General features: G+C 67.0%; 51 protein-coding genes and 1 pseudogene (2 of these 52 cut by a window edge). 29 read left to right on the top strand and 23 right to left on the bottom strand.

Going from position 1 to position 57671, the window contains the following annotated elements; translation table 11 throughout:
* The 12 genes from ACZLZQ_RS13405 to ACZLZQ_RS13350 form a co-directional block, all read right to left on the bottom strand.
* Window positions 1–1041, bottom strand: the 5' portion of a protein-coding gene (locus ACZLZQ_RS13405) for an AGE family epimerase/isomerase (protein WP_472949765.1). The gene continues 225 nt to the left of window position 1, outside the view; the window shows 1041 of its 1266 coding nt (coding positions 1–1041); its start codon is at window positions 1039–1041; its stop codon lies off the left edge, out of view.
* A 109-nt stretch (window positions 1042–1150) separates the two neighbouring features.
* Window positions 1151–2242, bottom strand: coding sequence for an ABC transporter ATP-binding protein (locus ACZLZQ_RS13400; protein WP_472949764.1), 1092 nt, complete (start codon window positions 2240–2242; stop codon window positions 1151–1153).
* 11 nt (window positions 2243–2253) lie between these two features.
* Entirely contained in the window at window positions 2254–3093 is an 840-nt protein-coding gene (locus ACZLZQ_RS13395) for a carbohydrate ABC transporter permease (RefSeq protein WP_472949763.1), read from the bottom strand.
* A gap of 2 nt (window positions 3094–3095) precedes the next feature.
* Window positions 3096–4028 (bottom strand): carbohydrate ABC transporter permease, encoded by a 933-nt coding sequence (locus ACZLZQ_RS13390; protein ID WP_472933999.1) that lies wholly within the window; start codon window positions 4026–4028, stop codon window positions 3096–3098.
* Window positions 4029–4119: 91 nt separating this feature from the next.
* The gene (locus ACZLZQ_RS13385) at window positions 4120–5379 is read right to left on the bottom strand and encodes an ABC transporter substrate-binding protein (protein ID WP_472949762.1); all 1260 of its coding nucleotides are present in this window, start codon (window positions 5377–5379) and stop codon (window positions 4120–4122) included.
* Between the two features lie 78 nt (window positions 5380–5457).
* Window positions 5458–6627: a PLP-dependent transferase gene (locus tag ACZLZQ_RS13380; RefSeq protein WP_472949761.1), complete on the bottom strand. Its 1170-nt coding sequence runs from the start codon at window positions 6625–6627 to the stop codon at window positions 5458–5460.
* Window positions 6624–7328: a FadR/GntR family transcriptional regulator gene (locus ACZLZQ_RS13375; protein WP_472934002.1), complete on the bottom strand. Its 705-nt coding sequence runs from the start codon at window positions 7326–7328 to the stop codon at window positions 6624–6626. Before ACZLZQ_RS13375 ends, ACZLZQ_RS13380 begins: the two co-directional genes overlap by 4 nt.
* A 245-nt stretch (window positions 7329–7573) precedes the next feature.
* Entirely contained in the window at window positions 7574–9169 is a 1596-nt protein-coding gene (locus ACZLZQ_RS13370; protein ID WP_472949760.1) for an ABC transporter ATP-binding protein, read from the bottom strand.
* 1 nt (window position 9170) lies between these two features.
* Window positions 9171–9983 (bottom strand): ABC transporter permease, encoded by an 813-nt coding sequence (locus tag ACZLZQ_RS13365; RefSeq protein WP_472949758.1) that lies wholly within the window; start codon window positions 9981–9983, stop codon window positions 9171–9173.
* 4 nt (window positions 9984–9987) lie between these two features.
* Window positions 9988–10980 (bottom strand): ABC transporter permease, encoded by a 993-nt coding sequence (locus tag ACZLZQ_RS13360; protein ID WP_472949930.1) that lies wholly within the window; start codon window positions 10978–10980, stop codon window positions 9988–9990.
* A 49-nt stretch (window positions 10981–11029) separates the two neighbouring features.
* Window positions 11030–12334: an NAD(P)/FAD-dependent oxidoreductase gene (locus tag ACZLZQ_RS13355; protein ID WP_472949757.1), complete on the bottom strand. Its 1305-nt coding sequence runs from the start codon at window positions 12332–12334 to the stop codon at window positions 11030–11032.
* Between the two features lie 125 nt (window positions 12335–12459).
* On the bottom strand, window positions 12460–14046 hold the full coding sequence (locus ACZLZQ_RS13350; RefSeq protein ID WP_472949756.1) for an ABC transporter substrate-binding protein: 1587 nt from the start codon (window positions 14044–14046) through the stop codon (window positions 12460–12462).
* A 272-nt stretch (window positions 14047–14318) separates the two neighbouring features.
* Between ACZLZQ_RS13350 and ACZLZQ_RS13345 the strand changes: the two genes are divergently transcribed.
* Complete coding sequence (locus ACZLZQ_RS13345; protein WP_472949755.1) at window positions 14319–15506, top strand: M20 metallopeptidase family protein; 1188 nt, start codon at window positions 14319–14321, stop codon at window positions 15504–15506.
* Between the two features lie 46 nt (window positions 15507–15552).
* Here the strand turns inward: ACZLZQ_RS13345 and ACZLZQ_RS13340 are convergent, their stop codons facing one another.
* Window positions 15553–16464, bottom strand: coding sequence for a homocysteine S-methyltransferase family protein (locus ACZLZQ_RS13340; protein ID WP_472949754.1), 912 nt, complete (start codon window positions 16462–16464; stop codon window positions 15553–15555).
* On the opposite strand from ACZLZQ_RS13340, the gene ACZLZQ_RS13335 reads away from it, so the two are divergent.
* Window positions 16464–16613: a hypothetical protein gene (locus ACZLZQ_RS13335; protein WP_472949753.1), complete on the top strand. Its 150-nt coding sequence runs from the start codon at window positions 16464–16466 to the stop codon at window positions 16611–16613. The two genes, ACZLZQ_RS13340 and ACZLZQ_RS13335, sit on opposite strands and share 1 nt — an antisense overlap.
* Window positions 16614–16648: 35 nt before the next feature.
* Here the strand turns inward: ACZLZQ_RS13335 and ACZLZQ_RS13330 are convergent, their stop codons facing one another.
* From ACZLZQ_RS13330 to ACZLZQ_RS13320, 3 genes are all read right to left on the bottom strand, one after another.
* Window positions 16649–17320: a class II aldolase/adducin family protein gene (locus ACZLZQ_RS13330; RefSeq protein ID WP_472949752.1), complete on the bottom strand. Its 672-nt coding sequence runs from the start codon at window positions 17318–17320 to the stop codon at window positions 16649–16651.
* A 66-nt stretch (window positions 17321–17386) separates the two neighbouring features.
* The gene (gene dhaL, locus ACZLZQ_RS13325; RefSeq protein WP_472949751.1) at window positions 17387–18028 is read right to left on the bottom strand and encodes a dihydroxyacetone kinase subunit DhaL; all 642 of its coding nucleotides are present in this window, start codon (window positions 18026–18028) and stop codon (window positions 17387–17389) included.
* Between the two features lie 61 nt (window positions 18029–18089).
* Window positions 18090–20222, bottom strand: a complete 2133-nt coding sequence (locus tag ACZLZQ_RS13320; protein ID WP_472949750.1) for a bifunctional sugar-binding transcriptional regulator/dihydroxyacetone kinase subunit DhaK — start codon at window positions 20220–20222, stop codon at window positions 18090–18092.
* 164 nt (window positions 20223–20386) lie between these two features.
* Between ACZLZQ_RS13320 and ACZLZQ_RS13315 the strand changes: the two genes are divergently transcribed.
* The 12 genes from ACZLZQ_RS13315 to ACZLZQ_RS13260 all read left to right on the top strand — a co-directional run bounded on the left by ACZLZQ_RS13315 (window position 20387) and on the right by ACZLZQ_RS13260 (window position 32785).
* The gene (locus tag ACZLZQ_RS13315; RefSeq protein ID WP_472949749.1) at window positions 20387–21871 is read left to right on the top strand and encodes an ABC transporter substrate-binding protein; all 1485 of its coding nucleotides are present in this window, start codon (window positions 20387–20389) and stop codon (window positions 21869–21871) included.
* A 428-nt stretch (window positions 21872–22299) separates the two neighbouring features.
* Window positions 22300–23208, top strand: a complete 909-nt coding sequence (locus ACZLZQ_RS13310) for a carbohydrate ABC transporter permease (RefSeq protein WP_472934013.1) — start codon at window positions 22300–22302, stop codon at window positions 23206–23208.
* A gap of 4 nt (window positions 23209–23212) precedes the next feature.
* The gene (locus ACZLZQ_RS13305) at window positions 23213–24040 is read left to right on the top strand and encodes a carbohydrate ABC transporter permease (protein WP_472934014.1); all 828 of its coding nucleotides are present in this window, start codon (window positions 23213–23215) and stop codon (window positions 24038–24040) included.
* Window positions 24041–24044: 4 nt separating this feature from the next.
* Window positions 24045–24329 carry a hypothetical protein gene (locus ACZLZQ_RS13300; protein WP_472949748.1) on the top strand — a complete coding sequence of 95 codons (285 nt, stop codon included), beginning with the start codon at window positions 24045–24047 and terminating at the stop codon, window positions 24327–24329.
* A 5-nt stretch (window positions 24330–24334) separates the two neighbouring features.
* A complete protein-coding gene (locus tag ACZLZQ_RS13295; RefSeq protein ID WP_472949747.1) occupies window positions 24335–25411 on the top strand; it encodes an ABC transporter ATP-binding protein in 1077 nt (358 codons plus the stop codon).
* Between the two features lies 1 nt (window position 25412).
* Window positions 25413–26501: an ABC transporter ATP-binding protein gene (locus ACZLZQ_RS13290; RefSeq protein ID WP_472949746.1), complete on the top strand. Its 1089-nt coding sequence runs from the start codon at window positions 25413–25415 to the stop codon at window positions 26499–26501.
* 10 nt (window positions 26502–26511) lie between these two features.
* On the top strand, window positions 26512–27456 hold the full coding sequence (locus ACZLZQ_RS13285) for a carbohydrate kinase family protein (protein WP_472934018.1): 945 nt from the start codon (window positions 26512–26514) through the stop codon (window positions 27454–27456).
* Between the two features lie 111 nt (window positions 27457–27567).
* Entirely contained in the window at window positions 27568–28443 is an 876-nt protein-coding gene (locus ACZLZQ_RS13280; protein ID WP_472949745.1) for a polysaccharide deacetylase family protein, read from the top strand.
* 65 nt (window positions 28444–28508) lie between these two features.
* Window positions 28509–28835, top strand: coding sequence for a hypothetical protein (locus ACZLZQ_RS13275; protein WP_472949744.1), 327 nt, complete (start codon window positions 28509–28511; stop codon window positions 28833–28835).
* Window positions 28832–29965: a CobW family GTP-binding protein gene (locus ACZLZQ_RS13270; RefSeq protein ID WP_472949743.1), complete on the top strand. Its 1134-nt coding sequence runs from the start codon at window positions 28832–28834 to the stop codon at window positions 29963–29965. The genes ACZLZQ_RS13275 and ACZLZQ_RS13270 overlap by 4 nt, the downstream gene beginning before the upstream one ends.
* 132 nt (window positions 29966–30097) lie before the next feature.
* A complete protein-coding gene (locus ACZLZQ_RS13265; RefSeq protein WP_472949742.1) occupies window positions 30098–30982 on the top strand; it encodes a sugar phosphate isomerase/epimerase family protein in 885 nt (294 codons plus the stop codon).
* A gap of 153 nt (window positions 30983–31135) precedes the next feature.
* Window positions 31136–32785: a dihydroxyacetone kinase subunit DhaK gene (locus ACZLZQ_RS13260; RefSeq protein WP_472949741.1), complete on the top strand. Its 1650-nt coding sequence runs from the start codon at window positions 31136–31138 to the stop codon at window positions 32783–32785.
* Window positions 32786–32862: 77 nt separating this feature from the next.
* Here ACZLZQ_RS13260 and ACZLZQ_RS13255 read toward each other — a convergent pair whose 3' ends face one another.
* Window positions 32863–35106, bottom strand: a complete 2244-nt coding sequence (locus ACZLZQ_RS13255) for a glycoside hydrolase family 3 N-terminal domain-containing protein (protein WP_472949740.1) — start codon at window positions 35104–35106, stop codon at window positions 32863–32865.
* A 356-nt stretch (window positions 35107–35462) separates the two neighbouring features.
* On the opposite strand from ACZLZQ_RS13255, the gene ACZLZQ_RS13250 reads away from it, so the two are divergent.
* On the top strand, window positions 35463–36938 hold the full coding sequence (locus ACZLZQ_RS13250; RefSeq protein ID WP_472949739.1) for a hypothetical protein: 1476 nt from the start codon (window positions 35463–35465) through the stop codon (window positions 36936–36938).
* 193 nt (window positions 36939–37131) lie between these two features.
* Window positions 37132–38397, top strand: a complete 1266-nt coding sequence (locus ACZLZQ_RS13245; protein ID WP_472949738.1) for a hypothetical protein — start codon at window positions 37132–37134, stop codon at window positions 38395–38397.
* Between the two features lie 111 nt (window positions 38398–38508).
* On the opposite strand, the gene ACZLZQ_RS13240 is transcribed toward ACZLZQ_RS13245, so the two are convergent.
* Window positions 38509–38934 (bottom strand): organic hydroperoxide resistance protein, encoded by a 426-nt coding sequence (locus ACZLZQ_RS13240; RefSeq protein ID WP_472934027.1) that lies wholly within the window; start codon window positions 38932–38934, stop codon window positions 38509–38511.
* Window positions 38935–39132: 198 nt separating this feature from the next.
* On the opposite strand from ACZLZQ_RS13240, the gene ACZLZQ_RS13235 reads away from it, so the two are divergent.
* Both ACZLZQ_RS13235 and ACZLZQ_RS13230 read left to right on the top strand, forming a co-directional pair.
* Window positions 39133–39588, top strand: coding sequence for a MarR family winged helix-turn-helix transcriptional regulator (locus ACZLZQ_RS13235; RefSeq protein WP_472949737.1), 456 nt, complete (start codon window positions 39133–39135; stop codon window positions 39586–39588).
* Window positions 39589–39768: 180 nt separating this feature from the next.
* On the top strand, window positions 39769–39930 hold the full coding sequence (locus ACZLZQ_RS13230) for a Thivi_2564 family membrane protein (protein ID WP_472934029.1): 162 nt from the start codon (window positions 39769–39771) through the stop codon (window positions 39928–39930).
* A gap of 112 nt (window positions 39931–40042) precedes the next feature.
* Here ACZLZQ_RS13230 and ACZLZQ_RS13225 read toward each other — a convergent pair whose 3' ends face one another.
* Window positions 40043–40612: a DUF4142 domain-containing protein gene (locus tag ACZLZQ_RS13225; RefSeq protein ID WP_472949736.1), complete on the bottom strand. Its 570-nt coding sequence runs from the start codon at window positions 40610–40612 to the stop codon at window positions 40043–40045.
* A gap of 366 nt (window positions 40613–40978) precedes the next feature.
* Between ACZLZQ_RS13225 and ACZLZQ_RS13220 the strand changes: the two genes are divergently transcribed.
* A complete protein-coding gene (locus ACZLZQ_RS13220; protein WP_472934031.1) occupies window positions 40979–42334 on the top strand; it encodes an LLM class flavin-dependent oxidoreductase in 1356 nt (451 codons plus the stop codon).
* A 51-nt stretch (window positions 42335–42385) separates the two neighbouring features.
* On the opposite strand, the gene ACZLZQ_RS13215 is transcribed toward ACZLZQ_RS13220, so the two are convergent.
* From ACZLZQ_RS13215 to ACZLZQ_RS13200, 4 genes and pseudogenes are all read right to left on the bottom strand, one after another.
* Window positions 42386–43366 (bottom strand): asparaginase, encoded by a 981-nt coding sequence (locus ACZLZQ_RS13215; protein WP_472949735.1) that lies wholly within the window; start codon window positions 43364–43366, stop codon window positions 42386–42388.
* A 202-nt stretch (window positions 43367–43568) separates the two neighbouring features.
* Window positions 43569–44051 (bottom strand): annotated as a pseudogene (locus tag ACZLZQ_RS13210) (flavin reductase family protein); the annotation flags it as partial.
* Window positions 44052–44266: 215 nt separating this feature from the next.
* Entirely contained in the window at window positions 44267–45529 is a 1263-nt protein-coding gene (locus tag ACZLZQ_RS13205; protein ID WP_472949734.1) for a multidrug effflux MFS transporter, read from the bottom strand.
* Window positions 45530–45697: 168 nt separating this feature from the next.
* The gene (locus ACZLZQ_RS13200; RefSeq protein WP_472934034.1) at window positions 45698–47026 is read right to left on the bottom strand and encodes an MFS transporter; all 1329 of its coding nucleotides are present in this window, start codon (window positions 47024–47026) and stop codon (window positions 45698–45700) included.
* A 222-nt stretch (window positions 47027–47248) separates the two neighbouring features.
* On the opposite strand from ACZLZQ_RS13200, the gene cyoA reads away from it, so the two are divergent.
* From cyoA to pstA, 10 genes are all read left to right on the top strand, one after another.
* Complete coding sequence (gene cyoA / locus ACZLZQ_RS13195) at window positions 47249–48424, top strand: ubiquinol oxidase subunit II (protein ID WP_472949733.1); 1176 nt, start codon at window positions 47249–47251, stop codon at window positions 48422–48424.
* A 51-nt stretch (window positions 48425–48475) separates the two neighbouring features.
* Window positions 48476–50479 (top strand): cytochrome o ubiquinol oxidase subunit I, encoded by a 2004-nt coding sequence (cyoB, locus tag ACZLZQ_RS13190; protein ID WP_472949732.1) that lies wholly within the window; start codon window positions 48476–48478, stop codon window positions 50477–50479.
* A gap of 37 nt (window positions 50480–50516) precedes the next feature.
* Window positions 50517–51134: a cytochrome o ubiquinol oxidase subunit III gene (cyoC, locus tag ACZLZQ_RS13185; protein WP_472949929.1), complete on the top strand. Its 618-nt coding sequence runs from the start codon at window positions 50517–50519 to the stop codon at window positions 51132–51134.
* Window positions 51131–51520 carry a cytochrome o ubiquinol oxidase subunit IV gene (cyoD, locus tag ACZLZQ_RS13180; protein ID WP_472934037.1) on the top strand — a complete coding sequence of 130 codons (390 nt, stop codon included), beginning with the start codon at window positions 51131–51133 and terminating at the stop codon, window positions 51518–51520. The genes cyoC and cyoD overlap by 4 nt, the downstream gene beginning before the upstream one ends.
* Window positions 51521–51573: 53 nt before the next feature.
* A complete protein-coding gene (locus tag ACZLZQ_RS13175; protein WP_472949731.1) occupies window positions 51574–52314 on the top strand; it encodes an SURF1 family protein in 741 nt (246 codons plus the stop codon).
* Entirely contained in the window at window positions 52311–53672 is a 1362-nt protein-coding gene (locus tag ACZLZQ_RS13170) for an ATP-binding protein (RefSeq protein WP_472949730.1), read from the top strand. The genes ACZLZQ_RS13175 and ACZLZQ_RS13170 overlap by 4 nt, the downstream gene beginning before the upstream one ends.
* On the top strand, window positions 53662–54204 hold the full coding sequence (locus tag ACZLZQ_RS13165) for a response regulator transcription factor (protein ID WP_472949729.1): 543 nt from the start codon (window positions 53662–53664) through the stop codon (window positions 54202–54204). The genes ACZLZQ_RS13170 and ACZLZQ_RS13165 overlap by 11 nt, the downstream gene beginning before the upstream one ends.
* 414 nt (window positions 54205–54618) lie before the next feature.
* Window positions 54619–55596, top strand: a complete 978-nt coding sequence (locus ACZLZQ_RS13160; RefSeq protein WP_472949928.1) for a substrate-binding domain-containing protein — start codon at window positions 54619–54621, stop codon at window positions 55594–55596.
* A gap of 103 nt (window positions 55597–55699) precedes the next feature.
* Window positions 55700–57184: a phosphate ABC transporter permease subunit PstC gene (gene pstC / locus ACZLZQ_RS13155; RefSeq protein WP_472949728.1), complete on the top strand. Its 1485-nt coding sequence runs from the start codon at window positions 55700–55702 to the stop codon at window positions 57182–57184.
* Window positions 57181–57671, top strand: partial view of a phosphate ABC transporter permease PstA gene (gene pstA, locus ACZLZQ_RS13150; protein ID WP_472934042.1) — the 5' portion only. The gene runs 829 nt beyond the window's last position; 491 of the gene's 1320 nt are visible here — the first part of the coding sequence; the start codon lies at window positions 57181–57183; its stop codon lies off the right edge, out of view. The genes pstC and pstA overlap by 4 nt, the downstream gene beginning before the upstream one ends.

Below are 57671 nucleotides of genomic sequence, written 5' to 3'. Positions count from 1 at the left end.
CGCCGGCGCTACCTTCATCAGGGCGGCGGCGGCGCCGATGGCCTCGGTCACTGGCCACCAGTAGCGATCGGACACGAGCGGCTTGCCGTCGGCCGAGACCGTGTAGACGAACCCGCCATCCCCGCGCCACGCATCGGCGAAGGCCCGCTCGAACAAAGCGCGGGCGCGCACGGGGGCATCGGCGTCCAGCCGACCTGCGAGGTCCCAGTGCTGGAGGACGAGGCGCGACAGCTCGAAGGAGTGGCCGGGCGTCGTGCCGGCCGGGCGGAACATCGGATTGCCGCGGTAGTCGGGATCGGGCGTCCAGGCCTCGGTATAGTGCTCGGGCAGCCGGTAGGCGTTGGCCGGCGCGATTCGGCCGACGAAGGTGTCGAGGATGCGGCCAGCGCGGTCGAGGAAGCGGCGCTCGCCCGTCGCCTCGAAAGCGGCGAGGAAGGCTTCGGTACCATGCATGTTGGCGTTCATGCCGCGATAGGTCGAGAACGGGGTCCAGTCGCGGGTGAACTCGTCGCGAAGAAGGCCGTGCGCCTCGTCCCAGTAGTGCCGGTCAATGATGCCGGACACGTCCTCAAGAAGCCGGTCGGCATCGGGATGGCCGGCCAGCTTGGCGCTGGCCGCCGCCAAGAGGACGAAGACGTGGCCGTAGGCGAGCTTGGTGCCGTCCTCGATCTCGCGCCCGCGGATCGCCGCGGCATAGCCGCCGTGGAGGGTGTCGCGGTGTCCGTGCCAGAGACGGTCGAGGCCGGCATCGATGATCGCCTCGCCCCCCGTCCAGCCCGCGGCCTTTCCGAGCGCATAGGAATGCACCAGCCGGGTCGTCGTGTGGAGTTCCTGCGGGCCGCCGGGGATCGGGCTGCCGTCGATGCCGAGCACGTCGAACCCGCCATCGGTCCGAAGCGAGCGCTCGAAGAACTCGAGCTGGCGGCGGGCATCGGCGATCAGCCAGGCGCGGTGCGTCTCGTCCTGCCGCCAGGCGGTGCCGGCGTCGTCTGGCCCCAGCCGATCGCCACCTGGCGACGTTTCGCTCCCGTTGTTCCCCATCCCCTGATCCCCCTCAATGTGTACCGCGATTTTGTCCTGTTCGAATGCCGGCATTCTCTCCGCGCGGCAGATACCCTGCCCCGACAGCCGGCATGGTGCCTGGCGACGGTCAGTTGAGCCGGTGTCCGGACTTGGAGTCGAACAGATGGAGCTTGTCGGCCGGCAAGGTCATCTTCACCGTGTCGCCGGTCCGGAGGCCAATGCGGCCAAGATGGAAAGCCTTCAGCGAGGTATCCCCGAAATGGGCGTGGACGATGGCCCCCATGCCGGTCGGCTCCACCAGTTCCACCGGGCAGACCATGCCGCCCGGTGCCCCACCGCCGGCGACCTCGCCGACGAGGACATGTTCGGGCCGGATGCCGATGGTGAGCTCCAGGCCCTCGGCCACCGCCAGCGGCCGCAGCAAGGCGATGCGGATGCCGGGGGCCACATCGAGGGCGGCGCCGCCCGCAGCATCGCTGCGGTAGCGGCCGTGGAAGAAGTTCATCGCCGGCGAGCCGATGAAGCCGGCGACGAAGCGGTTGGCCGGCCGTTCGTAGAGGTCGAGCGGCGTGCCGATCTGCTGGATATAGCCGCCATCCATCGCGACGATCCGGTCGGCCAGCGTCATCGCCTCGATCTGGTCGTGGGTGACGTAGATCGAGGTCGCGCCGAGGCGCTGGTGCAGCTTCTTGATCTCGGCGCGCATCTGTTCGCGCAAGCGCGCGTCGAGGTTGGACAGCGGCTCGTCGAACAGGAAGGCCTGCGGCTCGCGCACGATCGCCCGGCCCATCGCCACGCGCTGGCGCTGGCCGCCCGACAACGCTTTCGGCCGCCGCTCGATCAGCGGCGTCAGGCCGAGGATGTCGGCGGCGTTGGAGACCGCGCTTGCGATCTTCTCCTTGGCGGCTTTGCGCAGCCGCATGCTGTAGCTCATATTGCCGGCGACGGTCATGTGCGGATAGAGCGCGTAGGATTGGAACACCATGGCGAGGTTCCGGTCCTTCGGCTCGAGGTCGTTGACGCGTTTTCCGCCGATCAGGATGTCGCCGGAAGAGACCTCGTCGAGCCCGGCGATCATCCGCAGCAGCGTGGACTTGCCGCAGCCGGACGGGCCGACGAGGACGACGAACTCGCCCTTCTCGATCGACAGGTCGACCGAATGCAGCACGGCGACGGTCCCGAAGGATTTCTGGACGGCGCGGATGTCGATGGCAGCCATGTTGGTTCTCCTCAGCCCTTGACCGCGCCGGCCGTCAGGCCCTGCACGAGGAAGCGCTGGATCATGAGGAAGAAGAGGACGGCGGGGATCAGCGCGAGGACGCCGGCAGCCATCATCTGCCCGAAATTGACGCCGAACTTCGAGACGAAGGACAGGAGCCCCACCGGAAACGTGCTGGCATCGGTCTTCGAGATCAGCATCAGCGCGAACAAGAGTTCGCTCCACGCGGCGGTGAAGACGAAGCCGAGCGTCGCCGCCATGCCGGGCAGCGTCAGCGGCACGATGATCTGGCGAAACGCGGTGAAGCGGCTGGCGCCGTCCATCTGCGCCGCCTCCTCCAGCTCCTTCGGGATCGCGTCAAAGAAGGACTGCATCAGGAACACTGCGAAGGGGACGTTGAAGGCGGTGTAGACCACGACGAGGCCGGTCAGGCTGTTGGTCAGGCCGAAGGGCGTCAGCATCTTGAAGATTGGCGCGATCAGCATCACCAGCGGAAACATCTGCGTCACCAGCATCAAGGCGATCAGGAAGAATTTGCCCCGAAAGAGGAAGCGCGACATGGCGTAGCCGGCGCCTGCCGCGATCAGCGTCACCAGCACGGCGGTCGACAGCGAGACGATCAGGCTGTTGCGGAAGAACAGCGGGAAGCTCGAATGCTGCAGGACGAAGCTGTAGTGCTCGAAGCTCGTCGCCGAGGGCCAGAGCCGCACGCCCTCGCTGTAGAGCAGCTTGTTCGGCGTCAGCGAGACCTTCAGGAGCCAGTAAAGCGGGAACAGCGCGAAGGCGATGAAGGCGAGGATCGCGGTGCGGTGGGCGAGCATACCGGCGATGCGTTTCGTGCGGGAAGCCATGGTCAGGACCTCGCCAGCAGCGTCTGCCGCAGGACGACCAGCAGCAGCGAATAGATCATCAGGAGCACCAGCAGCACCAGCGCGATCGCCGAGGCATAGCCGAAATCGAGCCGGCGGAAGGCGGTGGTGAAGATGTAGCTCGCGACGATCTGGGTGCGGTCGGCCGGGCCGCCATTGGTCATGACCACGATGAGGTCGGCGAAGTTCGCGACCCAGACCGTGCGCAGGAGCACGGCGATGGCGATGGTCGGCGCGAGGAACGGCAAGGTGATCGCCCGAAAGCGCTCGAGCGGGCCGGCGCCGTCGATCGCCGCAGCCTCGTAGATATCCTTCGGGATCGACTGGAGGGCGGCGAGCAGCGTGATGGCGAAGAAGGGGATGCCCCACCAGACATTGGCGATGATCGGCCCCCACATCGCATGGTCGGGATCGGCAAGAATGTTCACCGGCTGGTCCATCAGGCCGAGCGCCGTCAGCCAATGCGGTATCGGGCCGACCACCGGGTTGAACAGCCAGGCCCAGTCGAGGCCGGACAGGAAGCTCGGCACCGCCCAGGGCAGGAAGACCAGCGCCTGCGCGACACCCCGCCCGGCAAACGGCACGTTGAGGAGAAGCGCGAGGATGAGGCCCAGCGTGAACTGGAAGAAGACCGAGGTCGCCGTCCAGAACACCGTGTTCTCGAGGGCGAGGAAGAAATCCTCGTCGTTCCAGAGCTTGGCGAAATGCTGCAGGCCGACGAAGCCGCCACCGAACGGGTTGAGCAAGCGGATATCGCGGAAGGCGTAGGTGATGCCGATCACCAGCGGCACCAGCATCACCGTGACGATCAGGATCACCGCCGGCGCGGTGTAGAGATAGGGCTCCAGCCGGGCGCCGAGGCGGCGGCCGGTCGGTCTGTCGGGGCTCGCGCCGGGGGATTGGCCGATGGCGGTCATCTCGTCTCTTCAGTTGGCACGGGCGGAGCCCCCACCAATGGAGGCTCCCGCGAAGGCGGCACGCGGCGGCTCGCGCCGCGCGCCGGTCGAACTACTGCGCCATCTGCTTCTGCTTGGCGGCGGTGAGGTAGTCCGCCCAGGTCTTGGCGAGATCCTCGGGCGTCGTCGCGCCGAGCAGCGCCTCCTGGCTGGTCTTGATCACCAGCGAGTCCTTGAAGAAGGCGAACTCCTCGAGATCGGTCGGCATCATCGTCGGCACGACGTTCGGATCCGACAGTTCCTCGAACCAGCCCTTGAACTTCTCCTGCGCGTAGAACGGATCCTGCTCCGCCGCCTTATGCACCGGCAGCGCCCCGGTGCGCTTGTTCCAGGCGATGTTGCCCTCCGGTCCTTCCAGCGTCTCGATCAGCTTCCAGGCGAGATCCTTGTTGGCGCTGGCCGAGAACATCGACCACCCTGCATATCCAATCGTCGGGAAGGTCTTGCCGGATGGGCCTTTCGGCATCGGCGCGACGCCATACTCCTCGGCCGACAGGTGCTCGTCGATCGAGATCAGCGCGTCGGGATCCTGGTCGAGCATGGCGCAGGTGCCGGAATAGAAGCCCGCGACGATCTCGTTGAAGCCCCAGTTGATCGAATCCTTCGGGGCATAGCCCTTCTTGTAGAAGTCGGTGAGGTAGGCGAGCCCCTTGACCCAGCCGGGCTCGGCGAAGGTCGAGGTGCCGTCTTCCTTGAAGAAGGTGTTGTCGCCATTGGCGATGGCGCCGAACATCACCCAGCCGTTCAGCCCGCCGGGGCCGCCGCGCAGGCAATAGGCCGATTTCCCCGGCAGCTTCGAGATCTTCTCGGCGGCCGCGGTGAACTCGTCTAGCGTCGCCGGCGGCGCCTCGACGCCGGCCTCCTTGAACAGCTTCTTGTTGTAGAACATGGCGCGGAGATAGAAGCCGTAGGGCAGCGTGTAGGCGGTGTTGTCGACGGCGCGGCCGAACTGCAGCGCGCGGTCGTTGAGGCCGGCGGTGTACTGCCAGTCCTTGAGGTAGGGCTCGAGATTCTCCAGCGCGCCGTTCTTGGCGTAGAGCGCCAGCCAGGTGTCGGGCATCTCGACGACATCCGGCGTCTCCCCGGCGGAGACCATGGTCGCGAACTTCTCGAAAGCCTCGCCCCAGGGCAGCGAGGTGATCTCGACGGTGGTGCCGGGATTGGCGGCCTCGAAGGTCTTCACCAGAGTCTGCAAGGTCTCAGTGCGCTCGGGGCTGGTGATGACCTCGGTGAGTTTCAGCACCGTCTGCGCCTGGCCCGCGCCGATGAGGCAAGTGGAGAGGAAAGTCGCCGTCAGGAGTATCTTGAGCATCGCGTCATCCTTCTTGTCTGGCCGGTCTCATGCCGGGCACGGGTTGATCTGGTCTCAGGCAGAAAGCGGCGACGTCCCTCAGAGCGTCGCGTGGTCGATGGCGGCGGCAAGGTCGCGCCAGAGCGTGTCCGCGCCCTCCAGCCCGACATGCAGCCGCACGGAATTCTCGTGGATGCCGAAGGCGACGGCGGAGTTCGGCGCGGCCGCCTGGGCCCGAACCACCCTCCCCGGCACGACCAGGCTTTCGTGCCCGCCCCAGCTGACGCCGAGGCTGAACACCGAAAGCCGGTCGCTGAAGGCCGGGATGTCGATCCCGTCCTTGAAGATGAAGGAGAACAGGCCTGACGTGCCGGTAAGTCCCGCCGGCAGGCTGTTGGCGAGGCCCGGATGCTGCACCGATTCCACCGCGGGGTGCTCCAGCAGCCGCTGCGCGAGATCCAGCGCCGCGCTCTCGTGCGCCTTCATCCGGATCGGCAGAGTGCGCAGGCCGCGGATCAGCAGCCAGGCGTCGAAGGGCGACAGCTTGCCGCCGAGATAGGGCAGCGTCGCCGAGCGGATCTCACCGATATGCGCCGCCGAACCCGCGACGACGCCGGCCACCACGTCGGAATGGCCGCCGAGATATTTCGAGGCCGAATGCAGCACGATGTCGACGCCGAGCGCGAGCGGGTTCTGGAAGATCGGCGAGGCCCAGGAATTGTCGATGACCGTCATCACGCCGTGGGCGCGGGCGATCCCGGCCAGAGCGCCGACGTCGTGCACGTCCATCACCCAGCTGGTCGGGCTCTCCATGTAGAAGAGTTTCGCACCGGGCATCGCGGCGGCCACCGCTGCCTCGTCGCGGCCGTCGACATAGGTCACCTCGATCCGTAGGCGCTTCAGCAGCGTCTCGAACAGACGGTAGGCATCGGGATAGACGTGGCGGACGCAGACGATGCGCTCGCCCGGCTCGACGAAGGTCAGGACGGTCGAGGAGATCGCCGCCATGCCGCTGGCAAAGCCCAGCGCATCCTCGGCGCCCTCGAGCGCGGCGATCTTTTCCTCGAAGATCCGCACCGTTGGGTTAAGACCACGCGAATAGGTCGGCCGGACCTTCAGGCCGCGGTAGGTTTCCTCCATGTCCTGGTAGGACGAGAAGGTGAAGAGCGAGGTCTGGACGATCGGCGGGACGACCGCCTCATAGGGGTTCGGCTCGTCATGCGCCACAATGAAGGCGGCGTCGGCGGCGGAAAAGGCGCCATCGTTCATAGGGACATGTCCTTGATATCCTCCTCGACGATGTCGAGGATCGCGAGCGTCTTCTCGCGCGCGAGCGCGGGGTTGCCGCCGGCGATCGCCTCGAACAGCTCGCGGTGGAAGGGAAAGGACCGGCGCGCGAAATCCGGCCGGTCGAAGGGTTTTGCGAAGAAGTGCTCGAAGGCCTCGCGCATCTGTTCCAGCAATTGGCGGAACATCGGATTGTGCGTGGCGTCGTAGATCGAGAGATGGAAGGCGAGATCCTCGCGGCCGGCCGTCCCCTTCTCCAGATGCACCCGCTCCATTTCCTCAAGCTTCGCGCCGAGATCGGCGATGTCGTCCGCATCGGCGCGCTTGGCTGCCAGCATGCTGGCCTCCACCTCCAGCCCGCGGCGAACGTCCAGCGTCTGCAGCAGCGCATCCCGCTGGTGCAGGGCGTCGAAGGACAACGGCATGTGGATGGTCGACGGGGAGACAACCCGCAGCAGGAAGGAGCCGCTTCCCTTGCGCGTCTCGGCGATGCCGAGCGCCTGGAGATAGCGCATCGCCTCGCGGGCGGTGGAGCGGCCGATGCCGAGCGCCTCCATGATCTCGCGCTCGGTCGGCAACCGGTCGCCCGCCCCGAGCCCGGACTTCGCAATAAAGTCGGCAAAGGCCGAAACGACGTCCTTGACCCGGTCGGACCGCGGCAGACGGGAGAGATTGTTCAGCACGGCACCCCTCCCCAGCCCCAAAAGTTGTCTGACATCTGACGTCTGTCAGGTTGATAAGTCAAGCGGGTGGTTCGCGTCGTCTGAGGGGGATTTCACGGTGCCATGACGGGAATAGAACGAGACGGCTTTCAGCCGGTCCTACGTCGTGGGGCGACAAGCCAACCGTCAGTAGCCCTTTCGCTGCGACAGGGGCCGCTGCGGCGCGCAGCCACGGTGGCGCTGCCTCGTGTGCGTCAGATTAAGCGCTACAGCGCCGCGCGGTAGCGCTCCAGCCAGCCGATCTCCATCCGCGGCACCGCTTTGAGCAGCCGGTCGGTATAGTCGTCGAAGGGCGGCGACAGCACCGTCTGCTTCGGGCCTGACCGGACGATCTTGCCTTGGTGCATGACGGCGACACTGTCGGCGATCGCCTCGACGATGGCGATGTCGTGGGTGATGAAGAGGTAGGAGACCGAGCGCTCGGCCTGCAGCCGGGCTAGAAGGCCGAGGACGCCGGCCGCGACCAGCGGATCGAGCGCCGAAGTCGGCTCGTCGCAGACGATCAGTTCGGGCTCGGCGGCCAGCGCGCGGGCGATGCAGACGCGCTGCTTCTGCCCGCCGGAGAGCTCGGCCGGATAGCGTTCGGCAAGGCTTGCCGGCAGTTCCATCTCCGCCAGCAGAGACAGGACTTTTGCCCGGCGCGCAGCGCCCCGCAGACCGGAATAGAAGGTCAGCGGCCGGCCGATGATCTCGCCGATGCTCTGGCGTGGATTGAGCGAGGTGTCGGGGATCTGGTTGACGATCTGGATCTTGCGCAGCGCCTCCTTGCTGCGCCTTCGCAACGCCGGATCGAGCACGGCGCCATCATAGCGCAAGGAGCCGCTCGACGGCGGGAGAAGCCCCATGATCACCCGCGCCAGCGTCGACTTGCCCGAGCCGGACTCGCCGACGACCGCCAGCGTGCGGCCACGCCCGACGGCAAGGCTGACGCCATGGAGGACCTTCGAGGAACCATAGGCGGCGTCGAGCTGCTCGACCAGGAGAAGATCCAAGGCGGTCTCGGTCGCGCCGGGACGCGCGGCCTGCCGGACGGCGACGAGGTCGCGGGTGTAGGGTTCTGCGGGGCGGTTGACGATCTGGTCGGCGCTGCCGAGCTCGACGGTCTTCCCCTTGCGCAGGACGAGGATGTCGTCGGCGATCTGCGCGACGACGGCGAGATCGTGCGAGATGTAGAGCGCCGCAGTTCCTGTCTCCTTCACCGCCTGCTTCATCGCCACCAGCACCTCGATCTGGGTGGTGACGTCAAGCGCCGTCGTCGGCTCGTCGAAGACGATCAGCGCCGGCTTGCGGCAGAGCGCCAGCGCCGTCATCGCCCGTTGCAGCTGGCCGCCGGAGGCCTGGTGCGGGTAGCGGTCGCCGAAGGTCGCGGGGTCCTGCAGCGCGAGCAAGCGGAAGAGCTCGGTCGCGCGCGCCACGGCCTCCCGCCGGCTGAGCTGGCCGTGCCAGAGCGAGGCCTCGATGATCTGCGCCATCAGCGTCTGCGCTGGGTTGAACGCGGCCGCGGCCGACTGCGCGACGTAGGCGACGGCGTTGCCCTGGAAGTCGCGGAGCGCTGCCGGCGACATGCGGCCGAGCTCGGCACCCTTAAAGGCGATGCTGCCGCCGGTGATCGCCAGCCCTTCGCGCTGGTGGCCGATGGCGGCGAGGCCGATGGTCGACTTGCCGGCGCCGCTCTCGCCGATGAGGCCGAGCACCTTGCCCGGCGCCAGGTCGAACGAGACCCGGTCGACGATGACCGTGCCGTCCTGCGCCTTGCCGGAGACGGCACGGATTTCGAGGTCGCGAACGCTGAGCAAGCTCATCTCAGCGTCCTCCCTTGGTGCTGCTGCTGCGGTTGATCAGCCAGTCGACGACGAGATTGACGGCGACAGCGAGGATGGCAATGGCAAAGCCCGGGATCAGCGCCGAGGTGATGCCGAACAGGAGGCCGTCCTTGTTCTCGCGCACCAGGGCGCCCCAGTCGGCCGCCGGCGGCTGGATGCCGAGCCCGATGAAGGAAAGCGTCGAAAGGAAAAGGACGGCATAGGCGAAACGCAAGCCTAGTTCGGCCAGCAGTGGCGACAGAGCGTTCGGCAGGATCTCGCGAAAGACGATCCAGGCCCAGCCCTCGCCGCGCATCCGCGCCACCTCGACATAGTCGGCGACGACGAGGTCGCCAGCGATCGACCGGCTCACCCGGAACACCCGCGTCGCCTCCAGCACCGCCATCACCGCGATCAGCACAGTCGTCGTCTTCGGCAAGATCGACAACACCACCAGCGCGAAGATCAGCGTCGGGATCGACATCAGGACGTCGTTCAGCCGTGACAGCAGCTGGTCGACCCAGCCGCCCATGGCGGCCGCGAGAAAGCCGAAGACCGTGCCGCCGACGAAGGCGAGGACCGTAGCCGCGGCGGCGATGACGAGGGTGATCTGCGCCCCGAAGATCAGCCGCGACAGGAGATCGCGGCCGAGCGTGTCGGTGCCGAGCGGGGCGGCGGCGGAAGCGGGCTCCCAGACGCCGCCGATCGGCTGGTAACCGGGATGCGGGGCGATCAGCGGCGCCAAGACGGCGACGAGGACGAAAAGGCCAAGGACGATCAGCGCGAGCGCGGCGGAAAGGGTCAGACGGGGCATCGGCTCACCGCTTCAGGCGCAGGCGGGGATTGACGAGGATCGTCAGGATGTCCGCCACAAGGTTCAGGCCGATGTAGATCGCCGCGAACACCAGGCCGCAAGCCTGCACCACCGGGACGTCCCGCTTGGTGACGTGGTCCACCATGTACTGGCCCATGCCGGGGTAGACGAAGATGATCTCGACCACGACGACGCCGACGACGAGGTAGGCGAAGTTCAGCATCACGACATTGATGATGGGGCCGAGCACGTTCGGCAGCGCGTGCCGCAAGACGATTCGCCAGGGCGGCAGGCCCTTGAGCTTCGCGGTCTCGATGTAGGGCGCCGACATCACGTTGATCAGCGCCGCGCGGGTCATCCGCATCATGTGGCCGAGGACGGCGAGGACGAGCGTCAGGCACGGCAGCAGCACCGCTTCCAGCCGGTCGACCAGCGGCATGCCGTCGAACACGAGGGAATTGGTTGGCAGCCAGTTCCACTGCACCGCGACATAGGCGATCAGGAGGTAGCCGACGAAGAACTCCGGCAGCGAGATCGCCGCGAGCGTCACGATGTTGATGAAGCGGTCGAGGAAGCGGTCGCGGTAGAGGACGGACACGCCGCCCAGCACCAGCGCCAGTGGCGTTGCGACGATCGCGGCAAAGCCGGCGAGAAACAGCGTGTTCTGCAGCCGCGGCCAGAGGCTGGCGGCGATCTCCTGGCGGTTGCTGGTGCTGATGCCGAGATCGCCCTGGACGATGCCGCTGAGCCAGTGCGCATAGCGCAGCAGCGCCGGCTGATCGAGGCCGAGCGTCGCGCGGATGGCGGCCACGGCCTCGGGCGTCGCCTGCTGGCCGAGCATGGCGGTGGCGACATCCCCCGGCAGGATCTGCGTGCCCGCGAAGATCAGCAGGGACACCGCCAGCAAGGTCAACAGGCCGAGGCCGACGCGGCGAATGATCAGCCCGGCGATCCCCGTCGAGCGGTCGCGCCGCCGGGCGTCTGGCGCGGCGGCCAGTGCGACGCTCTGGCTGTCGATGTCGATCACTTGTGGCCTCTCTGCTCGCTCAGGCTCTCGCCGAAAAGCGCTGAAAATCGAAATGGCGGGCCTCGGACGGCAGTGCCCGATCGAGCACGATGTCGGCTGTGAGCCGCGCGGCCCCTTGGCTCAACCCGAAACCATGACCGGAGTAGCCGGTCGAAAGCACCAGTCCCGGCACCTGTCCCACCCGGGAAATGACAGGAATGGCGTCCGGTGTCACGTGGGCATAGCCGCCCCAGGTCTCGGACACCTCGGCCTTGCCGAGCGCCGAGAGGTGTTGGTTCATCATCGCCTTCACTCCGTCGACGATCGCCTGCGAGGGGATGGGATCGAGCGTGCGCTCCCGGCGGAACGGCGACGGCCCCTTCTTCTTCCACCAGTTCTCGTAGCCGAGTTCGCGAAAGAACCGCCGGCCGAGGCGCAGTTTTACGTCACCGCGCTGCTGCAGCAATGAGGGCAGGAAGTCGCGAAAGAACCTCAGATTATCGGGCACGATGTCGGCGATGTACTGCCCGCCTTGCTCGATCGAATAGCGGCCATCGTCGCAGCGGCGGATGCAGAGGCCGGGTATCCAGAGCGCCGCATCGGGTCCACCCAAAGCCACGTCGGACTTGGCCATCGAGACGCGCGCCTTCAGCTGCGGCAGGCGGACGCCGAGCGGGCGGACGAACATCGAGGACCAAGCACCGGCCGCAACGACCACGGTCGAGGTCGCGACGCGGCCCTTTTCCGTCACCACGGCGGAAACCGCGCCCGCCGCGGTCTCGATCCCCTCCACAGCGCAGTGGTCGAGGACGGTGACGCCGAGCGAGCGCGCATGCCGGGCGATCATCGGGGCCGCGCGCTGCGGCTCCGCCCGGCCGTCGCTCGGGGTGAACAGCCCGACGGGGTAGCTGTGCTCGAAGCCGGGGGCCTTTTCGGCGATCTCCCGCCGGCCGATCACTCTCGTCTGCAGCCCGCACTCCCGCGCGCGGTCGATCCAGGCCTGATAAGGAGCAAGCTCGCTCTCGTCGCGGAAGGCATAGACGCTGCCACATTGGCGGAAACCGGTATCGCCCGAGATGCGGGCGTCAAGGCTGTTCCAGGCGGCAAGGCTCTTGATCGACAGCTCGACCTCGCGGACGTCCCGCCCTTGCTGGCGCACCCAGCCGGCATTGCGGCTCGACTGCTCGCCGGCCAGGACACCCTTCTCGCAGACGACGCAGGAAATCCCGGCCTCGGCGAGGTGCATCGCCGTTGTCAGGCCGATGATGCCGCCGCCGACGATAACAACATCGGCGCGCCCGGGAAGCGCGGCGTCGGTCTCGACGCTCAGGATTTTCGGAGCCATGGAGCCTTTCGGGGAGACAGGCGTGAGATCTGCGCGGCAAGGCCCGCCGCCGTCACCAGCACCGGGCCTTGCGCGAAGAAAGGGAGCGGCGAAGGCCCAAAAGCCGTCGCCGCATTCCCGTCCGATCAGGCGTTGAACCAGACCTTCTCCGGCAGGCGGTAGCCGCAGAGGTCGCCGCCGCCGGGCACGCTGGTGACGCCCGACAGCTTGGTCGACGACGCCACCTTCAGGTCGGAGAAGGCCGGGATGATCTCGCCGCCGTCCTCGACCAGCATCAGCTGCAGGTCGTGGTAGATCTGCTTGCGCTTGGTCTCATCGAACTCCGACCGCGCGGCGATCAGCTTGGCGTCGAAGTCGGGCCGCTTCCAGACGGTCTCGTTCCACGGCGCGTCGGACTTGAACACCAGCGACAGCATCGCGTCGGCCGTCGGCCGCATCGACCAGTTCGACGCGCAAAACGGCTTCTTCATCCAGACCTCGTCCCAGTAGCCGTCGCTCGGCACCCGGTTGACCTGAATGTCGATGTCGGCGGCCTTGGCCGAAACCTGGAAGAGCTGGGCCGCATCGACCGCGCCGGGGAAGCCGTTGTCGGAGGCCGACAGCTCGAAGGCGCCGGCAAAGCCCGACTTCTTCATGTGGAAGCGGGCCTTGTCCGGGTCGTAGGCATTCTTCGGCAGATCGTCGGAATAATACTTGTTCCAGGGCGCGATCGGGTTGTCGTTGCCGACGGTGCCGATGCCGCCCATGACGGTCGCGACCATCGCCTCGCGGTCGATGGCGTATTTCAGCGCCTTGCGGACGTCGTCATTGTCGAACGGCGCGGCGTTCATCCGCATTGGAAAGGTGAACATCGTGTTTGCCGGCGACGTCGTCAGCGCGATCGAAGGCAGCGACTGGATCCGCGAGATCATCCGCGGCTCGACGCGGTTGATCGCGTGCACCTGCCCGCTCATGACCGCGGCAAGCCGTGCGGTCGCGTCGTTCATCGCGATCGTCTCGCAGCTGTCGACATGGCCGCGGGCCGGGTTCCAGTGGCTGTCGAAGCGCGAGGTCAAGGCGCGCACGCCCGGCTGGAAGCTTTCGAGCTTGAACGCGCCAGTGCCGATGCCCTTGGCGAAGTCGCCGCCGTCCGGGCCGATGCCGAGATGGTAGTCGGTCAGCGTCGCCGGAAAGTCGACATTGCCGGAATCGAGGGTGAAGACAACCTCGCCTGGCGCCGGCGAGGCCAGCTCGGTGATGGTCAGGAGCTGGCCCTTGGCACCCGAGCCGCTCTTCTCACCGCGGTGGTGGTTGATGGAGTAGATGACGTCGGCGGCCGTCAGCTCCTTGCCGTTGTGGAACTGCACGCCCTTGCGGATCTTGAAGCGCCAGGCCGAGCCGTCCGGCCGCACCGGCTCCCAGCTTTCCGCGAGCGAGGGCACCAGCGCGCCGGTGTCGTCGATCTCGACCAGCGTGTTGAACAGCTGGAAACCGACCGTGTACATGTAGGCTTCGGTGTAGAAGGCGGGGTCCAGGCTGTCGGAGCTGGAGGCGGTGTCGAGGCCGAGGATCAGATGGCCGCCCCGCTTCGGCGTCGAAGCCTCCTGCGCCAAAGCGGCCGAGAGCGCACTGCCGGACAGGAGCGCGCCGGCGCCGAGCATGGCGGAAGCTTTCAGGAGGCTACGCCGGCTCATGCCCGTGAAGAATGGACCGCTCTCGAATCTGTCCGTCATGCCGTGGTGCTCCTGCGTCTGAGATATCCGGCAGGGATAGCGTTCGCCCGGCCCGGCCGAAAGGGAAGAAATACTCAATTCCGTGTGGTTTTGGGCCGACAGACGCCAACATGGCGAAAAAACAGAAAGCCGCAAAGGACACGGCATGAAGGTCTCGTGAAGCCGACAGGTGCGGCAGACGCTCTCGCGGTGGCGCTTGAAAAACGGTAGGCGCTGTCTGGTGCGAGGGATCTTGCGGTCCCTCCCCGCCACTTGCCGCCGAAGGAATCACCATGCTTGCCAACAGCCTGAGCTCGAAGATCGAGGAAATCACCGCGTCGATCGCCCCCGACCTCGTCGCCATCCGCCGGGACATCCACGCCCATCCGGAGGTCGGGTTCGAAGAGGTGCGGACCGCAGGCATCGTTGCGGACAAGCTGGCGGCGCTCGGCATTTCGGCGCGCTCCGGCATCGGCCGCACCGGCGTCCTCGGGCAGATCGACACCGGCCGGCCCGGCCCCCACCTCCTGATCCGCGCCGACATGGACGCGCTGCCGATCCACGAGCAGACGGGGCTTGGCTTCGCCAGCACGATCGAGGGCAAGATGCACGCCTGCGGGCACGACCTGCACGTGGCGACCCTCCTCGGTGTCGCCGAGGTCATGGAACGGCTGAAGGACGAGTTGTCCGGGCGCATCAGCTTCATGTTCCAGCCGGCCGAGGAGACGTCGGACAGCGGTGCGGCGGCGATGATCGCCGATGGTGCGCTCGATGGCGTCGACATGGCGCTTGGCTTCCACAACCACCCCGACGAGGCGGTCGGCAGCTTCAGCTACACGCCCGGCATTTCCAACGGATCCTCAGACGAGTTCAGCATTCTCGTCACCGGCACGTCCGGCCACGCCGCGCGGCCGCAGCATGCCTGCGACCCCATTGTGGCGGCGGCGACGCTGATCCTGCAGCTGCAGACGGTCGTCGCCCGCGAGGTCGACCCGATGCACCCGGCTGTGCTGACCATCGGCGGGATCGAGGGCGGGCTCGCCCACAACATCATTCCCGACAGCTGCCGGCTGATCGGCACGGTGCGCACGCAGCACCCGAAAAACCGCGACCTGATCGAGCAGGCGATCCTCAGGATCTGCGCCGGCGTCTCGGCGTCGATGCGGGTCGACTGCCGGCTCGACATGGTGCGCGGCGTGCCCTCGCTCGTCAGCGACGAGACGCTGCTGCGCGCGACGGTAAAGAGCATCACCGAGCATTATGGCGACGTCGTCCACGCCCGGCCGGCCTCGCTCGGCGCGGAGGATTTCGCCCTCGTCGGCGCCAAGGTGCCGGCCTTCCAGCTCGGCGTCGGCGCGCAGACGCCGGGCCGCGACGACAGGCTGCACAATTCGGACTACCAGCCGGACGAGCGCTGCATCGGCTACGGCGTCGTCGGCCTGTCGCTCGCCGCCTTCGACCTGCTGCGTCCCACGGCCTGACCTTCAGTAGGCCGGCATTGCCGGCCTCCTCGCTCTTGCCCGGCTTTCAGCCCGGAAAGGCCTCGCGGACGCAGTGGATGTGCTCGTGGCCGATGCCGCAGCAGCCGCCGACGATCGAGGCGCCCTTCTCGACCCACTCCGCCGCCATGCCGGCATAGCGCCGGGGCTCGAGATCGCCGCGCAGCTCGGTCAGCGTCTCGTTGGCAACCTCGTCGTCCGCCTTGACCTCGAAGGCGTTGGCATAGACGCCGATCCGGACGTCCGGGCGGGCGGAACCCAGCACCGCGGCGGCGACCCTGACGGCTTCCGCCATGATTTCCGGCTGGCTGCAGTTGAACAGCATCGCCACCGCCGGCGACTGCGCGAGCCACTCGGCCGCAGCCTTCACCGTCTCGCCCGAGCGCAGCTTCGGCGTGCCGTGGCCGGCGGACTCCTCGTCGAGGGTGAAAGAGATCCAGACCGGCTTGCCGCTCGCCGCCACCGCATCGCAGACCGCCTGGCCCTCGGCGATCAGGCTCAGCGTCTCGCCGAGCCAGAGGTCGACATGCGGGGCAAGGCCGGGAACGAGCCGGCTGAGATAGCTGGGCGCGAGCGCTGCATCGAAGTTTTCCGGCTCGTACGAGCCGAACAGCGGCGGCAGCGAGCCGGCGACCTGGACCCGCCGCTCCGGAAAGGCATCGGCGGCGGCGCGCGCCAGCCGACCGGCGCGGTCGGCGAGCATCGTCGCATCCCGGTCGAACCGCTCCTGCCCGATGTGAAACGGCACCAGCGCATAGCTGTTGGTGGTGACGATGTCGGCGCCGGCCTCGATGAAGACGCGGTGCACCTTCTCGACGATCTCCGGCTGCTCGATCAGAGCAAGCCCCGACCATTCGGGCTGGCGCAGCGTGGCGCCGAACGCCACCAGTTCGCGGCTCATGCCGCCATCGAGGACCAGAATATCGTGGGACACGCGCATTGACCTTCCTGTTTCTCGGCAAGGCCAAAGGCGCCTCGCCGGAGATGGGCGCAGCCTTCGACCGCTGCCCGGCATCGCCTGAGGTACGCCATGCCGTCGGCGCGCCGCAAGCGGACGGCGACCAGTTCCGCGGTCGCAGAACGCCCTAACGCCCTTGCCGAGCGTTCCGGATTGGGATCAACGGCTACGCCGTCGGCTTCGCCTGCAGGCCGTAGGCCCCGAAGCTCCTGAGAGTCTCCTCGATCTCCGCGTCGCCCAGAATGACCGGACCGTCCTTCAGCTGCAGGCTGTAGAAATACTGGCGGGCGATGGTCTCGAGCTCCACGGCGCGCCACATCGCCTTGTCGAGATCGGTGCCGAGGGCAATGCTGCCATGGTTGGCGAGGAGGCAGGCCGTACGGCCCTCCAGGGCCTTCAGCGCATGGGTGGAAAGCGCGGCCGTGCCGTAGACGGCGAAATCCGAGCAGCGCACGTCGTTGCCGCCGAAAGCGGCGATCATGTAGTGGCAGGCCGGGATGGCGAGGCGGCCGATCGACAGCGTCGTTGCGAAGGTCGGGTGCGCGTGCACGACAGCGTGGATCTCCGGCCGCTCGCGCAGGATGTCGCGGTGGAAACGCCATTCCGAAGACGGCCGGAGCGGCCCGTCGAACACCGCCACCGCGCTGTCGTCGATCGGCATCGAGGCCAGCATGTCCGGCCGCATCGCCTCATAGGACGTCGCGGTCGGGGTGATCAGCATGCGGCCCTCATGGCGGACCGAGATGTTGCCGGAGGTCCCATGGTTCAGCCCGTTGCGGTTCATCTCACGGCAGCAGTCGATGATATGCTGGCGCAATTCTGTCTCGGTCGTCGGCACTCTCGTCCTTTCCGGGATGTAGCTTGGCGCGACGGCCTTCCGCGCTGCCGCCGGGTGATACGCGGATCAGGCCGCGGCGAAATGCTCGGCCATGACGGCGATAATCAGCGCCGCCGACCGCGCGCCGGGGTCCATGTGGCCGAGCGCCCGCTCGCCGAGGCGCGCGGCGCGGCCCTTGGAGGCCGTCATCGCCTTGGTCGCCTCGGCGCCTTCCGAGGCCGCTGCGGCGGCCGCGCTAAGGCATGCTGCGAGCGGCTGGCCGGCGTCGCGGGCGGCCTGCGCCGCCTCGGCACCCGGCAGCCAGGCATCGGCCATGGTCTTCTCGCCGCGAACGACCTTGCCGCGTTCCTGGATGCCGCGCGCCATCGCGGCGACCGCATCGACCATGGCGTCGCGGTCGAGCACCGCTCTGCCCTTCACCGCCGCGCCCGCCCGCAGGAAGGCGGTGGCATAGAGCGGCCCGGACGAGGCGCCGACGGCGTTGAGGAAGGATTTCGCCGCGGTGTTGAACACCGCCGTCGGCTCGGCGTCGGGGTCGAGCCCCGCCAGCGCCTCGGTGACGGCGGCAAAGCCGATGCCCATGGTCACGCCGTGGTCGGCGTCGCCGATCACGCCGTCGAGCTGGCTGAGATGGTCCTTATGCTCCTCGATCATGTCGGCGATCGCCTTGAAAAGGGCGATCAGGTCGCGGGCGGCGATGTCGGTCACGTCAATTCTCCCAGAGGTCACGGCGAACGGGCTTCCGGCCCCGGGCCGCGCAGGCTCGGCCTCACCCCGCACGGAACATCGCACAGTCGCAAGGGTGGTCGAGAAGCGCAGTCAGCTCGTCGTCGAGATGGATCAGCGTCACCGACATGCCCGCCATTTCCAGCGAGGTGCAATAGGGACCGACAAAAGTCGCGTGCACGGCAATGCCGCGTTTGGCCAGCCGCTGCTGGACGCGGCGGTTGACGACGTAGAGCTCCATCAACGGCGTCGACCCCAGCGAGTTGACGAGCACCGCGACCTTGCCGCCCTTCTCGGTCGGCAACTCGGCGAAGATCCGCTCGAGCATGGCGTCGGTCACGGCGTCGGCGGTGCCGAGCGGCTCGCGGCGGATGCCGGGCTCACCATGGATGCCCATGCCGATCTCCATCTCGCCGTCACCGATCTCGAAATTATGGCGCAGAGTCTGCGGCAGCGAGCAGGGCGACAGCGCGACGCCGACGGTGAAGGTCAGGTCGTTGGCCTTGCGGGCGACCCGCTCGACCTCGTCGAGCGACGACATCCTGTCCGCGGCGGCGCCCGCCACCTTGAAGATGAAGAAGTTGCCGGCGACGCCGCGCCGCTGGTCTCGCTGGTCGCGCGGTGCCGAGGCGACGTCGTCGGTGGTCACCACCGTGCGCACCTCGATGTCCTCCATCGCGGCCAGTTCGGCGGCCATCTCGAAGTTCATGACGTCGCCGGCATAGTTGCCGAAGAGGTGCAGGACCCCGGCCCCACCGTCGGCCGCCTTGGTGCAGGCGAGGATCGGGTCCGGCGGCGGCGAGGCGAAGACGTTGCCGACGGCGCAGGCATCGGCGAGACCCTTGCCGACGAAGCCGAGAAAGGTCGGCTCGTGCCCCGAACCGCCACCGACGACGATCCCGACCTTGCCCTGGCGCGGCCCCTCGACCGCGACCAGCGCCCGCGGCGCGTCCGGCAATTGCCGCACGAGCTTTGGATGCGCCGTGACGATGCCCTCCAGCATTTCCTCGATGATGTCCTTCGGGTCGTTGATCAGTTTCTTGGTCTTCACGCCATTGCCTCCCAGCGCCTGCAGTTTCCGCGTTCCCCTCAATTGGCCGAGCGCCTCCGGCACGCCCTCCGCCTGGAGGATGCCGTGCCCGGTCAGCGCATCGGTGATCAGGATGTTGGCGTAGCGCCCGCGCAGCACGGCCAGAATCGCCGGAACCTTGTCCGCGCCGCCGGCCACCGCGATGCGGGTCCTGATCTTCAGCATGTCGGGCAGGCCGAGCCCGATCGTCCGGTCGTCGAGCTTGCCGGCGATCGGCCTACCGCGGTCGTCGATCAGCCGCCCGGCCAGCACCGCCGTCGCCCGGCTGGCGACGGGGTCGGCGATGTCCTCCGGCGTGATCAGCCCGCTCGCGTAGATCAGGCTGTCCGGCCGGGTCGTGCAGACGCCGAAAAGCAGCCTGTCGACGCCGCGCACCAGTGCGAACTGCTCGGCGAGGATCGTTTCCGCCATCAGGATCTCGCGCACCTCGGGGCTCGAGACCATGGCCGGCGCGGTGATGTTGATCGACCGGGCCCCGAAGGCCTGGGCGAGGCGCGAGACGCAGAGCTCCGGCGAGAAGTCGAACGTCGCGGTGAGGCCCCCGGTGACCTGGATCACCGAGACGTCCGGCACCTCGACCGGCGCCATCGACCTCGCCACGGCCATCACCGTCCGCCCCCAGGCGACGCCGATGCTGTCGCCGGGCTTGACGAGGCCCCGCAGCACCCGCGCGCCGGCGACGCCGAGCCGCTCGATCAGCGGCCGGCCGGCACCGGCGGCGGGGATGACGATGCAGGCGTCGAGCCGGAAATGCTGCTTCAGCGCCTCGGCGATCGAGAACTCGCCGAGGCGCGCGGGATCCATTGTCAGCGTGACGATGCCGCGGCTGCGGGCCTCGGCGAGATAGTTGTTCACCGTCGCGCGCGACACGCCCATGACCGCGGCGATGTCGTTCTGGGTCATGCCATCCTGGGCGTAGAGCCAGCCGGCCCAGAGCAGCGGATCGTCCTGGAAATGCAGCGGGATCACCTCGGCGGCGCGGCGCTCCCGGGGCGCCGGCAGAAATGCGCTCACCGCCGGAGCGGCCCCGCCGGGAGCCTTTCCGCTGTCGTTCTGTCGTGAGGGAAAACCATTGCGCCGAGCCATCTTGACATTTGTTGTAACCGATTTGAATATTGTCGCCAATAACTATTCGCGTCGCCGCACTGCAGCAACTGTCAAAGGTTGAGCACGGGGTGAATCGTGGAAATGAACTTCGTCAAGAAGTCGTACGGAAACGTTAGCAACTGCGGTTGCACTGGGAGGGTCTCATGAAGAATGTCCCAAATTCTGGGCACGGCATCATCTTGCCGCGCCGCACAATATTAAAGGGTGCAGCCGCGTTCGGACTGTCCGGCGCGCTGAGTGCACCGTTCATCAACAGGCTGAGCGCGCAGGAAGCGCATCCCTTGAAGGGCCAGTCGATCGAGATGAACATCCTCGGCATTGCCGGCTGGGTGCCCTCCTCGCTCGGCGTGAAGATGTCGCCGCTGTTCGCCGACTACGTGAAGGAGAAATACGGCTACACCGTCTCCTTCGCCTTCCAGGAGGCGCCGTTCTCCGACCTGTTCCAGAAGGCAGCGACCTCGCTCGTCACCAAGAGCCAGGAATTCAACATCATCATCTCGGATTCGCAGTGGCTCGGCGCGCTCGCCCAGCCCGGCTGGATCCTGCAGCTGAACGATGTCATTGCGGCCAACAAGGGCCTGCAGCTCGACTGGTACTCCAAGACCGTCGTCGACACCTACATGACCTATCCCGACGGCAGCAAGGACATCTGGGGCCTGCCGCAGGAGGGCGATGTCGAGGCACTGTTCGTGCGCAAGGACTGGCTGGAGGACCCGAAGGAGAAGGAAGCCTTCCAGGCCAAGTACGGCAAGCCGCTGCCGCAGACCTTCGAGGACTTCGAAGCCCTCACCATGGACGAGTTCGAGAAGGTGGCCGAGTTCTTCACCCGGCCGGACGAGCAGCGCTGGGGCTTTGCCCAGCAGTACAGCCGCGTCTACGACTTCGCGACCTGCGCGTTCAACAACTTCCTCTGGAGCCGCGGCGGCGAGCTCTGGGACCCGGCAACCGGCCAGATCGAGGGCGTTCTCAACACCCCGACCAACGCCGCCTCGCTGCAGGCCTTCAAGGACTGGCTGAAATACGCCCCGCCCGGCGCCACCAATATCGGCATTGCCGAGGGCATCGACGTCTTCGTGCAAGGCAAGGTGTTCTCGACCATCCAGTGGGCCGCCGTCGGCCCGGCGATGATCACCGAGGAGCTGAAGGGCAAGGTCCTCGTCGTGCCGCCGCCCAAGCACGGCACCGGCGAGGCCGCCAAGCGGATCTACTCCATGGGCGGCCAGCCCTGGGTGATCAACAAGTTCAACGACGAGACCAAGATGCGGGTCGCGATCGACTTCATGAACTGGTGGTACCAGCCCGACACCGCGCTGGAGTTCGCCAAGCGCGGCGGCAACCCCGCCGACAAGACGACGCTGTCGCGCGCCGACTTCAACGACATCAACCCGTGGAACCGCACCTACAAGTTCATGCTGGAAGACGGCCGCTCGCGCGATTTCTGGCACGACCCGAAATACTCGGAAATGCTGGCGGTGCAGCAGGAGGGCTACTCCTCCTTCGTGACGGGACAGTCGAGCGACCCGCAAGCCGTGCTCGACTACATCGCCTGCGCCCAGCAGCAGATTCTCTACGACTCCGGCACGTCGAAGACGGCACCGGGGGATTCATGCGCGATGACGTCGCTGTAAGCGCGGCATCGACAGCCGCGACATAGAGGGCGGGCGGGGCCTGGTGCCCCCGCTTGCCCCGGGCCTCTGGCCTCTGGCCTCCGGCCTCCGGAAGCATGGCAGCCACCTCTCAGTTTCGTCATCCCGGGCTTGACCCGGGATCCATTCCAAATCGCCTGAACTGCCAGGTCGGCGCCTTGCTGCGGCTCACCTGACCCGGACTACGGCGGTCGCCGTGGTTGGCATGGATCCCGGGTCAAGCCCGGGATGACGAAATTGAAAACCCGGCGCCACGATCTGCTGCCACTCCGGCAGCACCACGAGACATAAACCTCGCCGCCATCCGGCCGCGAGGCCCACACCAAAGCCTACGCAGGACCGCCAAAGCGGTCGGCGCCTCACCACCGCCGCCTCACCCCCGCCGCCGCAGCCGGTCCACGGAGAAGCCCATGCCCCGCCTCGCCCGCCTGTTCGACGACCGCAAGACGCTGGTGGCGACGCTGCTCGCACCGGTGCTGATCTTCTTCATCGTCTTCAACACCATTCCGACGCTGTGGCTGCTCGGTCTTTCCTTCTACAACTTCTCGCTGACCGGCGGGGTGCCGCCCGAATTCGTCGGCTTCCGCAACTTTATCCAGATCTTCAATTCTAAGAACGCCATCTGGTACGACCTGTCGCGCACCTTCACCTTCGTGCTCTTCGGCGTCACCATCCAGACGCTCCTCGGGGCGGCGCTCGGCTTCCTGTTCTGGGGATCGAAGCAGATGCCCGGGCGCCGGCTGGCGCTGACGCTCCTGTTCGCGCCGATGGTGCTGACGCCGGTCGCCACCGGCACCTTCTTCCGCTTCATCTACGATCCGACCTTCGGCGTCCTCAACGCCATGGCGAGCGGCCTGTTCGACATCGGCCCGATCGACTTCCTCGGCAATCCGAGGATCGCCTTCTGGGCGGTGCTGGCGGTCGACTGCTGGATGTGGACGCCGTTCATGACGCTGATGACGCTGGCCGCCCTCGGCTCGGTGCCGAAAGCCGAGCTGGAGGCCGCCGAGATCGACCGCGTCCCGTTCTTCCGGCGGCTGAGCCTGGTGATCTGGCACCACGGCAAGTTCATCCTCATGCTCGGCATTCTTCTCAGGACCATCGACAGCTTCAAGACGCTCGACCTGATCATCCCGATGACCAAGGGCGGGCCGGGCCAGCAAACCCGCCTCGTCGCGCTGGAGCTCAACAAGCAGGCCTTCGAGAGCTTCAACATGGGCTGGTCCTCGGCCTATTCGGTGCTGCTGCTCTTGATCTCCATCGCCATGACCAGCGTCTTCATCTTCGTTCTCAATCTTCGACGCCGGCGGGAGGGCTGAGCCGATGAGCCGCATCCGCGAATGGGCCTATTATGCCGGCCTCTGGGCGATCTCGCTGTTCTTCTTCGCGCCGATCGCCTGGATCGTGCTGGCGTCGTTCAAGACGCGCACCGACATCCTGGCCATGCCGCCGAAACTGATCTTCTCGCCGACGCTCGAGAACTACGTCGCTTTGTTTCAGCGCGACTCGCTGTTCCTGCAGATCGGCAATTCCATTGTCCTGTCGCTCGGCGCGGTGATCATCGCCGTCTTCGTCTCGTTCCTCGCTGCCTTCTGCTTCTCGCGCTTCAAGCCGAAGGGTACCGACTTCCTGATGTTCCTGCTACTGTCGATCCGCATGCTGCCGGGCCCGGCGGTGATCCTGCCGGTGTTCCTGATGTACGTCGCCTTCGGCTGGAAGGATTCGCACCTCTGGCTGATGCTGTTCTACGCGATGTTCTCGATCCCCTTCTCGGTCTGGATCCTGAAGGGTTTCCTCGACGGCGTGTCGACGCGCTTCGACGAGACCGGCATCGTCAATGGCGGCTCCTGGTTCCACGTCATCTTCAAGGTCGTGCTGCCGCAGGTCCGGCCCGGCCTCATCGCCGCCTTCATCTTCAACCTGATCTTCGTGTGGAACGAGTTCCTGTTCAACTTCATCATTGGCGGCGTGACGACGCAGAATATTCCCTATGCGCTGGCGGTCGGCACCTATGCCGACGGCGGCGTCAACTGGACCTTCATCTCGGCGATGACCTCGATCTACATTATCCCGCCGATCCTCTTCATCTACATCTTCCAGAAATACCTGCTCGTCGGCATGACCTTCGGCACGGTTCGTGGCGAGGTCTGAGGCCATGAAGCATGCAAGAAGCTTTCCCGAGCGGCTGGAGACGACGCTGATCCTCGGCCTCGTGATCGGCATCCTGCTGATCGCCCAGCGCTACAACCTCACCCTCTACAAGGTCGGCCTCAGCATCCTCGTCGTCTCGACCCTCCTGCAGATCGCCGTCGGCAACCTGAAGAAGGACGCCTCCACCGGCCGCAGCCTCTATTTCATCGCCAAGGTGCTCGTGGTCGTCGCGGTCGTCTTCGGCGTCGGCATCCTTCTGGTGCCGTACTTCTCCGTGATGGGCCGGTAACCGCGATGTCGCTCACCTTCCAGTCCGTCACCCGCAGCTTCGGCGCCAAGAAGGCGCTCGATGCCTTCACCCTCGCCGTCGAGCCGGAGAGCTTCACCGTCATCTGCGGCCCGCCACATGCCGGCAAGTCGGTGCTCTTCCGCATCCTCGTCGGCCTCGACAAGCCCGACAGCGGCCGCATCCTGCTCGGCGGCCGCGACATCACCGACGCGCCGCCGGCGCAGCGGCCGATCGGCTACGTGCCGCAGAGTTTTGCGCTCTACCCGCACCAGACGGTGGCCGAGAACATGGCCTATCCCCTCACACTGGCGAAGGTCGCCAAAGACGAGATCGCCGTTCGGGTCGACCGCACCGCCGGCATCCTGTCGATCACCCATCTTCTGAAGAAGACGCCGGACCAGCTGTCGGGCGGCGAGAAGCAGCGCGTCGCCGTCGCCCGCGGCCTTCTGAAGAACGCCGAGATCTTCGTCCTCGACGATCCGCTGGTCGGCCTCGACTACAAGTTGCGCGAGCGGCTGATGGAAGAGTTGAAGAGCCTGCGCCAGGAGCTGAAGGCGACCTTCCTCTATGCGACGTCGGACAGCCTGGAGGCGCTGACCATGGCGCAGCGGCTCGTCGTGATCGACGAAGGCCGCGTCGTCCAGCACGATACGGCGATCGCCGTCTACGACCGGCCGGCGCACGCCCGCTCGCTTGACCTCATCGGCTTTCCGCACGCCAACCTCATCCCCGGAAAGGCCGCCGCCGGGACGGTCGAGGCCGGCCCCTTGCGCTTTCCCGCCGCCACTGCCGACGGCGCGGTGATCGCCGGTCTTCGGCCGGAAGCGGTGCGCCTCGTCCCTCGCCCCAGCGGGTCCGGCGGGGCGCTCGATGTCGAGGCCCGCGTCACGCTGGTCGAAAACCTCGGCGGCGAGGCGGTGGTCTATCTCGATGCCGGCGGCTTCCCGCTGACCGCGACGCTGCCGCTGTCCGGCGCCGTGCCGCCGCAGCTCGGGGATGCCGTGACGCTGCAGGTCGATCCCGCCGACATCATGCTCTTCGACGGCGCCACCGGCCGCCGCCGCGACGAGAGGATTGCCTGACATGGCCGAGATCGTCATCGAGCACGTCACCAAGCGCTTCGGCGCCTTCACGGCCGTCAATGATATCGACATGCGCTTTGCCGATGGCGAGGTCGCCTGCCTGCTCGGCCCCTCCGGCTGCGGCAAGACCACCTTGATGCGCATGCTGGCCGGGCTGGAGAGGCCGACGAGCGGCCGCATCCTGTTCGGCGGCCGCGACGTCACCCGGCTGCCGCCGCGCAAGCGCGATGTCGGCATGGTGTTCCAGTACCCCGTGATGTACCCGACACTCTCGGTTGCCGAGAACATCGGCCTGCCCATGCTCTACGACCGCGGCGTTTCCGCCACCGAGCGCCAGCGCCGGGTCGACGAGGTGCTGGATGTCCTCGACATCCGCCCGCTTGCCGGCGCCTTCATCGAGGATCTCGATGCCGGCTCGCGGCAGAAGGTCGCCGTCGGCCGTGCCGTCGCCCGGCAGTCGCAGATCGTGCTGTTCGACGAGCCGACGACGAACGTCGAGGTCAACGCGAAACTGCAGTTGATCCGCGCCTTCAAGCTGGTGACCCAGCGGCTGCGGCAGACCATCGTCTACGTCACCCACGACCAGACCGAGGCGATGACGCTCGCCGACCGCATTGCGCTGATGAAGGACGGCCGCATCCTGCAATACGACCGGCCGCAGGTGCTCTACAACGAGCCGACCTCGGAGTTCGGCGGCTGGTTCCTCGGCAATCCCGGCATGAACTTCATCGCCGCGACCGTGCGGAACGGCGAGGTCCACGCGCCGATCCTCGGCCAGCCGCTGACGGCGCCCGGCAACCTGCCGCGGGCGGCGAAGATCACCGTCGGCATCCGGCCGGAGCTCGTGCGCATGGACGGCGCGGCCTCGCCCGGCAGCGTGCCGGCGACGCTCGTCGACCAGGCGATCGGCATTGCCGGCCGCTACCTCACCAAGGCCCGCATCGGCGCCGGCGACAGCGCCGGCACTTCGACGGAGATCAAGGTGAACACCGAGCGCCGCCCGCCGGCCGAGCTCGGCGGTACCGTCCACCTCTCGGTCCCTCGCGATCGGCTGATGCTGTTCGCCGACGGCCGACGCTTTCCCGCTTGAGAGATCACCCATGCGCTACGACGTCTCCGTCATCGGCCTCTACATCCTCGACGTGCTCGGCCGCCCGGTCACCCGCATCCCCGACCGCGGCAATGTCGAGTTCATCGAGGAGATCCGGCTGACCGTCGCCGGCACCGCCGGTGGCGTCGTCGTCAACACCGCCAAGCTCGGGCTGAACAGCCTTGCCGTCGGCGCGGTCGGCAATGACGAGAAGGCGGACTTCGTCCTCGGCGCGATGGCAAGGCTCGGCATCGACACCTCGGCCATGCAGCGCCTCGACGGCGTGCCGACCTCGGCGACGATCCTCAACGTGCGCCCGAACGGCGACAGGCCGGCCCTCCACCAGCGCGGCGCCTCCGACCATTTCGACCTCGCGACAACAGCCTATGACCAGGTCTTCGACGCGCCGATCGTCCATCTCGGCGGCACCGGTCTGTTGCGCACCCTCGACGGCGCGCGGAGCGTGACGCTCCTGCAGGAAGCCAAGCGCCGCGGCTGCACGGTGACCTTCGACCTCATCGCCGCCAGCGCCGAGACGGCCGGCCTCGTCCTGCCGCTGCTGCCCTACATCGACTACTTCATGCCCTCGATCGAGGAGGCGCAGGACATGTCCGGCCAGACGGGCCCGGAGGACTGCGCCGCCTTCTACCTCGAGAAGGGCGCGCAAACTTGCGTCTTCACGCTCGGGGGCGACGGCGCCTACTACGCCAGCGCCGATGGCACGCGGCTGAAGGTACCGGCCTACAAGATCGACGTGGTCGACACCACGGGCTGCGGCGACGCCTTCGATGCCGGCTTCATCACCGCCTTGCACCACCAGATGAACCCTGAGGACGGCGTCCGCTTCGCGCAGGGCGTCGCCGCCCTCGTCGCCGGCGGCCTCGGCTCGGATGCCGGGGTCCAGTCCTTCGCACACACACAGGAGAAGGTGTCCGCCTGGCTCGCCTCGGCGTGAAGCGAGGGCGCAATTGGTGATCGCGGCTCCGTCGCCCTTGCGCCCAGACGATGCTCGGTTATCGTTGCCTGCGAATACAGGCGCATAGCAGGGCATCAGAAGGAGACCGTCATGGCAAAAGAGATTCTCTGCGGCTTCGGGGTCGACGTCGACGCGGTCGCAGGCTGGCTCGGTTCCTATGGCGGCGAGGATTCGCCAGACGACATCTCGCGCGGTCTGTTCGCCGGCGAGGTCGGCTCGATGCGCCTCCTGAAGCTGTTCGAGCGCTTTGGCATCAAGACCACCTGGTTCATCCCTGGCCACTCCATCGAGACTTTCCCGAAACAGATGCAGGCCGTCGCCGATGCCGGCCACGAGATCGGCATCCACGGCTACACCCACGAAAACCCGATCGCGATGACCCGCGAGCAGGAGATCGAGGTGCTCGACAAGTGCATCGAGCTCGTCACCAAGCTCTCGGGCAAGCGGCCGACCGGCTATGTCGCGCCTTGGTGGGAGTTCTCGACCGTCACCAACGAGCTCCTGCTCGAGCGCGGCATCAAGTACGACCACTCGCTGATGCACGACGACTTCACGCCCTACCGGGTACGCGTCGGCGATAGCTGGACCAAGATCGACTATGCCGGCAAGCCGTCGGACTGGATGGTGCCGCTGCAGCGCGGGCACGAGACCGACCTCATCGAGATCCCCGCCAACTGGTATCTCGACGACCTGCCGCCGATGATGTTCATCAAGAAGGCGCCGAACAGCCACGGCTTCGTCAACCCGCGCGACATCGAGCAGATCTGGAAGGACCAGTTCGACTGGGTCTACCGCGAGATGGACTATGCGGTGTTCCCGATCACCATCCATCCCGACGTTTCCGGTCGTCCGCAGGTGCTGTTGATGCTGGAGCGGCTGTTCGACTACATCAAGGGCCACGAGGGCGTGCGCTTCGTCACCATGGACGAGATGGCCGACGACTACGCGCGGCGCTTCCCGCGCTGAGGATTGGCGTCCCGGGCCGACCTGCGCTGCCCGCCCTCCCGATGCCACCGGCGAAAGGCTCTCTCATGTGTTCTCTCTGCGGTGTCCTCGGTGTCGAGAACCACTGGAGCGACGCGGTCGTGCGCCCCGGCGTGTTCTCGCGCAACGACGCGCAGCGCACCCGCCGGCTCGAGCGGGCGCGACGCATCCGCGTCGCCAACGCGGTGCTCGCCGCCTATCGGCTTAGCCTCACGGACTGGCAGGGCCGCGCCTACCTGCTCTCGACCGCTACGGGCAAGACCGAGGTGATCGAGACGCTGGCGCATCTCTGGCCGGCGGCCGAGCGCCTCTCCGGTCGCAGCTTCGACCCGCTCGACCCCGATTTTCTCGCTCGCCTGAGGCCGGCCGCATGATTCCGGTCAACCTCGTCACCGGCTTCCTTGGCGCCGGCAAGACGACGCTCCTGCGCCGGCTGCTGCAGGACCCCTCGCTCGCCGGCGCCGCCCTGCTGATCAACGAGTTCGGCGAGGTCGGGCTCGACCATCACCTGATCGAGCGGATCGACGAGACCACGGTCCTGCTGCAGTCCGGCTGCGTCTGCTGCACCATCCGCGGAGAGCTTTCGGCGGCGATCCGCGACCTCTTCTCCAAGCGCGAGCAAGGGATTGTCCCCGCCTTCGACCGGCTGGTGATCGAGAGCACTGGCCTTGCCGACCCGTTCCCGATCCTCTCCACCGTCCGCGCCGATCCCGTCCTCAGCCACCACTTCACCCTCGGCAATGTCGTGACGCTGGTCGACGCGGTGAACGCCGAGAGCCAACTCGCTCGCTACCCCGAATGCGCCCGCCAGATCGCCAGCGCCGACCGTCTGGTGATCAGCAAGACCGACCTCGTCTTGTCCGCCGACAGCCATCGCCTCGCAGCGCGTCTCACAGCGATGAACCCGGCCGCCGTGCTCCTCGACGCGCACGCGCCCGACTGGACCGCCGCCTTCCTGATGGTCGAGGACACCGCGTCGCCGGCGCCAAGAGAGGCCCCACTTCACGCCAGCCATGGGCATGTCGATCATCTCGCCGCCCACCCTCGCCCTGCAGCCATACAGGACGAAGCGGATCACGCGCACGGCGGAGCGGACCCCGCGCAGGACGCCGCGGACCACGCGCACCATGCGCGTCACGGCAGCCATGATGCGAACCGCCACGGCGACAGCATTTACGCCTTCGCGCTGACCGTCGCGGAGCCGCTCGACTGGACGAGCTTCGGCATCTGGCTGACCATGCTGCTGAACCGCCACGGCAAGTCGGTGCTGCGGGTGAAGGCGATCCTCAACCTAGTCGGCGAGGACAGGCCGGTGGCCGTGCACGGCGTCCAGCACCTCGTCCATCCCCCCGTGCACATGGCGGCCTGGCCGAGCGAGGACCGCAGCTCGCGGCTCGTCTTCATCGTCGACGGCCTGGAGGAGAGCGCCATTCGCGCATCGCTCGTGGCTTTCGCAGCGCTCGTCCCGCCGGCTTTGGCGAGCGGCGTCGCCATCGCAGTTTAGACGGCGCCGCCTGAAGCAGCAGAGGCGCCGGTGGCCGAACGGTGCCGCTGGCTGCCGCTGCCGGCATCTTGACTTTGAGTCCCCGCCGGCCTCTGTCCGATTTATCAATCTTAATGATTTTTCGGAGGGTGCATGCGTCGCCTCGGAATCCATTCGTGCTGCTGGACAGCCGGATCCACCCAGGAAGATGTCGAGAAGGCGATGGAGGCTTCGACCGAATGCGGCTTCCGGCTGATCGAGCTGGCCTATCTCCCGGCGGATCGGTTCGACCTCGACCGCCTTGCCCGGAGGGCCGCTTCGCTGGACCTCGGCATTGCCGTCTCCCTCGGCCTGCCGGAACAATGCGACGTCTCGAGCGAGGATCCGGACGCGGTGCAGCGGGGCGAGGCTCTCCTTGCCGACGTCGTGGCGGCAACGCGCGACCTCGGCGGCACGACGCTCGGTGGCATCCTCTATTCCGCGCACCGGAAATACGCCTCTCAGCCGAGCGCAGCCGGCCGCCGGAACGCCATCGCCGCCATCGCGAGAACGGCGGACCTCGCCGACGCGGCCGGCGTGGGCCTGGTGCTGGAAGTCGCCAACCGGTTCGAGACGAACCTCCTTAACACCGCCGCGCAAGGCCTCGCCTTCATCGCCGCCACCGGCTCCGACACGCTGCGGCTGCATCTTGACACCTTCCACATGAACATCGAGGAGGCCAATCCGGCCGCGGCCATTCGCCTTGCGGGCGACAGGCTCGGCTACCTCCACATCGGCGAGAGCAACCGCGGCCATCTCGGCGACGGCGTCGTCGATTTCGACGGGATCTTCGATGCGCTGCTCGACATCGGCTATGCCGGCGACATCACCTTCGAGTCCTTCTCCAACGCGGTCGTCGATCCCGCCATGGCGATCGCCTGCGCGGTCTGGCGCAACACCTGGACGGACGACAGGGCGCTCGCCCGTCACGCCAAAGCGTTCATCGACATCCGCCGCGTGGAGGCCGAACGCCGCCGGGAGACCGTCCGCCGTCCCTGACGGTGGAGCGCTTCGCTGGCTCTTGACCGGGCATCTTGCGCAATGCCGGTCGCTCGGGCTTGATCACGGCCGATGAATGCCAGGCCGGTGCGGCCCGCCCGGCGGGCGGGCGCGGCGGCCCCGGCGGGTGCCCCTCCTGTGAAGGCCGTTTCAATGCCCCTGAAGAGCTTCCTCAACAGCCGCCAGACCATCGTCACCGACGCGATCGACGGCTTCCTGATGTCGTCGGCAGCGAGCGGTCTTTGCCGCCTCGACGCCTTCCCCGACATCAAGGTGGTGCTGCGCGAGGGCTGGAACAAAAGCCGCGTCGCCCTCGTCTCGGGCGGCGGCTCGGGCCATGAGCCGGCGCATGCGGGCTTCGTCGGCGAAGGTCTCCTCACCGCCGCGGTCTGCGGCGAACTCTTCGCCTCGCCGAGCGTCGATGCCGTGCTGTCGGCGATCACCGCCGTCACCGGCGCGCCGGGCTGCCTGCTGATCGTCAAAAACTACACCGGCGACCGGCTGAATTTCGGTCTCGCGGCCGAAAAGGCGCGGGCCATGGGCCTCGCCGTCGAGATGGTGATCGTCGGCGACGACATCGCCTTGCCAGATGCGCCGCAGCCGCGCGGCATTGCCGGCACGCTCTTCGTGCACAAGCTCGCGGGTGCGGCGGCGGCCAGCGGCCTGCCGCTCGCCGAGGTCGCGGCGCGGGCACGGGATGCGGCCGACCACGTCCGCTCGCTCGGGCTCTCGCTGACGAGTTGCAGCATGCCCGGCGCCGGGCCGGCCGAGCGCATCGCCGCGGGCAAGGCCGAGCTCGGCCTCGGCATCCACGGAGAGCCCGGCAGCCAGACGATCGATTTCGCCACCGCCGACGTGCTGGTGGCCGACGTCGCCGACCGGATCCTCGCAACCCTGCCGAAGGACGCGCGCATCGCGTTGATGGTCAACGCACTCGGCACGGTGCCGCCGCTCGAAATGGCGGTGGTGATGCAAGCCGTGTCCCGCTCGCCGCTGGCCGGCGTGACCGACTACGTCGTCGGACCCGGCCCGCTGATGACGGCGCTCGACATGCACGGCTTCTCGCTTTCCGCCCTTATCCTCGACAATGCCAGGCTGGAAGGCCTGCTCGCGCCCTCTAACAGCGCCGGCTGGCTGGCGGCGCGGCCTTTCACGCGGCCGAGCGTCATCGCGGCCCCGTCGATCGGCAGCCCGCAGGCGGTCGCCGCATCGGACGATCCGCTGGCACGCCAGGCGATCACGCTGTCGGCGTCCCTCTTCCAGGAGATCGCAGGCGAGATCGATGCGCTCGACGCCAAGGTCGGCGACGGAGACACCGGCACGACATTCGCCGCCGCGGCGGCCGCCGTAGCCCAGCAGATCGACGCGCTGCCGCTGGCGGACGGCGCGTCCCTCCTCGGCGCGATCGGCGATCTCCTGGCGCGCGCGGCCGGCGGCAGCAGCGGCGTGCTGCTCGCGACCTTCTTCACCGCCGCCGGCAGCGCGTTTGCCGTCCAGCCCGATTGGCCCAGCGCTTTCGCGGCAGGGCTGCAGCGGATGCAGGACTATGGCGGCGCCAGCGTCGGCGATCGCACGATGATCGACGCGCTGGCGCCGGCCCTCGCCGTGCTGACGTCGGGCGGAACGCTCGCCGACGCAGCGGCGGCTGCGCGGACAGGCGCCGACGGTACGGCAGCGCTCGGCAAGGCGAAGGCTGGACGCTCCGCCTACGTTCCGTCGCAGAACCTCATCGGCACGGCCGATCCCGGCGCCGAGGCGATCGCCCGCCTGTTCGAGCGCCTGGCGGGTGCTTTGGCGAACTGAGGAGCTGACGAGGGCGGCATGGACTCAGGCATCCAGCATTGAAGCGCTTCATGCCGCCCTCATCGAGCGTCCTCTTTTCAGTCGAGGGTAAAGCTTCTGAGTTCGCCATTCACGGAACTGGAGGCGACCCACAGATCGAAGTCACCGGGCTCGACGACCCAGCCGTCCCCGCCCCAGAAACGCAGATCATCGCGCGTCAGCACAAAACGGACCGGGGCGGACTGTCCGGGCTCGAGGGCGATCCGCTGAAAGCCCTTCAGCTGCCGCACCGGGCGCGTGCGGCTGGCGACGCGGTCGCGGATGTAGAGCTGTACGACCTCCGCCCCTGCCCGCGACCCGTGGTTGGTGACGACCGCCGTCACCTCGAGGCTGTCGCCCATCCGGTCGGGGACGGCGATGTCGCCGATCACGAAGCGGGAATAGGTGAGACCGTGTCCGAAAGGGTAAAGCGGCTCGTTGCGAGTCTCCCGGTAGCGCGCCCGGTATTCCTGCGGGCCGGCCGGGTTGGCGGGGCGGCCCGTCGTCTTGTGGTCGTAGAAGAAGGGCTGCTGGCCGATCTCCTGGGGGAAGCTGACGGACAGCTTGCCGGAAGGGTTGACGGTGCCGAACAGCACGTCGGCGATGGCGTGTCCGCTCTCCGAGCCGAGGAACCACGTCGCCAGGATCGCCGGCGCCGCCTGCACCGCGCCCGAAAGGACGAGCGCCCGTCCATGCCGCAGGAGGACGACGAGCCGCGGGTTGACGGCGGCAACCGCCTCCACCAGCGCCATCTGCGCTGCCGGGATGGCGATGTCGGTCCGCGACTGCGCCTCGCCGGACATCCACTGGCTCTCGCCGATCGCCAGCAGCACCAGGTCCGCGGAGCGGGCCGCCGCGACGGCTTCGGCGATGCCGCCATCGACCGGCTCCTCGACGCCGGAGCCGCGGACGACGTCGATCTCCAGCCCCCGGGCGCGGAGGCCGTCGGCGATCGAAGCATTGAGGTTGCGGTCCGCCATGAAAGCCCAGGTGCCGACGACATTGTCGCGGTCCTCGGCGAAAGGCCCGATCAGCGCGATGCGCCCCGGCTGCGGGCCGAGCGGCAGGAGGTCCCCTTCGTTCTTCAACAGGACGACGGAGCGTCCGGCGGCCTCGCGGCTGAGACGGCGGTGGGCCGGCGTCGCCACGCGGCTGCGCTCGGCCTCGTCGTCGATTGAGCGGTAGGGATCGTCGAACAGGCCGACCGCCTCCTTCAGCGCGAGCACCCGGCGCACCGCCTCGTCGAGACGCGCCATCGGCACCACCCCGGTCTCGACCAGGTCCGGAAGCCAGCGGTTGAAGAGGTCCGACTGCATCGACATGTCCATGCCGGCGAGGAACGCCTTGGCGGCGGCATCGCGCCCGTCGGCGGCATAGCCGTGCCCCATCAGGTCCTCGTCGGCCCCGTAGTCGCCGACCACCAGGCCGCCAAAGCCCCATTCGCCGCGCAGAAGACCGGTCAACAGCCGGGCATTGCCGGAGGACGGGATGCCGTCGACGTCGTTCAACGCGGACATGATGGTCGCCACCCCCGCATCGACCGCGGCCTCGAACGGCGGCAGATGCACCTCGTGCAACGTGCCCGGCGAGATTTCCGTGAAGTTGTACTCCATGCCGCCGGATACCGCGCCATAGGCAGCAAAGTGCTTGGCACAGGCGGCAAGGCTGTCCGGGCTGGAAAGGCGCGATCCCTGAAAACCCCGGACACGTGCGACCGCGAGCCGGGCGCCGAGGTAAACGTCCTCGCCCGAGCCTTCCGCCACCCGTCCCCAGCGCTGATCCCGCGCGACATCGACCATCGGCGCGAAGGTCCAGTGGATGCCGAGCGCCGTCGCCTCTTCTGCCGCGGCGCGCGCCGTCCGCTCGGCAAGCGCGGGATCGAAGGCGCAGGCCTCGGCCAGCGGCAGCGGGTAGATCGTCCGGAGGCCGTGGATGACGTCGGCGGCAAAGATCAGCGGGATCTTCAGCCGCGACTCCTCGGCGGCCGCCCGTTGCGCGACGCGAGCGCCCGCGGCGCCAACGCCGTTGAACAGCATGCCGATCTCGCCGCGGCGGATCCGGGCGAGCTGCTCGGCGGCGCCGCCCACCGGCAGGTCCGGGTTGAAGGCGACGCCGCTCGGCCGAATCTGGTCGGAGAAGCAGGAGAGCTGGCCGGCCTTTTCCTTCAGCGTCATCTCGTCCAGCAGCGCAGCGATGCGGTCGGAGGGCGCTGGCGCAGCGCGCCCCGGCACGGCCAGCAGCGATAAGCCCGCCAAAGCGGCGGTACCTTGCAGGACGTCGCGGCGGGAGGGGTGACGGGCCATGGACAAGACTGCGTTGGTTGCGGGATCGGCTGAAAACGGGCGCCGGGAGGGGTGCGGTACGAAGACGTCGACCCGATGGCGGAGCAGCCGCTTCACTGCACCCTCCGTGCCCGCTCGGCAACAGGCCCGCCTCCATCCTTATGCGATGCAGCATTTTAGGTGATTGTTAACCCAGAACGACGCAAGTTCGCGGGCCTGACTATCACGGCACAATGCGATGCCGCCCCCGGTTCACCAAGGGAACGATGTCGATGCCAACCCGTCCCCGGTCTCTGATCGCCTGCCTCTCCGCCGCCCTTGCGCTCGCATTCCCGATCGCCCCCGCGCCGGCAGCGCCGGCCACCGGAGTCATCTCCATGACGACGATCCCGTGGACCCGCGACGGTGCCACGCGCCGGCCGGCAGAACCCGTGCTGACGATGACGCAGCTGACGCCGTACCGCGTCTACCAGCGCAGCACCAAGACAGGCGGTGCCGCCGGCAAGGGCGAGGGAACGATCGCCATCCCCGTCACGCTGACCGCCGACGCGCGTCTCGTCGAATGCCGGCTGCGCGATGCAATGGCCGAGGGAAACCCGGTGCTGACGGGATGGACGGCCGCGCCGATCCAGGTCGCGTCCTCGGGCGCCTTCGTGTCCTGCCAGGGCGTTCCGGCCGACCAGAAGCAGTATCTCGTCGATCTCCGCTGCAACCGCGACGACAAGCACGTGCAGCTCGGCCGCAGCCCGGTGATGATGGGCCGCCTCATCGTCCACTGGGGGCAGAGCCAGGCGAACCAGTTCATGACCGCGGCCGGCACGCCGCCGGTTCTGGCGCCCGCGACCTCGGCTTATCTGCGCCACGGCAAATGGGCGGAAATTCCGAAGAACGCGCTCGGCCTCAACCCTTTCCTCTACATGGAGGGGCTCGCCAACCGCGTCGCCGTCGGCGTGGTCGCGCATGCCGTGGACAACTCGGTCGTCGCCTCCTGGCTGCCGGCGACCGGCACCAACTATCCCGGCCTGATCGACCAGGTCGAGCTCGCCGGCGGCTTCGAGGCGATGGACCAGTACATCGGCGGTTCGGACCTCGGCGCCGCCACCGATCCGGAAGCCTTCATCAAGATGAAGCGCACGATCATCCGCGACCTGCAGGACCGGTTCAACCCGATCTGGGGGCGCAACACCGAGCTGGTGATGACCGCGACGACCGTCCGCCGGGCCAATGACCGGCATGGCGCCAGCGCCGTCGAGGCGCAGCAGGCGGCCGAGCGACGGCTGGCCGCAGAGCTCGGCGGCGCCTATTACGAGGGCTGGGACATCGACATGATGGCGAACGACACCGTCCACCATGCCGCCACCGGCAATCCGGCCTACGGCTTCGGCCTGAGCCGCGCGTTCACGGCGCTGCGGACCCGCAATTCCCTGTCGGCCGGCCCGGTCATCCGCTCGGCCACGATGGCGGGCGCGGCGATCATCCTCGCCGTCGACATGCCGCCGGGCAGCGGCAAGCTGCGGCTGACCGGCAATCCGGTCTCGCGCTTCACCGCCTATCCCGCCGGCAAGACGTCGACACCGCTGGAAATCTCGGCCGTCCGCGCCGATGCCGGCCAGATCGTGTTGACCTTGGCCTCCCAGCCCAAAGGCGATGTCGACATCTGGCTGCACCGCTTCCCCGATCCCGGCCCAACCCTTTCAGCCGATGTCGTTCGCGACAGCTATACCGCCGACGGCGCCCCCTATGGCCGCCTCCTGGAGCCGACCGTCGGGGCCCCGGTCACGGCCGACAACCCCGTCCAGGCCGTCGTCGCAGCCGCGAAGACCGGCGCCGCCGAACTCACCGCGCAGCCTTGATCGGGGGCCTGTCGGGCAGACCTCGGGGTCGATGTTCCGGGCTCGGTCTTGAGAAAGCCCACAAGGCGCCGTCAAAGGCACGATCCTTTCGCCGCCGGCGGTGACCGCGCAGCTGCCGGCCTCTTGACCTGCCTCCCCCGCCTGCCAGCGCGTACCGCCGGCAGCGCCGTTGATCCTGTTAAGGCCCTGCCTTTTGTTCCCGCGTCCCCCCCTCGTTCCGCATCCCGTATCCGCTGCCGTTCGCCCCGCTGCACCTTCGGCGACCGGCGTTGCGGTTGACGACGGCCGGGTCGCGGCCGACGCCGCCGGACAGATCCGGTCGCGGGTGGTGCTGCACTTCCCCGGCTTCGAGCCGCTCACCGCCGCGCAGCACCACGAGCGCTACCGCCGCGCTGCCGCGCTGAGCGCAAAACCCTGGCGACTGGACCTAACGGTGCACCCGCTCGAACGGCAGAACGCCGGCGCGGTCTTCGGTGTCGACTGCGCGACAGAGGCGGGAACCGTTACCAGCCGCATCCATCTCTTCGATCACCACGCCATGGTAAGCCTTCTCTCGAGACGGCCGGTGTGGCGCCGCCTTGCGTCGGGCCTTGCGAGCGCGGCAACCGTCACTATGCGCGGCGGTACGCACCGCTACTTCCTCTGTGCCTGGCGTTTCGGACTGTTCTTCCTGTTTCCGTTCGTGCTGATCGCGGCGGTAGCCGGTGTCAGCCTCGCCGCCATTTTCGTCGCCACACGTTTCGGCCACCTCGCTGGAGCGATCGTTGCGCTTGTAGCGGTCATCGCCCTGTTCCAGGTCTGGCGGCCGCTGCTGCGGCGCGTGCACGTGCCGCTGCTCCTGGCCAACTGGAAGTTCGCGCTGATGATGGCCGGCCCGCTGGACCGGGTATCGCAGGACTGGCTGCAAGGTCTCGTGCGGACGGCGCGGGCCGCCTTCGACGGCGAAGCGGACGAGTACGTCATCACCGCCCACAGCATGGGTGCCAACATCGCCGTGCAGGTGATCGGCTCACTGCTGGAAGAGGAGCCGGGGCTCTTCGACGGCAAGCGCGTCGTCTTCGTGACCATGGGCGGCGCCGTGCTGCAATGCGCGCTCGTCGGCGGCGCCGACCAGATGCGCGCGCGGGTGGGCACCATCGCCCGGCAAGAGAACCTCGACTGGATCGATGTCCAGTGCCTCGTCGACCCCGTCAGCTTTTACCGCAGTGACGTCGTGCGGGCGGCGGGCCATCCCGGCGCGCGGCCGGCGCGCATCGTCTTCATGCGGATCCGGAAGATGGTCTCGCCCGAGCGCTACCGGAAGATGCGCGGCAATTTCCTGCGGGTTCACCGGCAGTACGTGCTCGGCTCAGACACCCGGCACGGGTTCGACTTCACCTACCTGACGGCCGGACCGGAAACCGCCGCCGCAGCGGGGCAATGGACAGGGCGGACTGCCTCACCGGCCGGCGCTCAATAACGGTCAGTTCGTTTTGACGCGTCTCCGAAAGGCGGGCAAACGAAAACGGCCATGCCGACCCCGAAGGGACCAGCATGGCCGAACAGGTTCCGGAGGCCGGAACGGCAGCGATCAGGCGAGCGTCAGGCCGACGTCGACATTGCCGCGGGTGGCGTTCGAATAGGGGCAGACCTCGTGGGCCGCCTGCATCAGGCGCTCGCCGGCCTCGCGCTCGACGCCCGGCAAGGTCGCCGTCAGCGCCGCGGTGATGCCGAAGCCGCCTTCCGAGCGCGGGCCGAAACCGACTTCGGCGGTGACGGTTGCGTCGTTCGGAACCTTGACGCCGACCTTGCCGGAAACGGCCTTCATGGCGCCGAGGAAGCAAGCGGAATAGCCCGCAGCGAACAGCTTCTCGGGATTGGCACCCTCGCCGCCCGGGCCGCCCATCTCCTTCGGCACGACCAGCTTGACGTCGACCGAACCGTCGTCGGACTTGGCGGAGCCGTCGCGGCCGCCGGTGGACGTCGCAGTGGTCTTGTAGATCACGTTAACGGACATGGTCATCTCCTCGTTGGGGCTGCGGCGCGCCGGAGCGTTCCCGTCGGCGGCAGCACATTTATCGCGGAAACATTTGATGCGATAAATGATGTCTACGACGATCTGACGGTCCTGTCCAGCCATACCTCGCGTATATAATAGTTATCGCGATAATTTTTTGGACGTGCTAGAATTTCCGGGTATTCCGGGAAAGACGACATGGCCAAGCTTCCACCTGACCTCCAGCTCGACGATCACCTCTGCTTCGCCCTCTACGGCGCCGCCATGGCGGTGAACCGCGCCTACAAACCCCTGCTCGATCAGCTCGGCATCACCTACCCGCAATACCTCGTGCTGGCAGCGCTGTGGGACCGCGACGGCCAGGCGATCGGCGAGATTGCCGACCGGCTGGCACTGGAGCCCAGCACGATCACGCCTCTGGCCAAGCGAATGGAGGCAGCGGGTCTGATCGTGCGCCAGCGCAATCCGCGCAACGAACGCCAGGTTGTGGTCAGCCTGACCGAAGTCGGACGCGCGCTTCGCCAACGCTGCAGCTGCCTCGGCGAAACGCTTCTTGTCGCTTCCGGCCTGTCGTTCGAGCAACTGCTCGGCTTCAAGGAGGAAGTGCGGGCGTTTCGCGATGCCGTCGCCGCATCCTTGCCCCCATCGGCGTGAGATCGGTCGTCCTTTGCCGTTATGGCGAGCGGAAGACGACAGACACAGGCCTCCCCATGACCGGCACCCGCGCAGCGTGTTTCACGAAATTGCCATATTTCGGGAACGGCAAGCCGACGAGACTGTTAGGAAACCAATGCATTTGCATTGGTACCGGTTATTGTTAGTACGGAGACGACCATGAACATCCTCGTGAGCATCCTGATCACCTTCCTGGTGATCGTCCTCATCCTTTGGCTGGTGCAGCGCCTCCCGATCGAAGGCCGTATCCGTCAGATCATTCAGCTAGTCGTCATCGTCATCGGCATCATCTCGCTGCTGAAATATATCGCCGTCTTCTAAGCTCCGGCTGTCGGCGCAGAGCCACAGCAAAGTAAGGCCGTCCGCGCAACCGGACGGCCTTTTCGTTTGTGCGCAGTCGATCGGCTCGCCTACGAGCGGCCCAATCCCAGGACTAGCCTTGCACCGGCACCTTGAGCCGGTTCGCCAGCGCGATGATCTTCTCCAGATGCTGCTTCAGCACCGGCAGCGTCTGCTGCGTGAAACCGTGTAATTTTGTGTCGCCGTCCTGGTAGCCCTCGAACAGCGCCACCGCCCGCTGGTGCGCGACGACCTGGGTTTCCACGTAGAGGCGATCGAACGCGGGACCCTCCGCCGGCCGCAGCTTCTCCAGCATTCCATCCTGCTCGCCGTCCATGCTGGGCTTGGCGATCTCCACCTTGTCAGCCTTGGCTGCCGCGATCATCGCCGTCTGCGCGGCGCTGTGGTCGGCGACCATGCCCTCGGCGAACGAGCGGACCTCAGCATCGCTGGCGCGCACCACGGCGATCTTGGCGGCGGCGATCTCGAACTCGTTGAGCGCGGCCGCGGTGGCGAGAAAGGCGTAGGGCGAAAAGGCTGGCACCGGCGCGAGCTGGCTCTGCGGCACGGTCGGCGTCGCAGAGCCCGCACCGGACTGGGCAAGCGCCGGCAGCGGGAGCGCCAGAACGGCGCTGGCAAAAAGGGAAAGGCGGATGCGGGACACGGCGGTCTCCTTCGGTCAACTCGATGACGAACCAAGTCGAGACCGGCCCTAACCGTTCCGCGGTTTGGACGAGATAGTGTCAAGCCGGCGATACATGCCGATGCCGGGCCCCCGCGACAAAAACCTGCTGCGCCCCTGCGTTTGAGCAACCGACCGGTGGCGGCAACCGCTTCGAAAGCCATTGCTTTACCGGCCACGCGGTTCCGCCTTTCCGGCTGCTGCGCGAGCCGCTCGTCCTCTACACGATATTTTGCCATGCAAGGCTTGCGACGGCGCGGCTTCGGTCGATACTGCGACCGACACACCGGTTTCGCTTGCTTCCTCCCGAACGACCGGCGGCACCGACAGCCTGCGCAAGGAATAAAATTGGCCAGAACCGATCAGCTGAAACTCGGCACCTTCGTCTACACTTTCGGCTTCCATCCCGCCGGCTGGCTGCATCCGGACAGTGACGTCCACGGCGCCAACGCGTTCTCGCATCTCCTCAACGTCGCCAAACTCTCTGAGGCGGCGAAGTTCGACTTCATGTTCCTCGCCGACTCGGCGGCGGCAGCGGTCGGCGATCCCGACGCCCTCGCCCGCCAGCCGACCAAGATGAACCGCTTCGAGCCGATGACGCTGCTCTCGGCGCTCGCCGTCAGCACCGAGAGGCTCGGCCTCGTCGGCACCGTCTCGACCAGCTATTACGAGCCCTACAACGTCGCCCGGCTGTTCGCCTCGATCGACCATCTGAGCCAAGGCCGCGTCTGCTGGAACGTCGTCACGTCCGACCACAACGAGACCGGCTATAACTTCAACCGCGAGGGTCTCGACCCGCATGCTCAGCGCTACGAGCGGGCGGTCGAGTTCGTCGACGTGGTGTTCGGCCTCTGGGACAGCTTCGAGAAGGACGCGCTGCTGCTCGACCGCGAGTCCGGCGTCTACTACGACAAGGACAAGCACCACACGCTGAACCACAAGGGCCCGCATTTCCAGGTGCGCGGACCGCTGAACATCGCCGCCTCGCCGCAAGGCCGGCCGGTGATCGCCCAGGCCGGCGGCTCGGAGGCCGGCATGGAGCTCGCCGCGCGCACGGCCGAGATCGTCTTCAGCCTCGCCTCCAACATCGACCGAAGCAGAGCCTTCTACGCCAACGTCAAGGGCCGCATGGCTGCCTATGGCCGCGACCCCGACGACCTCAAGATCATGCCGGGCGTCGTCATCAATGTCGGCGCCACGCGCGAAGAGGCGCAGGCGAAGGTCGACTTCATGCTCGACAAACTGCACCCCGACGTCGGCCGGGCGATGCTTGCCGAATTCCTAGAGGCGGACCTTCACGGCGTGCCGCTCGACCAACCCTTCCCGATGGACCGCCTGCCGGAGAAGCCGCGCGGCTCGCGCGCGCTGTTCGACGAGCTCGTCGACTTCGTGACGAAGGGCCACACGGTCGGCGAACTGATCCGCCACTACGCCGAGAAGCACACCGGAAACGGCATCACCGGCACGCCGACCGAGATCGCCGACTTCATGCAGGAATGGTTCGAGACCAAGGCCGCCGACGGCTTCATCCTGATGTTCCCGACCCTGCCCGCGAGCCTCACCGACTTCACCGAACTGGTGCTGCCGGAACTGCGCCGCCGCGGCATGTTCCGCGAGGAGTACGAGGGCCCGACGCTCCGCGACCAGCTCGGCCTTTCCGTGCCCGTCAACCGCTACGCGGCCGCGCGGGCGGCGAAGGGTTGAGCGAAGAGGCGCCGGCGAACGCCGGCCTCCAGCGCCGGTCCGGCCAGGCGCCTACATTCCCAGCCGCTCGATCTCGGCCGCCAGCGCCTTTCCTTCGAACCCTGCGCCCAGCAGCACCGCCACGGCGATCCGGGCCTTCGGGCCGCTGAGGTCGCCGGCGAAGATCGCGCCGGCGCGCGCCAGATCCTTGCCGCCGCCGGCGCCGTAGACCGGCCGCACCCGCCCTTCCGGGCAGCGCGAGGTGATGATCACCGGAAGGCCGGCGGCGATGATGTCGGCTACCGCCGCGGTGATCGCCGGCGTCGTGTTGCCGATGCCAAACCCCTCCAGCACGATCGCCTTCGCCCCGTCGCCGGCGGCGAAGCGGACGAAGCGGTCGCCAGCGCCCATCACCATCTTGACCAGCTCGACCTCGGTCTCGATCCGCTCGGGCGCGTAATGGAAACGCTGCGCCGGACGGCGGTGGACGATCACGGTGCCGTCGTCGGTCTCGCCCAGCTTGCCGTGCTCGCCCGAGCGGAAGGTGTCGACCCGCGAGGTGTGCGTCTTGGTAACGTCCCGCGCGGCATGGAACTCTTCCTCGAACGAGATCACCACCCCGAGGCCCCGGGCGGCATCGGAGGCGGCGACGCGGATGGCGCTGGCAAGGTTCCTCGGGCCGTCGGTGTCCGGCATGCCGGCATTGCGCTGGGCGCCGGTGAAGACCACCGGCTTGTCGCTTTTCACCAAGAGGTCCGCGAGATAGGCGCTCTCCTCCATCGTGTCGGTGCCGTGCGCCACCACCACGCCATCGCAGTCGTCGCCCGCGAGATGGGTGCGAATGCGCTGGGCGAGGGAGAAGGCGAGCGGCAGGTCGATGGCGAAGCTGCCGACGCTGCAGAAGTCGTCGACGGTCAGCCCGATGCCGTCCAGCGGATCGTGGAGCGATGCGCGCAGCCGGTCGCCCGACACGCCGGCGACGACATCGCCGCCCTCGGTCGTTGCGCGCGAGGCAATGGTGCCGCCGGTGGTGATGAGCACGATATTCTTCATGGGGTTGCTCCCGATCTGCGCGGCCGTCGATCGTCTGCGCCGCCGGTTCCTGTGGTGGCTCTCTTGCCACAGCGCGCGCGTCGGCACGACATCGGCGCGCGACATTCAAGCCGTTTTCGCCCCGTCATCACCTCGCCGGTGATGCGTCCTTCAACGCCGCGTCGACCGCCGCCTCGATGTCTACCGACGCCGGCTCGTTTCCCGCCGCCGGCGCCGGCGAAAAATAGCGCCCGCGGGCATAGCCGAGACCGTTACGGTCGCTGCCCTCGAAGGCGAGAACCCGGCCGATCAGGATCACGTGGTCGCCCGCCTCCACCGTCTGCTCCATGGTGCAGTCGAACCAGGCGGCGGCGGCGGGAAAGACCGGTGATCCCGCGGGTCCATCATGCCACTCGACCGCGGCGAAGCGATCATCGACCGGCCGGGCAAAGGTGTTCGACACCTCCTCCTGCGCTTCGGATAGGACGTTCACGGCGAACCGCTCGGTCTTGATCATGGCCTCGAGATTGCGGGAGGTCTTGGCAATGCACACGAGCAGAAGCGGCGGATCGAGCGAAACCGAGGCGAAGGAATTGGCGGTGAAGCCGATCGGCCGTCCCTCGCCATTGCGCGCGGTCACCACGGTGACGCCGGTGCTGAAGGCACCGAAGGCATCGCGCAAGGCGCGTCGGTCGAAACTCGTCATGCCGTCTCCTCGTCGCGCGACTGCCCGTCTGCACGAACGCCGTTCACCTCTGCCGAACCGGTCTGGCAGGGCCACTTCAGCGCCGGCCTTAACGCTTGTCGCGACCGGCGGCAAAGCGTTGCTTTGATAGCGGCAACCTGCGCCAAGAGCATCATCCGGACGGGGCTATACCATAAGAACGGTCACCCAGCGCCGGGCCGAAGGCGGCTTGCGCGTCAGCGCGGCCGCGGCTGCGTCGGGGTGAACAGGCGGCCCTTTTCGGTAATGAAGACGATGAGGATCGCGACGAAGCCGAGCACGGCGTAGCCGACCGTCAACGGCACCACCGTGCCGTCGAAATGCTGGCCGATGTAGAACCCGATCAGCGCGCCGACGACGGTGGTGACGAAGCCCTGGAACGAGGCGGCGGTCCCGGCGATCGCGCCGACCGGCTCCATTGCCATCGAACTGAAGTTGGAGACGATCAGCCCGAAGCAGAACATCATCGCCGACTGCAGGACGATGAACACCGTCAGCGACTCGTGCCCGGCCGAGGCGATCACCGCGTGCAGCGTCGCCGCTGCCGTGAAGCCGATCAGCGCGACGTGCGAGACGAGCCGCATCCCGAGCCGCTCGACGATGCGCGAATTGACCAGCGAGGAGACCGCGATGAAGAAGGCGATGCCGGCGAAGATCAGCGGAAAGGCCGTGCCGGTCTGGAAGATGCCGACGAAGATCTGCTGTGCCGAATTGATGAAGCCGAACAGCGAGCCGAGGATGGCCGCCGCCGCCAGCGTGTAGCCGAGCGACATCCGGTTCGTCGCCACCGTCCGGAAGGCCCCGAGGATTGAACCGACCGAGATCGGCAGGCGTAGGCTCTTCGGCAGCGTCTCCGGCAGGCGGCGGGCGGTCCAGACGGCGACGCCGAGCGCGAACAGGCCGAGCAGCAGGAAGATCCACTCCCACGGCGCCACCAGCACGATCCCTTGCCCGACGCTCGGCGCGATCACCGGCACGGCGATGAAGACGATGAAGGCGAAGGACATGACGCGCGCCATGTGCCGGCCGGAATAGCAGTCCCGCACGATCGAGATCGCCAGCACCCGGGTCGCCGCCGAGCCGATGCCCTGCACGACCCGCGCGACCACCATCTGATCGAGCGAGGTCGCTAGCACCGCGAGCCCGCTTGCGGCGGCGTAGAGGATGAGGCCGAAGATCAGCACGGGCTTGCGACCGAAACGGTCGGACAGCGGGCCGTAAAACAGCTGTGCGGCGCCAAATCCGAGGAGATAGGAGGTGACGATGAGCTGGCGCTGGTTCTCGGAGACGACGTTCAGGGCGGCGCCGATCTCCGGCAGCGCCGGCAGCATGGAATCGATCGCCAGCGCGTTGACCGCCATCATCGCCGCAATCAGCGCGACGAACTCGCGAAAGCCCATGCCGGCATGCGGCAAAACAGCCGGAACCGACTGGTTCTGGCGAAGGGTAGCATCGGACATGGATCAGGCTTTCGGCATCAAGACGCGGCCACGACGGCGACGATGCATGGCTTGCGCCTATAGCATCGGCCCGAAAATCGAAAACGATTTCCGGGCCGGTCGCATAAATAATAAGGGAGGCGTTGCATTTACCTCAAGGAGCCAAACGGGCGCCCGCCGGCGGGGCGCTCAGATGTCGCGCAGCCGCATCCGCTTGTTGATGTAGAGCGCGACGAGCGTGCAGATCGCGCCGGACATCAGATAGACGCCGACCGCCCCGAGGCCGAAGCGGCTGGAGAAGCCAAGCGCCACCAGCGGCGCAAAGCCGGCACCGATCAGCCAGGCGAGATCCGAGGTCAGCGCCGACCCGGTGTAGCGATTCTCGTTAGCGAAGCTCGAGGCGACGGCACCCGCGGCCTGGCCATGCGACAGACCGAGCAGGGAAAAGCCGATGAGGATGAACGCCGTCTGGCCGGAAGCGCTGCCGCCGAGAAGGAAAGGCGTCACCAGGCTGAAGATGGCGATGCCGACCGCGCAGATCGCGAGGAGGAAGCGACGGCCGATCCGGTCGGCGATGACCCCGGACAGGACGATGCCGATGAGGCAGAGCACCGCACCGTAAAGCTGTATCAGGAGGAACTCGCCGGGCGAGCGGTCGGAGAAGATGTCGATGTAGGAGATCGGAAAGATCGTCACGAGGTGGAAGAGTGCGAAGCTTGCCAGCGGCACGAAGGCGCCGATCAGCACCGCCCTTCCCTGCACCGTCAGGAGCTCAGAAACGCTGACCGGTGCGAGGTCGCGGGTCGTGTAGGCCTGAGCGAACTCCTCGGTCGCGATCAGGCGAAGCCGGGCGAAGAGCGCGACGACGTTGATGGTGAAGGCGACGAAGAAGGGGTAGCGCCAGCCCCAGCCGAGGAAGTCCTCGGTCGAAAGGTTCAGGAGGAAGAAGGCGAACAGGCCGCTCGCCACGATGAAGCCGATCGGCGCGCCGAGCTGCGGCATCATGGCATACCAGCCGCGGTGCTTCTCCGGGGCGTTGAGCGCCAGCAGCGAGGCAAGGCCATCCCAGGCGCCGCCGAGCGCGAAGCCCTGACCGAGGCGGAAGAGGATGAGCGCCGCGATCGAGACGTTGCCGAGCGTCTCATAGCCCGGCAGGAAGGCGATCGAGGCGGTGGAGCCGCCGAGCAGGAAGAGCGCGATGGTCAGCTTGACGCCGCGGCCGTGCCGCCGGTCGATCGCCATGAACACCACGGAACCGATCGGCCGCGCGATAAAGGCAAGGCCGAAGATCGCGAAAGCGTAGAGGGTGCCGGTCAACTGGTCGACGAAGGGAAACAGCAGCGCCGGAAACACCAGCACCGAGGCGATGCCGTAGACGAAGAAGTCGAAGGATTCCGAGGCGCGGCCGATGACCACGCCGAGAGCGATCTCGCCCGGCGAGACGTGGGAGGACTCCGGCGAGACGGCTTGCGCGTCGCTCACGAGTTCCTTGGGAGGGGCCAGGGGCGCCGTGGACATATCATTCTCCTGCCGCCTTGCGGTGTGCCGCATATCCTGTGAACATGAAGCCTGTTGGCGTACCGATAGGGCGCGGAGCCGGCGCTCGTCAAACGAGATTGGCGTCTGGCGCCATGGACAAAACGTCCAATCCCCTCACTTCACCCTCTACCATAGATGATGCCCCATCGCATCAAGGCTGAGATGACCCCTTTGTCCGCAAGATACCTTCGCATCCTGGCGATGCTCCCCCTCATCGCCCTCCTGGGCGGCTGCAACATGGTGGTCATGAGCCCGTCGGGCGACGTGGCAATGCAGCAGAAGGATCTGATCATCGTCTCGACGATCCTGATGCTGCTGATCATCGTGCCGGTGCTCGTCGCGACGGGCCTTTTCGCCTGGCGCTATCGCGCCTCGAACAAGGACGCGGTCTACGATCCCGACTGGCACCATTCGACCCGCCTCGAAGTCCTGATCTGGACGGCCCCTCTGATGATCATCATCGCGCTCGGCGCCGTGACCTGGATCAGCACCCATCTCCTCGATCCCTATCGGCCGCTGAACCGGATCGACGCCAACCGCCCCGTCGGCGACATCAAGCCGATCACCGTCGAGGTCGTGGCGCTGCCATGGAAGTGGATGTTCATCTATCCCGAGCTCGGCATCGCCACGGTCAACGAACTGGCGGCGCCGATCGACGTGCCCATCAACTTCAAGATCACTTCTTCGGCGATCATGAACTCCTTCTACATCCCAGCTCTGGCGGGCCAGATCTATGCCATGGCCGGCATGGAGACGAAGATGCATGCGGTGATCAACAAGCCCGGCGTCTACACCGGCATCTCGGCCAACTACTCGGGCGCCGGCTTCTCGGGCATGAACTTCAAGTTCCACGGCCTGGCGCAAGGGGACTTCGACACCTGGGTCGAGAAGGTGAAGACGCAAGGCACCGCGCTCAACCGGAATGCCTACCTCGTCCTCGAAAAGCCGAGCGAGAAGGTTCCGCCGCGCTACTTCGCCACCGTCGAGCAGGATCTCTACCAGGCGATCCTCAACATGTGCGCCGCCCCCGGCAAGATGTGCATGGACGAGATGATGAAGATCGACGCCCAGGGCGGCGGCGGCGAGGACAGCACCGCGGTGCGCGAGCGGCTGATGCAAGGCACCCACGACTTCGACAGTTTCGGCCACAGCTTCTCGCAAGGCGAAGAGGCGATCGGCGCCACCTTCCCGGCAACGAACCGCTCGTCGAAATCGAGCGAGCAGCCCGAAGGCATGCAGGACCGGCCGAACGCCACTCCGCCGGCCGGCGAGCCGGGTGCCGAGGCCCCGACCGGTCCGGACCAGTCGATGCCAGGAATGGACATGCCGCACACGGAAGGGGGCCAGAACCCTGCCCCGACCCAGTTGGATCAGTAAGGCCGTCAGGCACTTCGCGCCGGACCCACAGACCAGAACGAGCAGCATCCGATGTTCAACGATATGAATCTTCAGCAACTGATCTTCGGGCGGCTGACGCTCGAGGCGATCCCCTATCACGAGCCGATCCTCGTCGGCACGTTCGCCGCGGTGGCGCTGGGCGGCATCGCGATCGTCGCGGCGCTGACCTATTTCCGCCTCTGGGGTTACCTCTGGACCGAGTGGTTCACGTCCGTCGATCACAAGAAGATCGGCATCATGTACATCATCCTGTCGATCGTGATGCTGCTGCGCGGTTTCTCGGACGCCATCATGATGCGCGCCCAGCAGGCCATGGCGTTCGGCGATGCCCAGGGCTTCCTGCCGCCGCACCACTATGATCAGGTGTTCACGGCGCACGGGGTGATCATGATCTTCTTCTTCGCCATGCCGCTCGTCACCGGCATCATGAACTTCGTCGTGCCGCTGCAGATCGGCGCGCGCGACGTCGCCTTCCCCTTCCTCAACAATTTCAGCTTCTGGATGACCGTCGGCGGCGCCGTGACGATCATGCTCTCGCTGTTCGTCGGCGAGTTCGCGCGCACCGGCTGGCTGGCCTATCCGCCGCTGTCGGGGGCGACCTTCAGTCCGGGCGTCGGCGTCGACTATTACATCTGGGGCCTGCAGATCGCCGGCGTCGGCACGCTGCTGTCCGGCATCAACCTCCTCGTCACCATCGTGAAGATGCGCGCGCCCGGCATGACCATGATGCGGATGCCGATCTTCACCTGGACCTCGCTCTGCACCAACGTCCTGATCGTCGCCGCCTTCCCGGTGCTGACGGCAGTGCTCGCCCTCCTGTCGCTTGATCGCTACGTCGGAACGAACTTCTTTTCGAACGACCTCGGCGGCAACCCGATGATGTACGTCAACCTCATCTGGATCTGGGGCCATCCGGAGGTCTACATTCTCATCCTGCCGGCCTTCGGCATCTTCTCCGAGATCGTCGCGACCTTCTGCGGCAAGCGCCTGTTCGGCTATGCCTCGATGGTCTACGCGACCGTCGTCATCACCATCCTCTCCTACCTCGTCTGGCTGCACCACTTCTTCACCATGGGCTCGGGCGCCAGCGTCAACTCGTTCTTCGGCATCACCACGATGATCATCTCGATCCCGACGGGCGCGAAGATCTTCAACTGGCTGTTCACGATGTACCGCGGGCGCATCCGCTTCGAGGTGCCGATGCTCTGGACGCTCGGCTTCATGGTGACCTTCGTCATCGGCGGCATGACCGGCGTGCTGCTCGCCGTGCCCCCGGCCGACTTCGTCCTCCACAACTCGCTCTTCCTCATCGCCCACTTCCACAACGTCATCATCGGCGGCGTGGTGTTCGGTCTGATGGCGGGCATCAACTACTGGTACCCGAAGGCCTTCGGCTACAAGCTCGACGCCTTCTGGGGCAAGATGAGCTTCTGGTTCTGGCTGACCGGCTTCTACTTCGCCTTCATGCCGCTATACGTCCTCGGCCTTATGGGCGTGACGCGCCGCCTCAGCCACTTCGAGGACCCGTCTCTGCAGATCTGGTTCATCGTCGCGGCCTTCGGTGCCGTGCTCATCGCGCTCGGCATCGGCTCCTTCCTGATCCAGCTGGTCGTCAGCTACCGCAACCGCGTGGCGCTCGCCGACCTCACCGGCGACCCCTGGGGTGGACGGACGCTGGAATGGTCCACCGCCTCCCCGCCGCCGTCCTACAACTTCGCCTTCACGCCCGTGGTGCACGACCATGATGCGTGGTGGGACATGAAGCAGCGCGGCTATGTCCGTCCGCTGAAGGGTTTCCGTTCGATCCACATGCCGAGCGGCACCGGCGCCGGCGTGATCATTGCCGGACTCTCCACCGCCCTCGGCTTCGGCATGATCTGGTACATCTGGTGGCTGGCGGCGCTGTCCTTCATCGGCATCATCGCCGTCGCGATCGTCCACAGCTTCAACTACAAGCGCGACTTCCACATCCCCGAAAGCGACGTGGTGCGCGAGGAAGACCAGCGCAGCCGCCTGCTGGCACAGGGGGTCTGAGACCATGGTTTCGACGACTGCAATGACCCCGGGCGCCATGACGGTCGAGCCCGGCGAAGACATCAACCGCTTCTACGTCGAGGGTGAGGAACCCCATCCGGAGAACGGCACGATGCTGGGCTTCTGGATCTACCTGATGAGCGACTGTCTCATCTTCGCGGTCCTGTTTGCCTGCTACGGCGTCTACGGCCGCAGCTATGCCGCCGGTCCCTCGGGCGCGGACCTCTTCGACCTGCCGCTGGTGGCGGTCAACACCGCCATGCTGCTGTTCTCCTCGATCACCTACGGCATGGCGATGCTGGCGATGGAGAAGGGACGGCAGCGAGCGACGCTCGGCTGGCTGGCGCTGACCGGCCTCCTCGGCCTCGTCTTCCTTGCGCTCGAGCTCTACGAGTTCGCTCACCTCATCCACATCGGCGCCGGCCCGCAGCGCAGCGCCTTCCTGTCGTCGTTCTTCACCCTCGTCGGAACGCACGGACTGCACGTCACCTTCGGCATTATCTGGCTGGTGGTGCTAATGACCCAGGTCGCCCGCCACGGCCTGATCGAGGCCAACCGTCGCCGTCTGATGTGCCTGTCGATGTTCTGGCACTTCCTCGACGTGATCTGGATCGGCGTCTTCTCCTTTGTCTACCTGATGGGTGTCCTGCCATGAGCGAGAACAACCTGGTTCACGCTGCCCCGAACGCCACCGATCATGGGCACGAGGGCAAGCACGGTACCCGCCAGAGCTACCTCATCGGCTTCGCGCTGTCGGTGGTCCTCACGGCGATCCCGTTCTGGCTGGTGATGGCCGACATCATCACCAGCTCGCGGGTGGCGGGCATTGCGATCATGGTGCTGGCGGCGATCCAGATCGTCGTGCACATGGTCTACTTCCTGCACATGAACACCAAGTCCGAGCAGGGCTGGAACATGCTGGCGCTGATCTTCACCGTGGTGATCGTCGTCATCACGCTCGCCGGATCACTCTGGGTGATGTTCCACCTCAACAACAACATGATGCCGATGTCGCAGCATGAAATGAAGAACATGCCGTGACGACGGGAGGCCGGTCAGACGTCCGCGATACCCGCCCTGCCCGGGCGGGCCGTATGGCGGTTGCGCTCGCTGGCCTCATCGTCTTCGTCTCGCTGATCGCCCTCGGCGCCTGGCAGGTTCAGCGCCTCGGCTGGAAGCTCGACCTGATCGCCCGGGTCGATACCCGTGTCCACGCCGAACCCGCGCCACCGCCCGCCGCGTCCGCCTGGCCGGCGATAGCCGACGAGGAGTACCGGCGTCTCCGCCTCGACGGCACCTTCCGCAACGACCGCGAGACACTGGTCCAGGCCGTTACCGCGCTCGGCCCCGGCTTCTGGGTGCTGACGCCGTTGCAGCGCGCAAACGGCGAGACGATCCTCGTCAACCGCGGCTTCGTGCCGCCGGACCGCCGCGATCCCGCCACCCGCATTGCCGGCCAGATCGAGGGGCCGACAACGGTGACCGGCCTTCTGCGCCTCTCCGAGCCGGGCGGCGGCTTTCTGCGCGCGAACGACCCGGTCGGCGGGCGCTGGTACTCGCGCGACGTCGCCGCTATTACCTCGGCGCGCGGGCTGACGGACACGGCGCCCTACTTCATCGATGCCGACGCGGCGCCCAACATCGGCGGCTGGCCGGTCGGCGGGCTCACGGTCATCGCCTTCACCAACCATCATCTCGTCTATGCCACCACCTGGTTCACCCTCGCCGCGATGCTCGCGGCCGTCGGCGTCTGGGCATGGCGCGCGCGGCGCCGCCCTGCGGCATCGCAAATAGGCGAAGACGGCCTGTCGGCACCCGGGTCCCCTGCCCCATGATCCAACTCACCCCAGAGACGGTGGCGACGACCGAGCAGACCCTCTTCGGCGACGTCTTCCGGCCGCAATGGACCGGTGAGGATCCACTGCCGAACGACGACCTCACCGGCCGCAAGAATTTCCTGCTGCTGATCCAGCTGCGCTGGCTCGCGGTCGCTGGACAGGTGTTCAGCATGATGGTCGTCGCCATCGCGCTCGAGATCCCGCTGCCGCTCGGGCCGATGGGCCTCGTCATCGGGCTGCTGGTCGCGCTGAACTTCGCGAGCCACCTCCGGCTGCGGCGACAGAGCAGCGTCAGCAATGGCGAGCTCTTCGGCGCGCTGCTCTTCGACCTCGCGGCGCTGACGGCGCAGCTGGCGCTCAGCGGTGGTGCATCCAATCCCTTCGTCTTCCTCTACCTCCTCCAGGTCACGCTCGGCGCGGTGCTCCTCGAGGCCTGGTCGACGGTGGTGCTGGTCGCGCTGTCGATCCTCTGCTTTGCCGGCCTGACGCTGTTCTACGTGCCGCTGGAGTTCGGCGCGCATCCGGGCCTCGGCGTCGAGAGCCTGCAGATCACCGGCATGCTCATCTGCTTTGCGATCAATGCGGCCTTGCTCGCGGTCTTCGTCACCCGGATCAACCGCAATCTTAGCGAGCGCGAGGCCCGGCTTGCCGGCATGCGCCAGCGCGCCGCCGAGGAAGACCACATCGTCCGGATGGGACTTCTAGCCTCCGGGGCCGCGCATGAACTCGGCACGCCGCTGGCAACGCTCTCCATCATCCTCGGCGACTGGCGCCGCATGCCGGCGCTCGGCAACGACCCCGAGCTTTCCGAGGAAATCGCGGCCATGCAGGCCGAGGTGCAGCGCTGCAAGACGATCGTCACCAGCATCCTGCTCTCGGCCGGCGAGACGCGCGGCGAGTCGGCGGGGGCGACGACGCTTCTCGACTTCCTCGACGGTCTCGTCGACGACTGGCGGGCGACCAAGCCGCTGGCCCGCCTGGCCTACGAGAACGGCATCGACGACGACATCGCCATCGTCGCGGAATCGACGCTGCGCCAGGGTCTGTTCAACATCCTCGACAACGCCTTCGAGGCCGGCGAGGGTTGGCTGCGCCTGACCGCCTCGCTGCAGGACGACACGCTGCTTCTGGCCGTCGAGGACGACGGTCCCGGTTTCCCGGCCGAGATGCTGGCGACGGTCGGAAAACCCTACCAATCGAGCAAGGGCCGGCTCGGCGGCGGGCTCGGCCTGTTCCTGCTGGTCAATGTCGTGCGCAAGCTCGGCGGCAGCGTCGATGCGCGCAACCGGCCGGAGGGCGGCGCCATCGTCTCCCTGGCGCTACCCTTGGAGGCCTTGGCGATCGATGGACGGTGATACGACGGAAAAGCTGCTGGTCGTCGTCGACGACGACGAAGCCTTCGCCAAGACGCTGAAGCGCTCGTTCGAGCGGCGCGGCTACACGGTTCGCGTCGCGCCCGACCTTGCGGCCTTGCGGGCCGTGTTGGAGGAAGCGACCCCCGGCTATGCGGTGGTCGACCTGAAGCTCGCCGGCGCCTCGGGCCTCGCCTGCGTCGAGGCGCTGCACGAGCACGAACCCGACATGCTGATCGTCGTGCTCACCGGTTTTGCCAGCATCGCGACTGCCGTCGAGGCGATCAAGCTCGGCGCCTGCCACTACCTCGCCAAGCCCTCGAACACCGACGACATCGAGGCCGCTTTCGGCCGTGGCGCCGGCGATACCGCCGTCCCGCTGACCGGCCGGCCCACCTCGATCAAGACGCTGGAATGGGAGCGGATCCACGAGGTGCTGGCCGAGACCGACTTCAACATCTCCGAGACCGCGCGGCGCCTCGGCATGCACCGCCGCACGCTCGCGCGGAAACTGGAGAAGCGGCAGGTCAACTGACCACCGCCACGCCGTCTCACGTTCTTGCCGCCGCACGCCGGTGACGCAAGATCGTCCCCCCGAGCGACCAGGCCAGCGCGGGCACGATTCCGCAGGGGAAGCCGAAGAGTCAGCACGCCCCATCGGAATCGCGGCCTGAGTCCGCTACAAGGCCCCGACTTCGAACTGACACAAAAGCGGATGCAGAGGGAAATAACCCAATTCCGTCAGAGCCTTGGACAGTCATTTCAGCATTATTCGACTGTCACATTAGCTTCATCGCCCGCCTGTAGAGGAGAGCCGAACCGCAGCCGCAGCGCCAGAACGGCTGCGCATCCGGTTCGTCGTTGAAACTCCTCAAGGAGCACACCCGTGACCTCTCGCACGATCGCCAGCCTCGCGCTCAGCGCCTCCTTCGCCTTCGCGCTGCCTGCGATGGCCCAGAACGCCGATCCGATCCAGATCGCCGGCTCCTCGACCGTTCTCCCCTACGCCCAGATCGTCGCCGAGAACTTCGGCGAGACCTTCCCCGACTTCGGCACCCCGGTCGTCGAGTCCGGCGGTTCGGGCGCTGGCCTGAAGCAGTTCTGCTCGGGCGTCGGCCCGGACACCATCGACATCGCCAACTCCTCGCGTCCGATCAAGGACTCCGAGAAGGAGACCTGCGTCAAGAACGGCGTGACCGACATCCAGGAAGTCAAGTTCGGCTATGACGGCATCGTCTTCGCGACCGATGCGGCCGGCCCGGACTTCAAGCTGACCCCGGACATGGTCTTCAAGGCGCTGACCGCCAAGACCGTCGTCGACGGCAAGGTCGTCGATAACGCCGCCAAGACCTGGGCCGACGTCGATGCCTCGCTCCCGGCCTGGAAGATCGAAGCCTACATCCCCGGCGAGAAGCACGGCACGCGCGAAGTCTTCGAAGAGAAGCTGCTCGCCGCCGGCTGCAAGTCGACCGGTGCCGCCGAGGCCTACAAGGCTGCCGGCATGGACGAGAAGGCCGTTGGCGAACAGTGCCACTCGGTCCGCAAGGACGGCGCTGCCATCGACATCGACGGTGACTACAGCGAGACCCTCGCCCGCATCGCCGCCAACAAGCAGGGCGTCGGCGTCTTCGGCCTCGCCTTCTACGAGCAGAACCAGGACAAGCTGAAGGTCGCGACCGTCAACGACATCGTGCCCTCCGTCGAGACCATCTCGACCGGCAAGTACCCCGTGTCGCGCCCGCTCTTCTTCTACGTCAAGAAGGCGCACATCGGCGTCGTCCCGGGCCTGAAGGAATATGCCGACTTCTTCCTCTCCGAGCAGATGATCGGTGCCGACGGCCCGCTGGCCCAGTACGGCCTGGTGCCGGCGCCGGATGCCGAGCGCGAGTCGTACCGCACCGACTTCGATGCCGGGAAGACCATGTAAGCAGTGACCGCGGGTACCCGGCCTCGCCGGGTGCCCGCACCTTTTGCTGCCGCCGCTTCAGGGCGATCGCCCCGCCTGAACCTTGCGAAGATAGGGATATTCGGTGTCAATTTTTGCGATTGTCGTAATCGTCTTCCTGATCGGGGCGATCGGCGCTTTTCTGGCGCAGAAGAAGAGCCGCGGGCTCCAGATCGAGCCCGGCCAGAAGATGCACTCGCGGCCGGCCTACCACGGCTCGTTCGTGTTCTGCTGGGCGGTCGTGCCGGCGCTCATCGCGCTCCTGATCTGCCTGATCGCCGCCCCCGTCGCGATCAACCGTAATCTTTCCGCGCACATGCCGACCGCTGCCGCCGACGGCGCCGCGCCCGCGAACGTGGATCTCGCCTACGAGATGATCGGCGCCATCGGCAACGGACTGCGCCTGCTGCCCTCCGACGAGCAAGCCGCTGCCTCGAGCCTGCCGGTGTCCGAGCTGCGCCCGCTGCTGCAGCGCCGCGGCATCGCCGTCGCGTCCTCGACCGAGGACTACATGGTCGCCCTAGCGGTCGAGAAGAACAAACTCGAGGACTATTCCCGGCTGGCGACGACCATCCTCGTCCTGGCGATGGCGCTGGCGGGTGCCGCCTACGGCCTGTCGAAGATCGCGGTCCGCCTGCGCGCCCGCAACCAGGTCGAGACCGTCGTCCGCTCGATCCTGATCCTCTGCTCCTCGATCGCCATCCTCACCACGGTCGGCATCATCGTCTCGATGTTCTCCGAGGCGGCCGACTTCTTCTCCCGCGTCAGCCCGCAGAGCTTCTTCTTCGGCACCACCTGGGACCCGCGCTTTGCCGGCGGCAGCGGCCAGGAAGGCCAGTTCGGCCTGATCCCGCTCTTTGCCGGCACGCTCTACATCGCCTTCGTCGCCATGCTCTTCGCCGTGCCGATCGGCCTGTTCGCCGCGATCTACATGGCGGAATATGCGAGCTCCAGCGTCCGCTCGGTGGTCAAGCCGCTGCTCGAAGTGCTCGCGGGCATCCCGACCATCGTCTACGGCTTCTTCGCCCTCGTCACGGTCGGACCGTTCCTGCGTGACATGTCGAGCCAGCTGCACGGTCTCGTCACCGGCGACTATACGAGCTTCATCCAGGCGCAGAGCATTCTCACCGCGGGCCTCGTAATGGGCATCATGCTGATCCCCTTCGTGTCATCGCTGTCGGACGACATCATCACGGCGGTCCCCGGATCCTTGCGCGACGGCTCGCTCGGCCTCGGCGCCACCCGCTCGGAGACGGTGAAGCGCGTCATCCTGCCGGCGGCGCTCCCCGGCATCGTCTCGGCGCTGCTGCTCACCGCCTCCCGCGCCATCGGCGAGACGATGATTGTCGTGCTGGCCGCGGGCGTCGCCGCCAACCTCACCATCAACCCTTTCGAGGCGATGACCACGGTCACCGTCAAGATCGTCAACCAGCTGACCGGCGATCTCGTCTTCAACTCGCCGCAGACGCTGGTGGCCTTCGCGCTCGGCCTCACCCTCTTCGCGGTGACGCTCTGCCTCAACATCTTTGCCCTCTACATCGTCCGTAAGTACCGGGAGCAGTACGAATGACCGACGCGACCGTCGACGGCGCCCGCGCGCCAAGCCATGCCGCCCCCCGTCGCGACATCGGAATCAAGAAGCGCTACGCCGCCGAGCGCCGCTTCAAGACCTATGGCATCATCGCCATCCTGATCGGCCTCGCCTTCCTGGTACTGCTGCTCTGGAGCGTCGTGTCGAAAGGCTATACCGCCTTCTTCCAGACCGAGATCCGGCTGCCCATCACCTTCGAACAGTCGATCGTCGACCCGAAGAACACCGGCGGCAAGGACGACAAGGCGCTGATGATGGCCAACTATCCGCGGCTGGCGCAGAACGCCATCGTCGCGGCGCTGAAGATCGATCCGAACGACAAGGCCGCCGTCAAGGAAGCCTCCGCCCTCGTGTCGCAGGGCGTGCGCATCCAGCTGCGCAACGAGGTGATGAACGACCTCACGATCATCGGCCAGACCCGCGATCTCTGGGTGTTCGCGGACTCGAAGGTCGACAGCTCGGTCAA

Source organism: Mesocryomonas lacus, assembly GCF_055730105.2.
This window is presented reverse-complemented; position numbering and strand designations above follow the sequence as displayed.

Coding starts and splice junctions, on each gene's coding strand:
- ACZLZQ_RS13355 (WP_472949757.1), bottom strand. CDS start 12,334: ATGGCTCCGAAAATCCTGAGCGTCGAGACCGACGCCGCGCTTCCCGGG.
- ACZLZQ_RS13230 (WP_472934029.1), top strand. CDS start 39,769: ATGAACATCCTCGTGAGCATCCTGATCACCTTCCTGGTGATCGTCCTC.
- ACZLZQ_RS13310 (WP_472934013.1), top strand. CDS start 22,300: ATGCCCCGCCTCGCCCGCCTGTTCGACGACCGCAAGACGCTGGTGGCG.
- ACZLZQ_RS13250 (WP_472949739.1), top strand. CDS start 35,463: ATGACGACGATCCCGTGGACCCGCGACGGTGCCACGCGCCGGCCGGCA.
- ACZLZQ_RS13265 (WP_472949742.1), top strand. CDS start 30,098: ATGCGTCGCCTCGGAATCCATTCGTGCTGCTGGACAGCCGGATCCACC.
- ACZLZQ_RS13175 (WP_472949731.1), top strand. CDS start 51,574: ATGGCGGTTGCGCTCGCTGGCCTCATCGTCTTCGTCTCGCTGATCGCC.
- cyoA (WP_472949733.1), top strand. CDS start 47,249: ATGCTCCCCCTCATCGCCCTCCTGGGCGGCTGCAACATGGTGGTCATG.
- ACZLZQ_RS13260 (WP_472949741.1), top strand. CDS start 31,136: ATGCCCCTGAAGAGCTTCCTCAACAGCCGCCAGACCATCGTCACCGAC.
- ACZLZQ_RS13215 (WP_472949735.1), bottom strand. CDS start 43,366: ATGAAGAATATCGTGCTCATCACCACCGGCGGCACCATTGCCTCGCGC.
- ACZLZQ_RS13395 (WP_472949763.1), bottom strand. CDS start 3,093: ATGGCTTCCCGCACGAAACGCATCGCCGGTATGCTCGCCCACCGCACC.
- ACZLZQ_RS13350 (WP_472949756.1), bottom strand. CDS start 14,046: ATGACGGACAGATTCGAGAGCGGTCCATTCTTCACGGGCATGAGCCGG.
- ACZLZQ_RS13345 (WP_472949755.1), top strand. CDS start 14,319: ATGCTTGCCAACAGCCTGAGCTCGAAGATCGAGGAAATCACCGCGTCG.
- ACZLZQ_RS13365 (WP_472949758.1), bottom strand. CDS start 9,983: ATGCCCCGTCTGACCCTTTCCGCCGCGCTCGCGCTGATCGTCCTTGGC.
- ACZLZQ_RS13390 (WP_472933999.1), bottom strand. CDS start 4,028: ATGACCGCCATCGGCCAATCCCCCGGCGCGAGCCCCGACAGACCGACC.
- ACZLZQ_RS13380 (WP_472949761.1), bottom strand. CDS start 6,627: ATGAACGATGGCGCCTTTTCCGCCGCCGACGCCGCCTTCATTGTGGCG.
- ACZLZQ_RS13240 (WP_472934027.1), bottom strand. CDS start 38,934: ATGTCCGTTAACGTGATCTACAAGACCACTGCGACGTCCACCGGCGGC.
- ACZLZQ_RS13320 (WP_472949750.1), bottom strand. CDS start 20,222: ATGGCTCGGCGCAATGGTTTTCCCTCACGACAGAACGACAGCGGAAAG.
- ACZLZQ_RS13315 (WP_472949749.1), top strand. CDS start 20,387: ATGAAGAATGTCCCAAATTCTGGGCACGGCATCATCTTGCCGCGCCGC.
- ACZLZQ_RS13270 (WP_472949743.1), top strand. CDS start 28,832: ATGATTCCGGTCAACCTCGTCACCGGCTTCCTTGGCGCCGGCAAGACG.
- ACZLZQ_RS13370 (WP_472949760.1), bottom strand. CDS start 9,169: ATGAGCTTGCTCAGCGTTCGCGACCTCGAAATCCGTGCCGTCTCCGGC.
- ACZLZQ_RS13275 (WP_472949744.1), top strand. CDS start 28,509: ATGTGTTCTCTCTGCGGTGTCCTCGGTGTCGAGAACCACTGGAGCGAC.
- ACZLZQ_RS13285 (WP_472934018.1), top strand. CDS start 26,512: ATGCGCTACGACGTCTCCGTCATCGGCCTCTACATCCTCGACGTGCTC.
- ACZLZQ_RS13280 (WP_472949745.1), top strand. CDS start 27,568: ATGGCAAAAGAGATTCTCTGCGGCTTCGGGGTCGACGTCGACGCGGTC.
- ACZLZQ_RS13290 (WP_472949746.1), top strand. CDS start 25,413: ATGGCCGAGATCGTCATCGAGCACGTCACCAAGCGCTTCGGCGCCTTC.
- ACZLZQ_RS13300 (WP_472949748.1), top strand. CDS start 24,045: ATGAAGCATGCAAGAAGCTTTCCCGAGCGGCTGGAGACGACGCTGATC.
- ACZLZQ_RS13160 (WP_472949928.1), top strand. CDS start 54,619: ATGGCCCAGAACGCCGATCCGATCCAGATCGCCGGCTCCTCGACCGTT.
- ACZLZQ_RS13400 (WP_472949764.1), bottom strand. CDS start 2,242: ATGGCTGCCATCGACATCCGCGCCGTCCAGAAATCCTTCGGGACCGTC.
- ACZLZQ_RS13200 (WP_472934034.1), bottom strand. CDS start 47,026: ATGTCCACGGCGCCCCTGGCCCCTCCCAAGGAACTCGTGAGCGACGCG.
- cyoB (WP_472949732.1), top strand. CDS start 48,476: ATGTTCAACGATATGAATCTTCAGCAACTGATCTTCGGGCGGCTGACG.
- cyoD (WP_472934037.1), top strand. CDS start 51,131: ATGAGCGAGAACAACCTGGTTCACGCTGCCCCGAACGCCACCGATCAT.
- ACZLZQ_RS13295 (WP_472949747.1), top strand. CDS start 24,335: ATGTCGCTCACCTTCCAGTCCGTCACCCGCAGCTTCGGCGCCAAGAAG.
- ACZLZQ_RS13305 (WP_472934014.1), top strand. CDS start 23,213: ATGAGCCGCATCCGCGAATGGGCCTATTATGCCGGCCTCTGGGCGATC.
- ACZLZQ_RS13385 (WP_472949762.1), bottom strand. CDS start 5,379: ATGCTCAAGATACTCCTGACGGCGACTTTCCTCTCCACTTGCCTCATC.
- cyoC (WP_472949929.1), top strand. CDS start 50,517: ATGACGGTCGAGCCCGGCGAAGACATCAACCGCTTCTACGTCGAGGGT.
- ACZLZQ_RS13170 (WP_472949730.1), top strand. CDS start 52,311: ATGATCCAACTCACCCCAGAGACGGTGGCGACGACCGAGCAGACCCTC.
- ACZLZQ_RS13205 (WP_472949734.1), bottom strand. CDS start 45,529: ATGTCCGATGCTACCCTTCGCCAGAACCAGTCGGTTCCGGCTGTTTTG.
- ACZLZQ_RS13340 (WP_472949754.1), bottom strand. CDS start 16,464: ATGCGCGTGTCCCACGATATTCTGGTCCTCGATGGCGGCATGAGCCGC.
- ACZLZQ_RS13165 (WP_472949729.1), top strand. CDS start 53,662: ATGGACGGTGATACGACGGAAAAGCTGCTGGTCGTCGTCGACGACGAC.
- ACZLZQ_RS13255 (WP_472949740.1), bottom strand. CDS start 35,106: ATGGCCCGTCACCCCTCCCGCCGCGACGTCCTGCAAGGTACCGCCGCT.
- ACZLZQ_RS13235 (WP_472949737.1), top strand. CDS start 39,133: ATGGCCAAGCTTCCACCTGACCTCCAGCTCGACGATCACCTCTGCTTC.